Origin of the sequence: Flavobacterium sp. SH_e (assembly GCF_025717045.1) — a bacterium.
Lineage (GTDB): Bacteria > Bacteroidota > Bacteroidia > Flavobacteriales > Flavobacteriaceae > Flavobacterium.
Genome location: NZ_JAOVZN010000006.1, coordinates 634,386 through 692,056, shown reverse-complemented (window position 1 = coordinate 692,056; position 57,671 = coordinate 634,386). Strand labels below are relative to the sequence as shown.

53 protein-coding genes and 1 tRNA gene (2 of these 54 cut by a window edge) are annotated in these 57,671 nt (G+C 33.7%); 37 read left to right on the top strand and 17 right to left on the bottom strand.

The window, feature by feature from the left end; genetic code table 11:
* Both OD917_RS13915 and OD917_RS13910 read left to right on the top strand, forming a co-directional pair.
* Nucleotides 1–245 carry the final stretch of a hydroxymethylglutaryl-CoA reductase, degradative gene (locus OD917_RS13915; protein ID WP_263524062.1) on the top strand. Its footprint begins 1,069 nt before the window's first position, so the window shows 245 of its 1,314 coding nt (coding positions 1,070–1,314); its start codon lies beyond the left edge, outside the window; the stop codon is at nt 243–245.
* A 99-nt stretch (nt 246–344) separates the two neighbouring features.
* Nucleotides 345–1,253, top strand: a complete 909-nt coding sequence (locus OD917_RS13910) for a GYDIA family GHMP kinase (protein WP_263524061.1) — start codon at nt 345–347, stop codon at nt 1,251–1,253.
* 17 nt (nt 1,254–1,270) lie between these two features.
* On the opposite strand, the gene OD917_RS13905 is transcribed toward OD917_RS13910, so the two are convergent.
* From OD917_RS13905 to OD917_RS13875, 7 genes are all read right to left on the bottom strand, one after another.
* Nucleotides 1,271–1,717: a hypothetical protein gene (locus tag OD917_RS13905; protein WP_263524060.1), complete on the bottom strand. Its 447-nt coding sequence runs from the start codon at nt 1,715–1,717 to the stop codon at nt 1,271–1,273.
* A 276-nt stretch (nt 1,718–1,993) separates the two neighbouring features.
* Nucleotides 1,994–4,093 carry a peptidylprolyl isomerase gene (locus OD917_RS13900; RefSeq protein WP_263524059.1) on the bottom strand — a complete coding sequence of 700 codons (2,100 nt, stop codon included), beginning with the start codon at nt 4,091–4,093 and terminating at the stop codon, nt 1,994–1,996.
* Nucleotides 4,094–4,200: 107 nt separating this feature from the next.
* Nucleotides 4,201–5,457 carry a hemolysin family protein gene (locus OD917_RS13895; RefSeq protein WP_263524058.1) on the bottom strand — a complete coding sequence of 419 codons (1,257 nt, stop codon included), beginning with the start codon at nt 5,455–5,457 and terminating at the stop codon, nt 4,201–4,203.
* 2 nt (nt 5,458–5,459) lie between these two features.
* Nucleotides 5,460–5,654: a hypothetical protein gene (locus OD917_RS13890; RefSeq protein ID WP_111288384.1), complete on the bottom strand. Its 195-nt coding sequence runs from the start codon at nt 5,652–5,654 to the stop codon at nt 5,460–5,462.
* 8 nt (nt 5,655–5,662) lie between these two features.
* A complete protein-coding gene (gene lptC / locus OD917_RS13885; RefSeq protein ID WP_263524057.1) occupies nt 5,663–6,217 on the bottom strand; it encodes an LPS export ABC transporter periplasmic protein LptC in 555 nt (184 codons plus the stop codon).
* 51 nt (nt 6,218–6,268) lie between these two features.
* Nucleotides 6,269–7,498 carry a hypothetical protein gene (locus tag OD917_RS13880; protein WP_263524056.1) on the bottom strand — a complete coding sequence of 410 codons (1,230 nt, stop codon included), beginning with the start codon at nt 7,496–7,498 and terminating at the stop codon, nt 6,269–6,271.
* The gene (locus OD917_RS13875) at nt 7,491–8,225 is read right to left on the bottom strand and encodes a type III pantothenate kinase (protein ID WP_263524055.1); all 735 of its coding nucleotides are present in this window, start codon (nt 8,223–8,225) and stop codon (nt 7,491–7,493) included. Before OD917_RS13875 ends, OD917_RS13880 begins: the two co-directional genes overlap by 8 nt.
* A 103-nt stretch (nt 8,226–8,328) precedes the next feature.
* Here OD917_RS13875 and OD917_RS13870 point away from each other — a divergent pair.
* From OD917_RS13870 to OD917_RS13860, 3 genes are all read left to right on the top strand, one after another.
* Nucleotides 8,329–8,401, top strand: a tRNA-Phe gene (locus OD917_RS13870).
* Nucleotides 8,402–8,693: 292 nt separating this feature from the next.
* Entirely contained in the window at nt 8,694–10,187 is a 1,494-nt protein-coding gene (locus tag OD917_RS13865; RefSeq protein ID WP_263524054.1) for an MFS transporter, read from the top strand.
* Between the two features lie 13 nt (nt 10,188–10,200).
* Entirely contained in the window at nt 10,201–10,428 is a 228-nt protein-coding gene (locus tag OD917_RS13860; protein WP_111288546.1) for a DUF6814 family protein, read from the top strand.
* Between the two features lie 60 nt (nt 10,429–10,488).
* Here OD917_RS13860 and OD917_RS13855 read toward each other — a convergent pair whose 3' ends face one another.
* The 4 genes from OD917_RS13855 to OD917_RS13840 are packed head-to-tail and all read right to left on the bottom strand — an operon-like array spanning nt 10,489 to nt 19,084.
* Entirely contained in the window at nt 10,489–13,362 is a 2,874-nt protein-coding gene (locus tag OD917_RS13855; RefSeq protein WP_263524053.1) for an alpha-amylase family glycosyl hydrolase, read from the bottom strand.
* 59 nt (nt 13,363–13,421) lie between these two features.
* Complete coding sequence (locus tag OD917_RS13850) at nt 13,422–14,513, bottom strand: SusE domain-containing protein (RefSeq protein WP_263524052.1); 1,092 nt, start codon at nt 14,511–14,513, stop codon at nt 13,422–13,424.
* Between the two features lie 19 nt (nt 14,514–14,532).
* Nucleotides 14,533–16,128 (bottom strand): RagB/SusD family nutrient uptake outer membrane protein, encoded by a 1,596-nt coding sequence (locus OD917_RS13845; RefSeq protein ID WP_263524051.1) that lies wholly within the window; start codon nt 16,126–16,128, stop codon nt 14,533–14,535.
* A 16-nt stretch (nt 16,129–16,144) separates the two neighbouring features.
* Entirely contained in the window at nt 16,145–19,084 is a 2,940-nt protein-coding gene (locus OD917_RS13840; protein WP_263524050.1) for a SusC/RagA family TonB-linked outer membrane protein, read from the bottom strand.
* A gap of 235 nt (nt 19,085–19,319) precedes the next feature.
* On the opposite strand from OD917_RS13840, the gene OD917_RS13835 reads away from it, so the two are divergent.
* The 15 genes from OD917_RS13835 to OD917_RS13765 all read left to right on the top strand — a co-directional run bounded on the left by OD917_RS13835 (nt 19,320) and on the right by OD917_RS13765 (nt 37,271).
* Entirely contained in the window at nt 19,320–20,351 is a 1,032-nt protein-coding gene (locus OD917_RS13835) for a LacI family DNA-binding transcriptional regulator (protein ID WP_129746103.1), read from the top strand.
* A 177-nt stretch (nt 20,352–20,528) separates the two neighbouring features.
* On the top strand, nt 20,529–21,884 hold the full coding sequence (locus OD917_RS13830; RefSeq protein ID WP_263524049.1) for an MFS transporter: 1,356 nt from the start codon (nt 20,529–20,531) through the stop codon (nt 21,882–21,884).
* A gap of 25 nt (nt 21,885–21,909) precedes the next feature.
* Complete coding sequence (gene pgmB / locus OD917_RS13825; RefSeq protein WP_129746101.1) at nt 21,910–22,563, top strand: beta-phosphoglucomutase; 654 nt, start codon at nt 21,910–21,912, stop codon at nt 22,561–22,563.
* Nucleotides 22,564–22,702: 139 nt separating this feature from the next.
* The gene (locus tag OD917_RS13820; RefSeq protein WP_263524048.1) at nt 22,703–25,006 is read left to right on the top strand and encodes a glycoside hydrolase family 65 protein; all 2,304 of its coding nucleotides are present in this window, start codon (nt 22,703–22,705) and stop codon (nt 25,004–25,006) included.
* Nucleotides 25,007–25,035: 29 nt separating this feature from the next.
* Nucleotides 25,036–27,150: a glycoside hydrolase family 97 protein gene (locus OD917_RS13815; protein WP_263524047.1), complete on the top strand. Its 2,115-nt coding sequence runs from the start codon at nt 25,036–25,038 to the stop codon at nt 27,148–27,150.
* A 112-nt stretch (nt 27,151–27,262) separates the two neighbouring features.
* A complete protein-coding gene (locus OD917_RS13810; protein ID WP_263524046.1) occupies nt 27,263–27,964 on the top strand; it encodes a prolyl oligopeptidase family serine peptidase in 702 nt (233 codons plus the stop codon).
* A gap of 1 nt (nt 27,965) precedes the next feature.
* Nucleotides 27,966–28,364 carry a hypothetical protein gene (locus OD917_RS13805; protein WP_263524045.1) on the top strand — a complete coding sequence of 133 codons (399 nt, stop codon included), beginning with the start codon at nt 27,966–27,968 and terminating at the stop codon, nt 28,362–28,364.
* Nucleotides 28,365–28,543: 179 nt separating this feature from the next.
* Nucleotides 28,544–30,409, top strand: a complete 1,866-nt coding sequence (locus tag OD917_RS13800; protein ID WP_263524044.1) for a glycoside hydrolase family 13 protein — start codon at nt 28,544–28,546, stop codon at nt 30,407–30,409.
* Nucleotides 30,410–30,675: 266 nt separating this feature from the next.
* A complete protein-coding gene (locus tag OD917_RS13795; RefSeq protein ID WP_263524043.1) occupies nt 30,676–32,337 on the top strand; it encodes an alpha-amylase family glycosyl hydrolase in 1,662 nt (553 codons plus the stop codon).
* 182 nt (nt 32,338–32,519) lie between these two features.
* Nucleotides 32,520–33,197 (top strand): glycerophosphodiester phosphodiesterase, encoded by a 678-nt coding sequence (locus OD917_RS13790; RefSeq protein ID WP_263524042.1) that lies wholly within the window; start codon nt 32,520–32,522, stop codon nt 33,195–33,197.
* A gap of 83 nt (nt 33,198–33,280) precedes the next feature.
* Nucleotides 33,281–34,489 (top strand): NAD(P)/FAD-dependent oxidoreductase, encoded by a 1,209-nt coding sequence (locus tag OD917_RS13785; protein WP_263524041.1) that lies wholly within the window; start codon nt 33,281–33,283, stop codon nt 34,487–34,489.
* A gap of 6 nt (nt 34,490–34,495) precedes the next feature.
* On the top strand, nt 34,496–35,143 hold the full coding sequence (locus tag OD917_RS13780; RefSeq protein WP_263524040.1) for an HAD family hydrolase: 648 nt from the start codon (nt 34,496–34,498) through the stop codon (nt 35,141–35,143).
* A gap of 2 nt (nt 35,144–35,145) precedes the next feature.
* On the top strand, nt 35,146–35,718 hold the full coding sequence (locus OD917_RS13775) for a Crp/Fnr family transcriptional regulator (protein WP_263524039.1): 573 nt from the start codon (nt 35,146–35,148) through the stop codon (nt 35,716–35,718).
* Nucleotides 35,719–35,779: 61 nt separating this feature from the next.
* Complete coding sequence (locus tag OD917_RS13770; RefSeq protein ID WP_263524038.1) at nt 35,780–36,457, top strand: MBL fold metallo-hydrolase; 678 nt, start codon at nt 35,780–35,782, stop codon at nt 36,455–36,457.
* Between the two features lie 73 nt (nt 36,458–36,530).
* On the top strand, nt 36,531–37,271 hold the full coding sequence (locus OD917_RS13765; protein WP_263524037.1) for a hypothetical protein: 741 nt from the start codon (nt 36,531–36,533) through the stop codon (nt 37,269–37,271).
* A gap of 37 nt (nt 37,272–37,308) precedes the next feature.
* Here OD917_RS13765 and OD917_RS13760 read toward each other — a convergent pair whose 3' ends face one another.
* Nucleotides 37,309–37,785, bottom strand: coding sequence for a TspO/MBR family protein (locus OD917_RS13760; RefSeq protein WP_263524036.1), 477 nt, complete (start codon nt 37,783–37,785; stop codon nt 37,309–37,311).
* A 150-nt stretch (nt 37,786–37,935) separates the two neighbouring features.
* Between OD917_RS13760 and OD917_RS13755 the strand changes: the two genes are divergently transcribed.
* The 6 genes from OD917_RS13755 (at nt 37,936) to OD917_RS13730 (ending at nt 43,232) form a co-directional block, all read left to right on the top strand.
* Nucleotides 37,936–39,036, top strand: coding sequence for a diphosphomevalonate/mevalonate 3,5-bisphosphate decarboxylase family protein (locus tag OD917_RS13755; RefSeq protein ID WP_263524035.1), 1,101 nt, complete (start codon nt 37,936–37,938; stop codon nt 39,034–39,036).
* A gap of 46 nt (nt 39,037–39,082) precedes the next feature.
* Nucleotides 39,083–39,337 (top strand): hypothetical protein, encoded by a 255-nt coding sequence (locus tag OD917_RS13750; RefSeq protein WP_263524034.1) that lies wholly within the window; start codon nt 39,083–39,085, stop codon nt 39,335–39,337.
* A 46-nt stretch (nt 39,338–39,383) separates the two neighbouring features.
* The gene (locus OD917_RS13745) at nt 39,384–40,322 is read left to right on the top strand and encodes a mevalonate kinase (protein ID WP_263524033.1); all 939 of its coding nucleotides are present in this window, start codon (nt 39,384–39,386) and stop codon (nt 40,320–40,322) included.
* Nucleotides 40,323–40,395: 73 nt separating this feature from the next.
* A complete protein-coding gene (locus tag OD917_RS13740; protein WP_263524032.1) occupies nt 40,396–40,986 on the top strand; it encodes a DUF502 domain-containing protein in 591 nt (196 codons plus the stop codon).
* A gap of 60 nt (nt 40,987–41,046) precedes the next feature.
* On the top strand, nt 41,047–42,003 hold the full coding sequence (locus OD917_RS13735) for a geranylgeranylglycerol-phosphate geranylgeranyltransferase (protein ID WP_263524031.1): 957 nt from the start codon (nt 41,047–41,049) through the stop codon (nt 42,001–42,003).
* Between the two features lie 320 nt (nt 42,004–42,323).
* Entirely contained in the window at nt 42,324–43,232 is a 909-nt protein-coding gene (locus OD917_RS13730) for a pseudouridine synthase (RefSeq protein ID WP_263524030.1), read from the top strand.
* A 65-nt stretch (nt 43,233–43,297) separates the two neighbouring features.
* Here the strand turns inward: OD917_RS13730 and OD917_RS13725 are convergent, their stop codons facing one another.
* Both OD917_RS13725 and OD917_RS13720 read right to left on the bottom strand, forming a co-directional pair.
* On the bottom strand, nt 43,298–43,900 hold the full coding sequence (locus tag OD917_RS13725) for a DUF937 domain-containing protein (protein ID WP_263524029.1): 603 nt from the start codon (nt 43,898–43,900) through the stop codon (nt 43,298–43,300).
* A 275-nt stretch (nt 43,901–44,175) separates the two neighbouring features.
* On the bottom strand, nt 44,176–44,676 hold the full coding sequence (locus tag OD917_RS13720) for a DUF456 domain-containing protein (RefSeq protein ID WP_263524028.1): 501 nt from the start codon (nt 44,674–44,676) through the stop codon (nt 44,176–44,178).
* A 166-nt stretch (nt 44,677–44,842) separates the two neighbouring features.
* On the opposite strand from OD917_RS13720, the gene OD917_RS13715 reads away from it, so the two are divergent.
* Nucleotides 44,843–45,328, top strand: a complete 486-nt coding sequence (locus tag OD917_RS13715) for a hypothetical protein (RefSeq protein ID WP_263524027.1) — start codon at nt 44,843–44,845, stop codon at nt 45,326–45,328.
* A 12-nt stretch (nt 45,329–45,340) separates the two neighbouring features.
* Here OD917_RS13715 and OD917_RS13710 read toward each other — a convergent pair whose 3' ends face one another.
* Nucleotides 45,341–46,444, bottom strand: coding sequence for a glycosyltransferase family 2 protein (locus OD917_RS13710; protein WP_263524026.1), 1,104 nt, complete (start codon nt 46,442–46,444; stop codon nt 45,341–45,343).
* The gene (locus OD917_RS13705) at nt 46,441–47,385 is read right to left on the bottom strand and encodes a flippase-like domain-containing protein (protein WP_263524025.1); all 945 of its coding nucleotides are present in this window, start codon (nt 47,383–47,385) and stop codon (nt 46,441–46,443) included. Before OD917_RS13705 ends, OD917_RS13710 begins: the two co-directional genes overlap by 4 nt.
* A 90-nt stretch (nt 47,386–47,475) precedes the next feature.
* Here OD917_RS13705 and ruvC point away from each other — a divergent pair, with 90 nt between their 5' ends.
* The 8 genes from ruvC (at nt 47,476) to OD917_RS13665 (ending at nt 52,558) form a co-directional block, all read left to right on the top strand.
* The gene (gene ruvC / locus OD917_RS13700) at nt 47,476–48,030 is read left to right on the top strand and encodes a crossover junction endodeoxyribonuclease RuvC (protein WP_111288456.1); all 555 of its coding nucleotides are present in this window, start codon (nt 47,476–47,478) and stop codon (nt 48,028–48,030) included.
* A gap of 88 nt (nt 48,031–48,118) precedes the next feature.
* Nucleotides 48,119–49,267, top strand: coding sequence for a radical SAM family heme chaperone HemW (gene hemW, locus OD917_RS13695; protein WP_263524024.1), 1,149 nt, complete (start codon nt 48,119–48,121; stop codon nt 49,265–49,267).
* A gap of 114 nt (nt 49,268–49,381) precedes the next feature.
* Complete coding sequence (locus OD917_RS13690; RefSeq protein WP_263524023.1) at nt 49,382–49,759, top strand: GxxExxY protein; 378 nt, start codon at nt 49,382–49,384, stop codon at nt 49,757–49,759.
* Between the two features lie 54 nt (nt 49,760–49,813).
* Nucleotides 49,814–50,599 (top strand): cyclase family protein, encoded by a 786-nt coding sequence (locus OD917_RS13685; RefSeq protein WP_263524022.1) that lies wholly within the window; start codon nt 49,814–49,816, stop codon nt 50,597–50,599.
* Between the two features lie 58 nt (nt 50,600–50,657).
* A complete protein-coding gene (locus OD917_RS13680; protein ID WP_263524021.1) occupies nt 50,658–51,059 on the top strand; it encodes a GNAT family N-acetyltransferase in 402 nt (133 codons plus the stop codon).
* Nucleotides 51,056–51,406, top strand: a complete 351-nt coding sequence (locus OD917_RS13675; protein WP_263524020.1) for a DUF4260 domain-containing protein — start codon at nt 51,056–51,058, stop codon at nt 51,404–51,406. The genes OD917_RS13680 and OD917_RS13675 overlap by 4 nt, the downstream gene beginning before the upstream one ends.
* Nucleotides 51,407–51,412: 6 nt before the next feature.
* Nucleotides 51,413–51,784 (top strand): MmcQ/YjbR family DNA-binding protein, encoded by a 372-nt coding sequence (locus OD917_RS13670; protein ID WP_095928184.1) that lies wholly within the window; start codon nt 51,413–51,415, stop codon nt 51,782–51,784.
* A gap of 72 nt (nt 51,785–51,856) precedes the next feature.
* Nucleotides 51,857–52,558 carry a PH domain-containing protein gene (locus OD917_RS13665; protein ID WP_263524019.1) on the top strand — a complete coding sequence of 234 codons (702 nt, stop codon included), beginning with the start codon at nt 51,857–51,859 and terminating at the stop codon, nt 52,556–52,558.
* A 134-nt stretch (nt 52,559–52,692) separates the two neighbouring features.
* Here OD917_RS13665 and OD917_RS13660 read toward each other — a convergent pair whose 3' ends face one another.
* Nucleotides 52,693–53,793 (bottom strand): DUF4407 domain-containing protein, encoded by a 1,101-nt coding sequence (locus OD917_RS13660; protein ID WP_263524018.1) that lies wholly within the window; start codon nt 53,791–53,793, stop codon nt 52,693–52,695.
* A gap of 237 nt (nt 53,794–54,030) precedes the next feature.
* Here OD917_RS13660 and OD917_RS13655 point away from each other — a divergent pair, with 237 nt between their 5' ends.
* On the top strand, nt 54,031–56,841 hold the full coding sequence (locus OD917_RS13655; protein ID WP_263524017.1) for a TonB-dependent receptor: 2,811 nt from the start codon (nt 54,031–54,033) through the stop codon (nt 56,839–56,841).
* A 74-nt stretch (nt 56,842–56,915) separates the two neighbouring features.
* Nucleotides 56,916–57,671 carry the 5' portion of a phytase gene (locus OD917_RS13650; protein WP_263524016.1) on the top strand. The gene runs 303 nt beyond the window's last position, so only the first 756 of its 1,059 coding nucleotides appear in the window; its start codon is at nt 56,916–56,918; its stop codon lies off the right edge, out of view.

Genomic DNA, 57,671 nt, shown 5'->3' with positions numbered 1-57,671 from the left:
AAAAACCTTCTGCTCCAGAATTAATGGAAATTGTTGCTGTGGCTGGTTTAGCACAAAACTTTGCGGCATTACGTTCGTTAACGACCACAGGAATTCAGGAAGGTCATATGAAAATGCACCTTAATAATATCATCAATCAATTTGAAGCTACTGACGAAGAACGTCATTTAATTAAAGCGCACTTCAAAAAAACAGCCGTTTCTCACAGCGCTGTAGTAGAATTTATTGAAAATTTAAGAAAATAACCTAGTTAAAAAATTCCAATCCCTAAATTTCGGGATAAATTCCAAATTCCAATGTGATACTTGGAATTTGCGATTTGGAATTTATATAATAAAACAAATATGTCAACAACCTTTTACAGTAACGGAAAACTTTTTATCGCTGGTGAATATCTCGTTTTAGACGGAGCGGATGCTTTTGCGCTACCTACAAAATTTGGTCAGGATTTAGTCATTGAAGATTTAGACAACAAACAGATCGAATGGAAAAGTTATGATTACGACAAACACTTATGGTTTGAAGAAACAATCTCATTTGATGAAGTCATAAAAGGATCAGACCCAGCAATTGATACTGTAAAATCAACCTTAGTTAACATTCTACACGAAGCTTATATTTTAAACCCGAAATTTATCGATAATGCAAACGGATATAAAGTAAGCACGCATTTAACTTTTCCAAGAAATTGGGGTTTAGGAACATCTTCGACGCTTATTAATAATATTGCGCAATGGGCAGGAATTAATGCTTATACTCTATTAAAGAATAGTTTTGGAGGAAGTGGCTATGATATTGCTTGTGCACAAAATAATACTCCTGTTTTATACCGCATAAAAGATAATTTTGTTGAGCAGGTTGAATTTAACCCAGACTTTAAAGAACATATTTATTTTGTTTATCTCAATAAAAAACAAAACAGCAAGTCGGCTATATATTCATACAACAATCATAAAAATAATCATTTAGCGGAAAAGGTCTCAGCAAATAACAAAATTACTAATGCGATTCTTCATGCAAAAACGTTGAAAGAATTTGCTTCTGCAGTTCAGAAACATGAAATTCATTTAAGCAATATCTTGGAAATGCAGACTATCAAAGAAGCTGTTTTTCCTGATTTTAATGGCGTAATTAAAAGCCTTGGGGCTTGGGGAGGCGATTTCGTAATGGTTGTATCCAACAATAACCCAAAAGAATACTTTTTGAATAAAGGCTATGAAACTATCTTAACGTATGAGGAAATGATCTTGTAAAAGAACCTCAAAAAGATTTAGTATTTTACTTTTTGACCGTTTTCAAGATCTTTTGTCTCTAAGCGACGAACAGATTTACCTTCTTGCTCATTTGATTCTATAAGTCTGTTATGCAAGCGCTCTGCCATTTTTTCGATGCTGTTTGTGATAGAATCATAAACAACTTCCATTCGGCGGTGTTTTTCTTCTTTTACAGCTCGTAAAACATCTTCGACGAAAACTTTATCGTATTTTTCGGCTACAGAATCATGCGTATTGGTTAATCTAATAACATAATCGTTACTTAAGATCGTAACTTTAAAATGTTGTTCTTCGTTACTCAAATAATATTTTCCACCCAATTCATCAACATTGATGTCGGTGCTGCCAACTTTTAAAAGCTCTGTAATAATCCCAAAAATATGACTTTCAATTTTGGTATATACTCTCTGCTTTTTTCGAAAAAAATTAAAAGTAAAAAACATTAAATGTTTGATTATAAAATATTTGTCAATTGGGTCCTAATTCCTCTTTATTTCAATGTTTTTAGAATGCCAAAAATATGTTAAAATAAAAATTCGGACAAATTAACTGTATTAATTTCAATATCACAAATTTTTCCGACTAAATTTCGATTATTCCTATATACTATTAGAAAATTAACAAAAAAAGCTTACAAAACAGAATTCCAGTATTTTAATAAAAAAGAAACCCGAAACATCAAAGACGTTTCGGGTTTTATTAAGATGATTTACTAATTCTTAGTAGTTGAATTGTAATCTGTTATCTTCAATTTTAGCGTTGTTTTTCAATGCTGGTAATACTCTGCTTGCATCAGATGCGCTTTGAGCTTTTACTTTCTCTACATAAGCAGCATGGTTAGCAATTGCAGGAGCTTTTACAGTTTTAACATTTTTAACTACATAAACCCCTGTATTTCCTTCAATTGGAGCAGAAATTTTGTTTACCGTTAAAGCAAATGCATTTCCTACAACTTGTGGCTCTTGTCCAACTCCACCAGGTAAAACTGGATTGTCTAAAGTTACATCTGCAGCTTGTTGTACAGCAACTCCAGCAGCTTTAGCAATAGCTTCAAGGCTTGAACCTTTCATTTTCTCTTTTAAGATTTCAGCTTTTTTCTTGTTTTTCAAGATTGGCTCAACATAAGGTCTTGCCATTGAAACAGAAACTAAACCTGATTTGTTTTCACCTTTGTATTGCGCAATAACGTGTCCGATGTTTGCAATTTCAAAACGTTTTACATCCCCAGTACTTGTTTCTTTATCGAAAGCCCATCTTACAATGTTACGTTGGTTTCCTAATGGTCCAAACGCTTCATCCATAGCTTTTGCATTTACTGGCTGAGCAACTTTTAAACCTAATTCTTTTGCAGCAGCATTAAAATCTTTATCAGCAGCATCCATTTCAAATTTAGTTGCTAATGTAAATACTTTATCAGAAGTAGCTTCAGATGGCTCAATTTTTTGAGCAATTGTAGCTAAACGAATTCCGTCTTGTTTGTCTGTAATTTTGATAATGTGAAATCCGAATGGAGTTTCTACTAAACCAATTTTACCAATTCCGTTGCTGAATACAAAATCATTGAATGGTTTTACCATTTGGTTAGGACCAAAATATCCTAAATCACCACCTTGCTGCGCAGATGAATCATCAGAACTTGTAAAAGCCAACATCATAAAACTATCTGGATTAGCTTGAACTTGAGCTAAAATTTCTTCAGCTTTAGCTTTAGCTTCTTCTTTAGTTCTTTTCTCTTTTGGGCTTGGAGTTTGAGATCCTTCGTAACCAATTAAGATATGACTTGCTTTTGCATTTACACCAGCTTTAAATCCTTGAGATCTAGAGATAGCATAATATCTTCCGTATACGTATGGTCCGTAAATTGCGCCTGCAGGCAAACTGAATAATTTATCAGCGTCGATTGCAGGTAATGCATTTTTAGGAACGTAAGTAGAATCGTAAGGAACATCAGAATTTGCATTTACAAATTCAGCAATGTTTGTAGCATTTTTAAATCCAGGTAATGTATCGTTTTTACCTGTTTTTGCGTTGTAAACAACACTTCCTGACAACAATGCAGTTAATTTAGCTTTAATTTCAGCTTCATCTTCTTTAGAAGCTTTGTCTTCAACTAAAACGTATTGAATTTCGCGAGTTGCATCTGCTTTGAATTTTTTCTCGTTTTTCTTCATGTAAGCTATAATCTCGTCATCAGAGATTTTAACTTCACTATCTTTAATAGAAGAATAAGGAGCTCCTGCAAAATCAAAAGTCACTTTATTAGCTTCCATTTCATACTTTAATTTTCCTTCACTAGCAGTTGTGTAAAGTCCTGACTTAATTAAAGTATTATAGATTTGAAATTTTGCATTCAATTCGGCATCTTTCTCTTTTTGAGCGATGTATTGTGCTGCTTCTGGGTTTGATTTAAAGTAATCTTTAAATTTAACAACATCAAAAATACCTGCTGCATTTAAGAACATTGGGTTTTTACCAATGTTTGGATCTGATTTTAAAACCTCTAATAAGTGTTTTTCACCAACTCTCAATCCTAATTTATCAAATTGAGATGACAATAAAGCGATTGAAACTTCTTGATCCCAAACTCTGTTTGCAGCTTCAGTGGAAGTTATTCCTTGCCCACTTTTTTCAACATTACTAACTTTAACTCTAAAGTCTTCAAATGAAATATCTTTTCCATCGATGCTTCCTACATCTTTTGAACTTTGACCAAATGTTCCTCTAGTGAATAGATCTTGTATTATAAATGCAAATAATGCAAGTGCAATAACTCCTATCAATAAAGCGGAACGCTGTCTAATTTTTGCTAAAACTGCCATTTTATTATCGTTAATTTTATATTCAGTTTGCGAAAATACAATTATCTAGTTAATAACAATACAACTAGCGTTTTATTTTACACATTTTTTTTCATTAATTTAAAAAATCAATCTTTTATTGTCAATTTGACTAGTTCTATTTTCTTATTTGACGCCTCTTTTATAAAAAAATGAAACCTATCTATTACAATTTTATCTCCTTTTTGTGGGATTTCTTTTGTATGATTAACAATAAAACCTCCTAATGTACCATAAGAGTCTTCTTCTGGAATCATCAATCTGTAGGTTTCATTTAGATATTCAACATCTAATCGGGTTGAAAACAAATATTCGTTTTCGCCTATTTCTTCTTCAATCAATTCTTCATCCAAATCATGTTCATCTTCAATTTCTCCAAAAAGCTCTTCTACAATATCTTCAATTGTGATAATTCCAGAAGTTCCTCCATATTCATCCAAGACAACAGCTACATTTTTTCGCTTTTTGATTAATAAGTTCAAAACATCTTTTATCAAGATTGTTTCTGGAACAAATTCAACTGTCATTAAAACTGACTTTATTGTAGATGGTTTTTTAAATAAATCAAATGAATGCACATAACCTACAATATCATCTAATGAATTTTGGCTTATAATAATTTTCGAATATCCTGTTTCGATAAATAATGCTTTAAGATCATCTACCGTATCAAACAAATCAACATCAACAATTTCTGTTCTTGGCGTCATTATATCTCGTGCTTTTACAGCAGAAAATTCTAATGCATTTTGAAAAATCTGAATTTCAGAATCTACTTCATCTTCTTCTTCAACGGTACTCATTTGTTCCGTAATATAATTTCCGAGTTCAATTCGGCTGAATAAATGAATCTGACTTCCTTCTGTTTTAAAGAATTTACTGAGTATAAAATCTGCAATCCAAATAAAGAAAGTAGAAATGTAATAGAATAATCTGTAAAATAAATAAGCGGGAAGTGCCAAAATTTTAATTAAAGAATTGGCATAAATCTGAAAAAATACTTTCGGGAAAAATTCCGAAGTCAGCAAAACAACAAACGCAGCTATAAGAGTCTGAATAAGTACATTCCACCATTCTGAGAAAACAAATCCAAAACGAACCATCCAATTTAAGATCAGATCGCCCATAAAAAAACCGTAAATCACCAAAGCAACATTGTTACCAATAAGCATGGCCGCAATAAATTTGGATGGATTTTCGGTAAGTTTGGTCAAGATACGAGACAAAAAATCGTCTTGTTTCTTTTCTATTTCAAGATAAATTTTGTTGGAGGAAACAAAAGCGATTTCCATTCCAGAAAAAAAGGCTGCTAGTATTAAACATATTATTATAATACTAATTTCCATTCTTATTGTTTTTTGTTACGATTGTCGTGCTTGTTAAGAAATCTTCTCCTAAAGAAGAACATAAAAATTGCCATTCCTGCAATCACAAAATAGAAAGGATAGCTCTCGTCTCCTTCATTTAGCTTTACGATTCCATCATAAGCAAAGAAAACTGCAAAAAGGATGTAAACGTATTGTGTATATTTTAAATAACCCATAATCTTATTTATTCTTCATCTGATTCAATTTCACCGCTTATTCGCTGTGAATTAATCACTTTAAAATCTTTACTAAAATCTATTCCCTGACCGTGAGAAACTCCTTTTGCATCGGTCAGTTTAAATTTCCTTTCGGTATAAAACCACTCATTTTTCTGATCATAGTACAATTGTTCTGTTTCCAAAGTTTGACCCGCTTCAGACTTGATTTTTACTTTTCCAATCAAATCAATAATTCCGGTATTTTTATACGAAACTGCATAGTTTCCTTTTATAAAGGTACGTTTTTGTTTTTTATCGTATAAAGTAACATCTATTCCTTTAGGAAATTCTGTAAACGGAAAATCAAGATTTGAATAATCAAGCATTTTAGGGCTAATTAAAACTCCTGTAATGCGTCCAGAATCTGTATACTTAATATTAACTGTATCGGCATCACTTGCCGGAACAAACTCTGAGAAGTTAATTTTCTGAACTTCTTTAAAATTACTTTCGCATCCAAAAAACATTGTCACAGCAAATACTGTGACAATTATTAGACTATATCTTTTTGGTAAATTCATTTGCCAAATGTAGTAAATTGTAATGAGCTTAGAAAAGATAAAATATTATGTTTATTGGAATTTACTCTTCACAAACCATTTGTCGTTGAAAGAGAAACTCAAACTAAAATTCACGTAGTTTTCTTGTACTAAATCTGAGGCTGTTGTACCACGTTTACCAAACTCAATTCCTAAATTTACATTTGAAAAAGTTCCTGGAACTGGAATTCCTGCTCCCAATGTCATTCCGACATCTTTAATTGACTCATTATTAACTATAAGACCAATTTTTTCGTATTTTAAACCTGCTCTATAGGTGATTCTGCTCATATAACTTGTAAATGAAGCGTAGTTAGGAAGATAGTATCCACCAAGAGCATATTTAGAATAGCTTTCGTACCTTACATTGCTCATAGTGTTATAATAGTTTGCTAACTGACCATCTCCTTGAAAAGTCATATTTGCTCCTACAAGCCATTTTCTCGCTTCTCCCACTCCTAAACCAATGCTTAATTTGTTTGGAAGCTTCAATTTAGTTGAGCTTGAAGGATATTCATAAGGATCTGGATCTCCCTGAACAGAAATGACTCTCGTATTATCTGAATTTAAATTACTTGCAAATGAGTAGCTTAAACTAGAAAATATGCTGATTTTTTTATCAATTTTTTGCTGGTACATTGTTCCCAAACTAAAAGCTACACCAGACAGTTCTGAAGAATTCACCTCTGCAGTACCATTTTGAACTCCTGTAATAGCCTCTATGCTTGTTGTTGTAATTTTTCCAAAATTGTATTGTGCATCAACCCCAATATTCCAGTTCTTCATAATTTTATATCCTAAACCGAAATACACTTTATTCACACCTCCTTTTCCGTCAAGTTGTGTACTAGTTGCTCCTTCTGTAGCTGAATTATCCTCACGAATTTTGTATCCAACTGAAGTTACTGGAATTAAACCAAATGAAGCACCAAATCTTCCCATTGGAATTCCTAATGCCAAGTAATCAAAAGTACTTCGTTGTGCTTTTTCTGATTTAGAACTTGTTTTTAAATTAGATGTTGCAAATGTTCCTCCAACTGTAAAAGTGGTTTGTATTAAGCTGGCATAACTTGCAGGATTATCTAAATTTAAGTGAATCGTATCTTGCTCGACTGCTACTCCAGCCATAGATCTGTTTTCAAGGGTTCCCTTGAATCTTGCGTCTCCTATTCCAAAAAAAGAATAAGGCGAAGCAGTACCTTGTTGAGCAAATGAAACGAACGATATAAGCAAACAAGCGCTTAGTATTACTTTTTTAATCATTGTCGATTTTATATTGATATGTTTGGTTCAAACTCTCCAGTAGGAAATTTGAATTGGCAAATATGGTATTTTTTAATCGTTTAGCCAAAAAATCTGCATCGCCTCCCGTTAAAATTATGATAAAATTTGAAAACTCTTTGCGATATTCATCGATAAAACCGTCAATCTCATAGACGAAACCGTTAACAACGCCAGAATGTATGGCTTGTGCTGTTGAGTTTCCTATATATGTATCAGGCGACTCTAATGTTAACAACGGCAGTCTGGCTGTAAAATTATGAAGGGATTCGTATCGCAAACGAAGGCCTGGAGATATGGCTCCTCCTAAATAATTATCATTTTCGTCGATAAAATCGTAGGTAATGCAAGTTCCAGCATCAATAACTAAACGATTTTGTTTTGGAAATTGCAAGGTTGCTCCTGCAGACAAAATCATTCGATCGATACCTAAAGTTTTTGGTGTTGCGTACTTATTATGAAAAGGAAAAACATCTTCGTGAGAAAAAAAATGAACTTTTAACCGATTTTCGAAAGTTAAAAAAGATTGTTTTTCGATACTTCCAACCGAAGCAACAGCCAAATCGGAGCAATTTGGGTATTTTTCTAAAATATTTTCAATTTTTTTTTCGAGTTCATTTTTCTCAAAAACAAAATTCTCTAAAGAAGTATTACCCTCAAATACAGACGCTTTAATTCTGGTATTTCCAACATCGACCGTTAAAATCATATTTCTATTTTTGCTATTGCGAAGATACGAATAGATTTTTTCTAAAAAATGTTTTGCACAAACCAAAAATGATTATATATTTGCACCCGCAACAAACAAGCACGGTACCTTAGCTCAGATGGTAGAGCAATGGACTGAAAATCCATGTGTCCCTGGTTCGATCCCTGGAGGTACCACAAAACCCGAATAGAAATATTCGGGTTTTTTGTTTTTTATACTTTTCTATTTGTTTAACCGCAAAGAGCGCAAAGATTTACGCAAAGGCTCACAAAGTTATTTTTAAACTTTGTGAACCTTGCGCTTTTTCTTTGCGCTCTTTGCGGTTAAATCCTTTTTTACTTCAAAACCAAATGTCAACAAATAAATAGTTTTTGTTAAAAAAGTATTAAGTGAATAGAAAAATATCTTCTATATTCGTAAAACTGTATTTTTAATTTTCATTTATTAACAAGATCTCAAAGCGGTTTTATGAGCAAAACTTCTACTAAGGGCATTTGGAAAGTAATTTCAGCCTCTTCTATGGGCACCATGATTGAATGGTATGATTTTTACATTTTTGGCAGTTTAGCCGTTGTTATTTCAACCAAATTTTTCCCTAGTGACAATCCAACAGCAGCATTCTTATCTACTTTAGCCACATTTGCGGCTGGATTTGTAGTTCGTCCATTTGGAGCTTTATTCTTTGGGAGACTTGGTGATATTATTGGTCGAAAATACACCTTTATGGCTACCTTATTATTAATGGGTGGCTCTACTTTTTTAATTGGCTGTATTCCCAGTTACGAATCCATTGGTTTTCTAGCTCCTTTGTTAGTTCTGATTTTACGTTTACTGCAAGGTCTTGCTCTTGGAGGAGAATATGGCGGAGCTGCAACTTATGTCGCTGAGCATGCACCAGCTGGAGAAAAAGGTTATTGGACTTCTTGGATTCAGACTACCGCTACTGTTGGTTTATTTATTTCCTTAATGGTTATTCTAGCCACTAAAAGTGTACTTTCTGCAGAGGCTTTTGATTTATGGGGATGGCGAGTTCCTTTTTGGGTTTCAATCGCTATGGTTGGAGTTTCGTATTTAATTCGAAAAAATATGGATGAATCTCCCGTTTTTGCGAAAGCTAAAAAGGAAGGAACGACAAGCACTAACCCATTAAAAGAAAGTTTTGGAAATAGATATAATCTGAAATTTGTTCTTTTGGCTTTGTTCGGAGCAACAATGGGGCAAGGTGTTGTTTGGTATACGGGGCAATTCTACGCAATGAGTTTTATGAAAACGGTAATGAATGTTGAATCTTCACAAGTAGATGAATTATTAGGAATCGCTCTTTTAATTGGTACACCATTTTTTATTGCTTTCGGATGGCTCAGTGATAAGATTGGACGCAAATACATTATGATGTTTGGAATGTTGGTGGCTATTTTATCTTATAGACCTATTTATAAAATGATGTACAACACTACGGATGTCAATCAAAAAACTGAAGTTTTAGAAAATCCAAGAGAAACCACAGAACATAAAGATGATGGGAGTTCGGTTACTACTACTCAAAAAAAATATACGGACGGTACAATTGTAATTGAGAAAAAAACGTACATGGAGAAAAAGGATGTGCAAACAAACCTCTCTATTACAATTAACTCAAGCGATAAATGGACTTTAATTTTCTTGGTTTTTATCCAAGTTTTATTTGTAACAATGGTTTACGGTCCGATTGCTGCATTTTTAGTCGAAATGTTTCCAACTAAAATTAGATATACTTCTATGTCTCTTCCTTATCATGTTGGAAATGGAATTTTTGGAGGTTTACTTCCTGCTATTTCTACCTATTTTGTATCACACGCCAAAACAGCAGGCAAAGCCGATTTTTATTTGGAGGGTTTATGGTATCCGATAATTATTGCTGGAATCTGCTTTGTTATTGGGATGATTTATATTGATAACAAAAACAAAATTACTCACCTTTAAAATTTACAAAAAAATGAATGCGATTAAACAAGTTTTAGGGGCGTTTTGGATTGCTTTGGCAGCGGCGGCTGCGTATTTCTGTGTGTTTGAATTTGGTTTACCAAAATTACTTTCAGACCAGCAAGATGATTTAGTATTTGGCGTAATTATTCTTTTTATACTAACCCCGCTTATAGTTATGGGATTAGGAACGTTTGGTTATTATTCTCTGATTGGAGAATACAACAACAAAAAGAAATAAATATAAAACAAAAAAAAGGCTGTCTATTTCTAGACAGCCCTTTTTCATTACTAACCAAACCTAATTTTTAATAAACTTCGCAACGCGAGCATTATTATTTTCATCAAACGCTTTTACAAGATATAATCCAGAAGTTAATCCACTTACTGAAAATTGAAAATCTGCATTTCCGTTTGCATTATATGTTTTTACTAATTGTCCTGAAACAGAATAAACATCTACTTTTGAAGCTGCAAAATTTAAGGTAAAATATTCTGCAACTGGATTTGGATATAAACTCACCGCATTTCCTTTTTCAAAATTTTCTATTGCTAAATTTGCTTGTTTATTACCATAAATTCTATATTCTCCTGGAGCAAGACTAATTGTTGCATTCACATCAGTAACATTAATCGTGGTATTATCCATTAAATTATACCAAGTTCCTGTGTATTGAAATGCTGGAACCAAACTTTGTGTAGTTACATCAAAATTGGCTAAAATTACAACGTCTTTTAATTGAGCTGCTGTCAAATTACTATTAGTAATTTTAATATTTACAGACAAAGTTGCTGTATTTGCCATAGTTGCCGTTCCTAAAAATACTGGTTCAGATTTTTTAAGCGCAATCATTTTAGCCCAATCATTGTAAATTTTATTTCGATTAGAATCGCCGAGCCAATTTTCTGTCCATTGTGGCTGTGGTTTTGTATCTAATTTACAATCCCCTGAAATTGTTGATGAATTATCATTTACAGTTCCGTCATTGCATGTATAAATTGAATCATCCCATCCTAATTCTCCAAAATGCCAAATCATTTTTGGACCTGGAATTAATAATGAAACTGCTCCAATTGCAGACATTCTTGATAAAGCTGTATTTAATGTTTTTACATTATAACTTCCGCTTGAAGCTCCGTACTGTACATTTTTATACATTAATCGTTCTTCATCATGACTTTCAGCATAACCCATTAAACGATTTGCTGTAAAACCACGACTTGAGCTATTCATTCTATAAATATTACTGCTTGATGAATATCCCATTGATAATTGATTGTATTGATCTGTCATTTTTCCCCACATCATAACTCCTTTACTTGGAGTTTCAGCTACTCTGTAATTTGCCCACTGCTGCTCCTCAGCATCAGTTCCCAAATGTTCAAAAATGGTATAATGTGTTGGATCTAAACTCCATGAATAATCAGCATATTTTTTTAGAACATCTACTCTATCCTGCTGATAGCTATTGGTACAACTTTCGTCTGAAGCTGTACAAGCTTGAGTAAATCCTTTAGTTAAATCCCAACGGAAACCATCGATTTTGTATTCTTCAATCCATTGCTTAACAACGCGTTCCACATAATACTGTGTTCTCGCCGATTGGTGATTAAAATCTTCTCCTACACTATAAGAATGTTTTGCTACCGTATTAAAATATGGATTTTCTGCTGTTGGCGACCCAAAACCGTCACCATCAGGATCATTCATCCACATTCTTACCATTGGATTTCTTCCAAAAGCATGATTTAACGCGACATCAAGAATTACAGCGATTCCGTTTTGATGGCATAAATCAATAAACTCTTTTAATTTATCTGAAGTTCCATAGAATTTATCCAAAGCCATGTGAAATGAAGTGTTGTACCCCCAGCTTTCATTGCCTTCAAACTCCATTACCGGCATTAATTCTATTGCATTAATTTTTAGATTTTTAAAGTAATCTATTCTATCAATTAAATTTTGATAGCTTCTTCCAGCATCAAAATCACGAACCAAAACTTCATAAACAACTAATTTTTCTTTTTCTGGTTTAACAAAATTAGTCACCTGCCAATTGTAAGGAGTTTGTCCAGTTTTTAAAACCGTAACTTCAAAACTTTGTCCCGTAGGATATGCAGGCATATTTGGATATTTTGAAGCAGGAATTGAAGGGTCATCATACGGAGACAATACTAAAGTAGAATATGGGTCTGCTGTTTTTACCATTGATGGCGAATTAGCAAGTGGCGTTGTATCTACAACCCAATATTGATATGTATTATTTGCTCCTGATACTAAACCAGTAATTTCTAACCAAAATTTTCCTGAAGAAGGATCTTTTTTCATGGCATACGCCGATGTTGGCTGCCAGTTATTGAAACTTCCCGCAACGTAAACAAAATCTTTTAAAGGAGCATCTAACACCAAAGTCGCTTTTGTAGCATCTGAAGTATTATAATTAATTCCATCAACCAAACCTGCTGGCATCGCCGCAGAAACAGTATTCGGATTTACCACTACTGAAAATTTCTTAGAAATTGTTGTTGCCCCTTGTGTCGCAATCAATTCGTAGCTTTGATTACTTGTAATTCCTGTATGTGTATAAGAATAACTTGAAGTACTTGCGTTTGTATTAATTGTTGCACCATTTGATTTCAGCGTATAACTTGCTGTTCCATTTGTATTTGTTGCAGTGATACTAAAATTAGCTCCTGAAGAAAGAATTGAAGTACTATTTTCTACTGGTGAAGTTAACGAAACTTGAAAAGAACCAACTTCAACAAGAATGTCTTGTGATTTTTTATCACCTGTTCCATTTTTAGCTTTAATTAAAAAACCAATTCTGCCAATTCCTGTTGCATTATAATAGGTTGTAGGTGTAATTGTTTTTGTATAAGTGTCATTTGCTGCATTATAAGTGAACTTACTTGCATCACTAGAAGATTCCCAAGTACCATTATTTGGAGTTCCTTTTTGAGTAGTATCATTTGTGTCAAAAGCCCACGCCCACATGTATAAAGCATTTCCCGTTACTCCCCATGTACTTTCATTAATACTGCTTCCATTAATCGTAATTGTAATAGAAGTAGTTTCTTCAAAAGTTGATGGACTAACTGAATACGTAACTGTTTGCTGTTGTCCAAATGAAAGCACAGTCAGCAACAAAAAAAATATTAGTAAAGTTTTTTTCATAAAATGATTTCATTATTAAAAAAGGCTATCCGTAGATAGCCTCTTTCTTTTTATTTAACTTATTGTTTTACCATTGTATAAGTGTAATTTCTTGGATTACTTAAATCCAAAGTAATTAAATATGTACCAGCCGAAGTACCAATGTTAGTTCCTCCTTCTTCTAGTGTACCATCAGCACCTGTATCTCCATAGTTAAGATCCCAGTTTCCGTTTGCTCTAAATTTCAAACCATTATCTGGAGCTGACTGAGCAGTTAAAACTACTGTAACTGTCCATTTTTTAGTAGCAGGATCATATGTCATTGGAGTATCAGCATCCCATCCTCCTGGAGTTGCATTACCAATAATTCCCCAAGTTGTTTTTAACGCTGTGTATGTCAATTTCTCAGGATCAGTATCAGCTTTAATTCTGTAATAACCTGCAGCAATTGATAAGTTCCCACCAGCTGTGCTAATTGTTCCAGCTGTTTCTCCTACACCATAGTTTGTTCCGTCCCAATTTGCTTGAGTAGATAATTTAAATCCTTGACCATCTATTGTTCCGTCTTGAGCAGTTGCAAAATAAACATATCCTTCAAAAGCAGTTTTTCCATATCCTTCAGCTAATAATGTTGGAGCAGAAGAATGTGTCCAATCTGAACCGTAACCACTTGCATTTTGATATCCACCAGGAACCCATAATTTTGGAGTTTCAGTAGTGTAAGGAGTTACAACGATACCAACAACGTTTGAATACATAATGTCTGTGCTAACAGTAGATTTAACTCTCACTTCGAAATCACCTGCTACAAATGGAGTTGCACTTAAAGCCAATGCAGCACTGTTTAATTTGCTAACAGAAACTGAAACTTGATTTTGAGATTTTACAGTTCCTAATTCTTGTGGAGTTTTAAAATCGTTTCCTTTTGTATCTATTTCAACTGCATAAGTCACTTCAACATCTCCACCGTAATTTGCAGAATTCCATGTAAAACGTTCAGCTTGCGTGTCAGCTGCATCTGGAGATAAAACATATGCTGCACCACTTTGAGGAGCTGTTAAAACTGGAGAATCTACTCCTTCTATCACAGGTCTATCTTGTACATCTTCAACGCTGCATGATATTGCAACCAATGCTAATAAAGCAATTAATGATTTAGTTATATTTTTCATTTGGTATATTTTTAGTTAATTAGTATCCAGGATTTTGTTTTAAATTTTGATTTGCTCCTAAAGCTCCCGCAGGAATTGGGAATAAATCTCTATAAGATTGCGTAGAAGTACCTCCAGCCACATTTCCTTTCCATGGCCATAAGTATGAACCTCCGCTGAATTTTCCGAAACGGATCAAATCTGTTCTTCTGTGTCCTTCCCAATGAAGCTCTCTTGCTCTTTCATCTAAGATAAAATTCAAATTAAGATCAGTTTGAGTGATAATATTTGCTTTCGCTCTTGTTCTTAAAGCATTTACGTAAGTTGTAGCAGTTGCCAAGCTTCCGCCTGCACCTCTAATAACGCACTCAGCATACATTAAGTAAGCATCTGCAAGTCTGAAGATTGGAAAATCTGTATCTGCAAAGTTTCCTGCATTATCTGATCCTTGAACACCATTAACGTCAACATTTTTAAATTTTACAATAGCATAACCATCAGTAAAACTTCCAATGTTGGCAATTTCTTTAGATTGTCCGTCTGTATAAAACTGACCACGAGTATCTGTAGTAACAGCATCAAATTTATTAACAAAAGCTGAAGTTGTTCTAATACCTCCCCAACCTCCATTGATACCATACTCAGATGCTATCATACTTCCACCAACTGGAGCATGAACTAAAAATGTTGTACCTCCGTAAGTTTGAGTATGGATTCCATCAAAACCAATCGTAAAAATAAACTCATTCTGCGCACCATTTTTATCGTTATCAGCCAAAAATAATTGGTTGTAGTTATTATGGATTGAATAACCTGAATTGATAACTTTTTCAATTAAAGGAAGTGCTTCAGCATAATGCTCTGTACCAATATAAACTTTTGCATTCATATATAGTTTTGCATGTAACATCCAAGCAGCTGCTTGATCAATACGATACGCCTCATTTGTTTTTGGCTGTTTCAATAATGGCTCAATTGCAGTAAGTTCATCATCAATAAATTTATATATTTCAGCTCTTGAAGCATATTCAGGATAATAGAATGTTGTTGGAGAATCTTCTGTTACTAAAGATCCTGCTCCAAAAGTATCAACTAAATGCCAATAAGTCATTGCTCTTAAGAAACGAGCTTCTGCACGATATGCTTGGATATCAGCTAATGTAGCTGCATCTGTCACTCCTCTTCCTGCTAATTTTTCATCTGTAGTTTGTCTTAAAAACTCATTACAGTTCACAATCTGAAAAGAAAAACGTGCAAATGTCGCAGCAATAAATGTATCTGATGATGACCATGTTTGTGAATGGAAATCTTTAATTGTCCCATCATTCCAAGCAATAACAGCTTCATCAGTTGTTAATTCCTGCATCATCCAAAAACCTCTGATATATTGACTTGTTCCCTCATCAATTCCAGAAATATCTGGACTTCCCGCAGGTCCTTGTTGACCTGTTGTTGCAAAACCAGCATATAATTTTGCTAAATTTTCTTTATATGAAGCTGGGTCTGAAAAAAGTTCATCACTCGGCACAGAGTCTCCTCTGTCTGGTGACTGGTTTAAATCGTCTGTACATGATGAAAACAACATCGTCATCATAAACAAAGAAATACCCATTAATTTTATTTGTATCTTTTTCATTTTTCTTGTTGTTGAATTAGAAGTTTGCGTTTAGACCTAATGTGAATGTAATTGGTCTTGGATAAATATTATTATCGATACCTCCAGAAATTTCAGGATTCAATCCATCATATTTTGTAATTGTCAAAACATTTTGTGCTGCAGCCGTCAATTTAAGCATTGAGATTCCTTTTATTTTTTGATTAAAAGTATATCCAACAGCAATGTTGTCAAGTCTTACAAATGAAGCGTCTTGTACATAGTAGTCAGAGTGCAACTGAAAATCGCTTCCTTGTTTAAATCCAGTCTCTAAAAGATTTTCAACACCATTTGCTAAATCAGTTTGTCTGATTAAAACTGTATTGTATGTTCCGTTACCAGAATCTACGTTATTATACATATAGTTACCCCAAGAACCTCTCCAGTTCATAGACATATCCCAGTTTTTATATGTTAAACTAGTATAGAATCCGTAGAATACGTCTGCGGCTGGTTTATGAAAACGGTATCTGTCATCAGCATTTACAATCCCATCTTTATTTCGATCTACAAAAACACCGTCAAGTGGTTTTCCATCAGCGCCATAAGCTTGCTCGTAAACGTAGAAAGAGTTAGGTGCATAACCAACTTGGTGGTTTTGGATCGTATTTCCTGTTCCTCCAGAAATACTACCTACATCAAAACCAGGTGTATTATCTTGAGTTGTTGTTAATTTTGTAATTTTTGAATCTTGGAACGTAACGTTACCGCCAATTCTCCACTCTAAATTATTATTTTGAACTGGAACAACTTCAGCAGAAAGCTCGATACCTTTATTTTCGATACTTCCAATATTATAATTATCATAGTTAGAAAAACCAAAGAAAGCTGGATTTTGAGCATATAATAATAAGTCATCAGTAGTTCTTTTATAAACATCAGCAGTACCTGTAATTCTATTATTGAATAATCCGAAATCCAATCCAACGTTAATTGTTGTAGTTTCTTCCCATTTCAAATTACTGTTGTATGGCTGTGGTCTGTAAGTTGTATAAAAAGTATTTCCAATTTGATACTGGGCAGCACTATTCGATCCTAAGTATAAAGGAATGGAAGGATAGCTAACACCAATATTTTGTTGACCAGTAATACCCCATCCTCCTCTTAACTTTAAAGAAGAAATTGCACTTACATCTCTCAAGAAACTTTCTTCGTTCAATTTCCAAGCTACAGAAGCTGCTGGGAAATTTGACCAACGATTTTCTTCTGTAAATCTTGAAGTTCCGTCATGTCTAAGAGAAAGAGTAACTAAATATTTATCTGCAACAGTAAAATTAGCTCTACCAAAGAATGATTGTAAATTGATATGAGTTGGAGTAAATAATTCTACCGTGTTGGTATCATTCTCATAATTATAGCTTGATTTATTTTTCTCTTCTCTAAAATCTTGATACGTATAACCTCCTGTAATATCTAACTGAGTATCGATCGCTTCAATTTTTTTATTGTAGTTCAGATACAAATCCATTACCTTATTATTTCTCTTTTCAATGTTCTCATAGCTATTGTTATAACCTGAACCTTTAAGACCAAATAAATAATCCGGATGAGTTCCACCATAACCTCTACCATTCATTTGATCGTAACCAAAGTTTGCAACAGCTTTTAATTCTGGTAAAAAGTGTAATTTATAGTCAAACTGAATATTTCCTATACTTCTGTAGAAAGTACCTAAATTATCCTGCTGATTGATCATAGCAACTGGGTTTTTTCCAGCCAATTGATTAAATTCAGTCGGAGATGTCATCCATTGAAAATAACTTCCATCAGCGTTTTTTACTGGTTGAGTTGGGTCAAACCCTACTGCAGCACCAACTGCTCCAGTATTACTATAATTACTGTTAATGATAGAAGTATTATTATTTACTTGAACTTTTAAATGCTTATCTAAAAAGTCTCCAGTTAATGAAACTCCTAATGTTGTTCTTTCGAAGTTATCTCTTAACAAAACACCATTCAAATTAGTATAACCCACAGAAGCTCTGTACGCAATATTATCAGATCCTCCACTAGCAGAGATGTTTTGATCTGTACCCATTGCTGTTCTATAGATCTCATCCTGCCAGTTTGTATTAGCCTGACCTACCAATGCTTGTTGTGCAGCAGTTCCATTTGCAGCTACAAAGTCTCTGAATTGACCGCTTGATAAAGCATCAACTTTGTCTGTAACTTCTGAAACTTGAAAATTTCCATTGTAACTAATTTTGATATCACCAGCTTTTCCTTTTTTAGTTGTAATAATAATTACACCATTAGAAGCTCGTGAACCATAGATTGCGGTAGCTGAAGCATCTTTTAAAACCGAAACAGATTCGATATCATTTTGGTTAATTGTAGAAAGTGGGTTTCTTCCTCCTTCAACTCCACCACTCGCAACAGGAACACCATCAATCACGTACAATGGGTCGTTACTTGCACTAAGAGAAGAACCGCTTCTGATTCTTACTACAGGATCAGCTCCTGGAGATCCACCACCATTAATAATCTGCAAACCAGCAACTCTACCTTGAATCATTTGATCTGCAGAGGTAACAGGTCCTTTATTAAAATCTTTTGCTGTTAATACTGTTACGGCTCCTGTTGCATCTTTTTTCTTAACAGTACCGTAACCTACTTGTACAACAACTTCTTTAAGCTGGTTTGTATCTTCTTCTAAAGAAATGTTAAGTGTTTTTTGTCCGTTATAAGTAATAGTTTCTGTTTTGTAGCCAATAAAAGAAACTACAATTTTATTACCGCTTTTTACATTTGATAGCTGGTAATTTCCATCAAATCCAGTTGATGTCCCACTTGGAGCACCTTGTACATTTACATTTACTCCCGGTATTGGCTGACCTGTTGCTTTATCGACAACAGTCCCACTTAGTGTGTTTTGAGCTAACATACTAAATGGCAACAATAGGAATAAAAATAACAACTTTTTGTAAATTGTTTTCATACTTTTTGTTTAAATTAGTTTGAGTTTGTGATTGTTAGTTAAGTTTTTAATTTTACTTCGAATTTCAAAATTATGAATTTATTAACACGAACAACCTGTAGCTATTTTTATTGGTTTACGAAAACGTGGTAGTGTTGAAAACTTTCTATATTTTGTAATCTTTTAGCGTTAAAATTGTCAATTATAAAAATTTCAGATACCTTTATTATTAATTAGATTTTTTTCAATTAATCCCATGAAACGTAAAATAACCTTAAAACAGATTGCAAAGGAACTTGACGTGTCTATTTCAACTGTCTCAAAATCACTGCGAAACAGTCTTGAAATTGGCGAAGAAACACGATTAAAAGTGCAGGCTTTTGCAAAGTTTTACAACTATAAACCCAACAATATTGCCCTTAGTTTAAAGAACCGAAAAACTAAAAGTATCGGCATTATTATTCCAGAAATTGTACATTATTTTTTCTCTACGGTTATCAACGGAGTTGAACAGGTAGCAAACGAATATGGATACAGTGTAGTTATCTGTGTATCAGACGATTCTTTTGATAAAGAAGTTCTAAATATGGAGATGTTGGCCAACGGAAGTATCGATGGTTTTATCATGTCTCTTTCGAAAGAAACACAATTTAAAGGCGACTTTCATCATATCACTGAAGTTATCAATCAAGGGATGCCTGTAGTAATGTTTGACCGCGTTACAAACGACATTTTATGTGATAAAGTTATTATTGATGATAAAGCTGCTGCATACGAAGCTGTTCAAAGTTTAATTGACAACGGACGTAGAAAGATCGCTTTGGTAACTACCGTAGATTATGTAAGCGTTGGAAAACTTAGAACTGATGGCTATGAGAAAGCACTTTTGGACAACGGAATTGCTTTTAGCGAAGATTTAATAATCAAAATTGAAGATGTAGATACTTGTGAGATAACTATTTCTGAGCTTCTCCATGCAAGAGCTTTTGATGCTGTTTTTGCTGTAAATGAACTTTTTGCGGTAACTATTATCAAAACAGCAAATAAAATGGGACTAAAAGTTCCTGAAGATTTAGCCGTAATTGCATTTACTGATGGAATTATTTCCAAATATTCAACTCCAACCATTACAACAGTAAGTCAGAGTGGCGAAAAAATGGGTAGTAAAGCTGCCAAAATGCTTATCGAAAGGCTTGAAGCCGAAGAAGATGATGACGAAGAGCATACTGAAAATTACACAACAGAAGTCATAGAAACCCATTTAATAAAAAGAGAATCTACTGACTAAAAATCTTAAAATCAATACTTTCTAAAGCCATAAAAAATATTTATGGCTTTTTTATTAGCATAAATAAAAAAATAATTAATACTTTTACGGCCGTCAAGGCTTTTACTTTTACTTCGAAAAAACAGTAAGTTTTGATAAGCAAAGCGCTTATCGTATAATTTTTTACAAATTACGATAATGGAAAAGCGTAAATTAAGTTTCTGGGAAATCTGGAATATGAGTTTCGGTTTCTTAGGAATACAAATGGGGTTTGCACTTCAAAATGCAAATGCCAGTAGAATTCTTCAAATTTTCGGTGCCGACGTACATGAACTTTCTTGGTTCTGGATTATTGCTCCTTTAATGGGATTAATCGTTCAGCCTATTATTGGTCATTACAGCGATAGAACCTGGGGACGGTTCGGCAGACGAAAACCTTTCTTTTTAGTAGGCGCTATTTTAGCTTCGGTTGGATTAATATTAATGCCGCAAGCCAATATCTTCATTTCTATTTTACCAGCTTTATGGGTTGGAGCTGGAATGTTAATGATTATGGATGCTTCTTTCAACATTGCCATGGAGCCTTTTAGAGCTCTTGTTGGCGATAATTTAAGAACAGATCAGCGTACTGCAGGATTTAGTATCCAAACTTCTTTAATAGGTTTTGGAGCTGTAATTGGTTCGGCCTTGCCTTACATTTTAACAAAATGGCTTCATGTGCCAAACAGTACAATTCCTGGGAGTGTTCCATTAAACTTGACCTTGTCATTTATCATTGGCGCAGCAGTTTTAATTGGTTCCATCTTGGTTACGTTACTTACAACCAAAGAATATTCGCCAGAAGAATTGGCAAAATTTGAAGATCCTCAAAATGAGGTGGTTTCTGATTCTGAGGAAAAATCAAAAATTACAGACATCTTTACCGATTTTGCAAAAATGCCAACAACAATGCGCCAGTTAAGCTGGGTGCAATTTTTTTCTTGGTTCGGTCTATTCGGAATGTGGGTTTTTACTACTCCAGCAATTGCACATCATATTTACAAACTGCCATTAAATGACACTTCAAGCCAGCAATATCAAGATGCTGGTGACTGGGTTGGAATTCTTTTTGGTGTTTATAACTTAGTTTCGGCTATTGTTGCTTTGTTTTTCTTGCCATACATAGCAAAAAAAATTGGGCGAAAAGCAACACATTCACTTTCATTGGTTATTGGCGGAATTGGCTTAATATCGATTTATTACATGCCAAATGAAGACTGGGTTATATTTCCAATGGTTTTAATTGGAGTTGCTTGGGCAAGTATTTTAGCAATGCCTTATGCAATCTTAGCAGGATCTATTACACCTAAAAAAATGGGTGTTTACATGGGAATTTTCAACTTCTTTGTTGTTATCCCACAAATCGTTAATGCATTAATTGGAGGTCCTATTGTAAAATATCTTTACAACGGAGATGCCATTTATGCTTTAGTCACAAGTGGAGTTAGTTTTTTAATCGCCGCTGCTTTAGTTTCTAAAGTAAAAGATGTAGACGACTTTACTCAAAAATCATAATTAAAAGAATAATTTTTCCCTCACAATGAACAAAAAGGCATTTATATTCGACCTTGACGGCGTAATTGTAGACACCGCTAAATACCACTTTTTGGCCTGGCAGAAAATCGCTCAGTCATTAAATATAAATTTTACACACGAAGACAACGAACTATTAAAAGGTGTAAGCCGTGTACGTTCGTTAGATATTATATTAGAATTAGGCAATGTCCAAGCTTCTCAAGAAGACAAAGACAAATGGCTAATTCAAAAAAATGAAGATTATTTATCTTATCTAGTTGACATGGATGAAAGTGAGATTCTTCCAGGAGTTTTAAAAGTGCTACAACTATTGAGAGATTTAAATCAAGGAATTGCATTGGGTTCTGCCAGCAAAAATGCAAGACCAATTCTAGAAAAAACTGGAGTTCTATCTTACTTCGATGTTATTGTTGACGGAAACGATGTCAGCAATGCAAAACCAGATCCGGAAGTTTTCTTGAAAGCGGCTCAATTATTAGACATTGATCCAAAAAATTCAATTGTATTTGAAGATTCTGTTGCCGGAATCCAGGCAGCAAATATTGCAGAAATGGTAAGTGTTGGAATTGGTGAGGAAACAATTTTACATGAAGCTGATCATATTTTTAAAGATTTTACCCAAATCGAAACAAGCTTTATTGAAGAGTTAATTGGATAATTAGAAAATGTGTCAATGAGATAATGTTGCTCATAGACAAATATTCTAATGCAACAATTGCTCAAATGAATGTAAAAAGTTAATAAGAAACCAAGGCAATTATCTAATTACCAAATTGCCGAATTATCTAATTTAAAAGATGAACCAAGATTATATAAAACCAGACAATTGGTCTATTATTGAAGAAGGATTTGATGCAGAGAGAGTAAAATCTTCTGAAAGTCTTTTTAGTATCGGGAACGGCGCTATGGGACAGCGTGCGAATTTTGAAGAATCTTATTCCGCAGAAACTTTTCAAGGAAGTTATATCGCCGGAATTTATTATCCAGACAAAACAAAAGTGGGCTGGTGGAAAAACGGTTATCCGAAATATTTTGCCAAAGTACTTAATGCTCCAAACTGGATAGGAATTGATATTGAAATCAACGAAGAAAATCTTGATTTAAATACTTGCGTAGAAGTTAGAAACTTCCGTAGAGAATTGAATATGAAAGAAGGATGGTACAATCGTTCTTTTGAAGCGGTTCTAAAAAACGGAACTGAAATCGCCGTAAACGTTCGTCGTTTTCTTTCGTTAGATTTAGACGAAGCCGGAATCATTAAATACGATATTACACCTTTAAATAAAGATGCAAAAATCGTGTACAAACCTTACGTTGACGCTGGTGTAACCAATGAAGATGCGAACTGGGAAGAAAAATTCTGGGAACCGCTTGAAGTTAAAAAAGGCACAAACGAAGCTTTTTTAACGGCTCAAACTTTCAAAACGCATTTTAAGGTTACTACTTTCATGCACAATACGATTTTTGCTAATGGAGAAAATGCAAATATTTCACCGTCAACAATCGATTCAACAACGGATAAAGTTCAATACACATACGGAACTATTATCGCAAAAGGACAAACCTCAACAATTCAAAAAATTGGAGGTTATACAGTTTCTTTAAACCACGAAAATACTTTGGCTGGAGCCGAAAAAGTAATTAAATCCGCAGTTGCTTTTGGATATGACGCACTTCTTCAAAACCAAATTGATGCTTGGGCAAAAATCTGGGAAATGTCTGATATTACAATCGAAGGCGATGTAAAAGCACAACAAGGAATTCGTTTCAATATTTTCCAATTGAACCAAACGTATTCAGGAAAAGATTCTCGTTTAAATATTGGTCCAAAAGGTTTCACAGGAGAAAAATACGGCGGATCAACTTATTGGGACACTGAGGCTTATTGTATTCCGTTTTATATGGCAACAAAAGACCAGCAAGTTGCAAGAAACTTATTGACGTATCGTTACAATCAATTGGATAAAGCGATTGAAAACGCTAAAGATAATTTAGGTTTCAAAAACGGTGCTGCTTTATATCCAATGGTTACCATGAATGGTGAAGAATGCCATAACGAATGGGAAATCACACACGAAGAAATCCACAGAAATGGTGCGATTGCTTTTGCGATTTACAACTACAACCGCTACACAGGCGATTACTCTTATATTCCAGAAAAAGGTTTAGAAGTTTTAATCGGAATTGCGCGTTTCTGGCATCAAAGAGCTTCTTTTTCAAAAGATAAAAACCAATACGTAATTCTTGGAGTTACAGGTCCAAACGAATACGAAAACAACATCAACAATAATTTCTACACCAATTATATTGCAAAATGGTGTATTGATTTTGCTGCTGAACAAATCGAAAAAGTAGCTTCAGAATATCCTGCAGATCACAAAAGAGTGATGGAGAAAGTTAGCCTTTCAGCGAATGAAATTCAGGAATGGAAAAAAGTAGCAGACGACATGTACTTCCCTATTTCTGAAGAACTTGGAATCTATTTGCAACAAGACGGTTTCTTAGACAAAGATTTAGTTCCAGTAAAAGACTTAGATAAATCACAGCGTCCAATTAACCAAAAGTGGTCTTGGGATCGTGTGTTACGTTCGCCTTACATCAAACAAGCTGACGTTTTACAAGGTTTTTATTTCTTCGAAGATCATTTTTCTAAAGAAGAATTAAAACGCAATTTTGAGTTCTATGAATCGTTTACAGTTCATGAAAGTTCGCTTTCACCTTGCGTGCACTCTATTCAAGCCGCAGCTTTAGATAAAATGGACATGGCATATACATTTTATTTAAGAACTTCTCGTTTGGATTTAGACGATTATAATAAAGAAGTGGAAGAAGGTTGTCATATCACGTCAATGGCCGGTACATGGATGAGTATCGTGGAAGGCTTTGGAGGAATGCGTGTTAAGAATGATCAGCTTCATTTCTCACCTAAAATTCCAAAAGAATGGAAAGGTTATTCGTTTAAAATCAATTTCAGAAATCAAATTCTGAAAGTAGCTGTAAATCACAACGAAACAACATTTACTGTAGACGGCGATCAAGATTTAACAATTATTGTTAATGGAAAACCTGAAATTGCAAGTAAATTTGTACAAATAAATTAAATTACAATACATATAAAAATCTAAAAAACATGAAAAACTTATTTTTCGCAAGTTTAATCTTGTTTGCTTTTAGCTCAATTGCAGAAGCACAACAATTAAAATCACCCGAAGGAAAGTTCGTAATGGAATTTTCTCTTCAAAACGACGGAACTCCAGTTTACAATTTAAAATACAAAAACAAAGAAGTTGTAAAAACCAGTAAATTAGGTCTTGAGCTTAAAGATGATAAAAAATCTTTATTGAATGACTTTACAATCGCTGATACTAAAACTTCTACTTTTGACGAAACTTGGAAACCAGTTTGGGGAGAAGTAGATCACATTAGAAATCATTATAATGAACTGGCTGTTACTTTAAACCAAAAAAGTACCGACAGACAAATCGTAATCCGTTTCCGTTTATTCGATGATGGTTTAGGATTCAGATATGAATTTCCAGCACAAAAGAATCTTACTTATTTTGTTATCAAAGAAGAAAGATCTCAATTTGCCATGACTGGAGATCATACTGCTTTCTGGATTCCGGGAGATTATGATACTCAGGAATACGATTATACAAAATCAAAATTATCTGAAATTAGAGGTTTATCTCAAAAAGCATATACAGCAAACGTTTCTCAAAAATCTTTTTCTCCAACAGGAGTTCAAACTTCTTTGATGTTAAAAACAGCTGATGGAATCTATATCAACTTACACGAAGCTGCTTTGATTGACTATTCTTGTATGCACTTGAATTTAGACGATAAAAACTTCGTTTTCGAATCTTGGTTAACTCCAGATGCAAAAGGAGATAAAGGTCATATGCAAGCGCCAAATCATTCGCCTTGGAGAACGATTATCGTGAGCGATGATGCTAGAGAAATCTTGGCTTCAAAAATGACTTATAACTTAAACGATCCATCAAAAATTGACAACACTTCTTGGATTAAACCAGTAAAATATGTTGGTGTTTGGTGGGAAATGATTACAGGAAAAAGTTCTTGGTCATATACAAACGATTACCCAACAGTTCAATTGGGTGTTACAGATTTCGCGAAAGCAAAACCAAACGGAACGCACGGAGCAAACAATGCTAACGTAAAAAAATACATTGACTTCGCTGCTGCAAATGGTTTCGACGCTGTTCTGGTTGAAGGATGGAACGAAGGTTGGGAAGACTGGTTTGGACATTCTAAAGATTATGTTTTTGATTTCTTAACTCCTTACCCAGATTTCGACGTAAAAGCTTTACACGAATATGCTAAATCTAAAGGTGTAAAAATCATCATGCACCACGAAACTTCAGGCTCTGTTCGTAACTACGAACGCCACATGGATGCTGCTTACAAATTCATGAACGATAACGGATATGATGCTGTAAAAAGCGGTTACGTAGGTGATATTTTGCCAAGAGGTGAAAACCACTACAGCCAATGGATTGTAAATCACTATCAATATGCTATCGAAAAAGCAGCTGATTACAAAATTATGGTGAACGCTCACGAGGCAGTTCGCCCTACAGGAATTGCAAGAACGTACCCGAACTTAATTGGAAACGAGGCAGCAAGAGGAACAGAATACCAAGCTTTTGGAGGTTCTAAACCAAATCACGTTACGGTATTACCATTTACACGTTTAATTGGAGGTCCAATGGATTACACTCCTGGTATCTTCGAAATGGATATCAGCAAAATGAATCCTGAAAACAAATCTCATGTAAATAGCACAATCTGTAACCAATTAGCATTATACGTTACTATGTACAGCCCATTACAAATGGCAGCTGATACTCCGGAAAACTACAACCGTTTTCCAGATGCATTCCAATTCATTAAAGATGTGGCTGTAGACTGGTCAGAAAGTAAATATATTGAAGCTGAACCAGGTGATTTTATCACAGTTGCGCGTAAAGCAAAAGGAACAAACAACTGGTTCGTTGGAAACGTAAACGGAGAAACTCCTCGTACGTCAAACATCGATTTCAGTTTCCTTGAAAAAGGTAAAAAATACACAGCAACAATTTATGCTGATGCAAAAGATGCGCATTACAAAACTAATCCGCAAGCTTATACTATCAAGAAAATTGCTGTAACGAATAAATCAAAATTATCTCAGTTTTCTGCTCCAGGAGGAGGTTATGCGATAAGCATTATTGAAAACAAATAATTTTTCTAAGACAAGTAATTTTCCCCCATAATTACTTGTCTTTTTAATATAATTCCGAATTAAGAAGTTAAATTTGAGAGAATTATTTTCTTCATCTCTAGATAAATTTAATATGCGCTTCAAACTTAATTTCTTGATTTTTCTTTTTGCCATTTTTGGATTTAATACCTATTCGCAAACCAAAACAAAAGCATCTTATGATTATCTTTTGTATTTGCCGAAAGACTATGCAAAAGCAACCAAAAAATATCCACTTGTCATTTATTTACACGGTGGTTCGCAAAAAGGAAACGATCTGAATAAACTGAAAATATACGGTCTTCCCTATTTAGTAGAAAAAGGTCAGGATTTTGATTTTATAATTGCTTCGCCTCAATGTCCCGACAATAAATACTGGTCAACAGAAAATTGGTTTGAGACATTATATACCGATTTAGAAGCAAAATATAGGATCGACAAAAGCAGAATTTATATTACTGGAATCAGTATGGGAGGTTACGGCGCTTATATAGCTGCCTTAGACTTTCCCGATAAATTTGCCGCAGTTGTTGCGCTTTGCGGCGGAATTAACGACAGCGATTTAACTAGAATATGCAATCTCAGTAAAATTCCAATTTGGGCTTTTCATGGCACAGCTGATGATAAAATCCCGTTTAGTGAAACGGAAAGAATTGCAAAAGCCCTTGAATCGTGTGAAACCAAAAACAATTTCAAGTTTACCCGTTTAGAAAATGAAGGGCATGAAATTCAGTATCTATATGAACAAAACTCTGAAATTTATAAATGGATGCTGAAAAAAAAGAAATCTAAGTAATATGAAACAGTCAATAATCATTTTTACAAGCTTATTACTTTTTAGTTGTAATAAAAAAGAAAACACAATTGATTTGTTAGATTATTCTTTTTCTGGAACTTTTAGTCAGGTTTATTCTTTAAAAATAAATCAAACCGACACCGTTTATATACATCAAGAATGGATGGGCCATCGTTTGAAAAATGGTATTTCCGACCCAAAAGATAAAACAAACTACTATGCAATTTTAAATGAAAAGGAAAAATTAAAACTATTCAATTATATAGAAAAAGTCAATCTATTCAAATACAAATCTGAATATTCTTTAGAACATATTATTGATGGAAGCACTTATATAATTGGCATAACAAAGGATAACAAAAAACAAAATGATATCTGTCTATGGTGGTGGTGCACCTAAAGAAATTGATTCAATTGCAATATTGATAAATAATCTGAAGCAGAAACTTGTCTTAAAAGAGACTAAAAAAAATCTTCACTTTGAAAGTCAAAAGATAATTTCTTTTATAAAGCCACCTCTTCCTCCGCCAGTAAAAAACATCAATAATTAATGTTCTAATTGAACTAAAAACGAAAACTATGAACTACTTAAAAATAAACCATCATATCTTTAGATTAGCCTTAATGGTTTTGTTGTTTACCGCTTCCGCGAAAGCGCAAATCCAAAAAGTAGAACCACCTTTCTGGTATGCAGGAATGAAAAATTCAGAACTGCAAATCATGTTCTACGGAAAAAATATTGCACAATATGAAGCCTCGGTTTCTAATAATGTTGCGATTAAAAATGTAGAAAAAACAGAAAACTCAAACTATCTTTTTGTAACTATCGATACGAAAGATGTTAAAGCTTCTGAATTGGTTTTCTCTTTCAAAAACAACAATAAAGTTGCCTTTAAACAAAAATATGTACTGAAAGAAAGAAGAGCAAATTCGGCAGAAAGAAAAAGTTACGATGCATCGGATTTGATTTATTTAATCATGCCAGATCGTTTTGCGAATGGAAATCCTAAAAATGATAGCGACGCTTCTTTAACAGAAAAAGGAAACCGCCAAGATCCAAGCGGACGTCACGGCGGCGATATCGAAGGAATCATCAAAAACTTAGATTATATTTCGTCTCTGGGTGCAACTACAATTTGGAGTACGCCTTTATGCGAAGACAACGACAAACAACATTCGTATCATACGTACGGACAATCTGATGTTTACAAAATCGATCCCCGCTACGGAACAAACGACGATTACGCGCGTTTAGCAGCAGAAATGCACAAAAAGAACATGAAACTGGTTATGGATTATGTGACCAATCACTGGGGAATCACACATTGGATGGTGAAAGATTTACCAACAAAATCATGGCTTAATCAATTTGAAAACTACACACAAACGCACCACAGACGTGAAGTAATTACAGATATTCACGCTTCAAAAATCGATCAGGAAGTTTGTGTTGATGGATGGTTTGTGCCTTCAATGCCAGATTTGAATCTGAGAAATCCATTAGTTGCAAAATACCTAACTCAAAATGCCATTTGGTGGATTGAATTTGCTAATCTTGATGGATTTAGAGTAGACACTTACAACTATTCAGATAAAACTGCCATGGCAAATTGGGCAAAATCTATTACAGATGAATATCCGAACTTTAATATTGTAGGTGAAATCTGGATGCACAATCAAGCGAATTTAGCTTTTTGGCAAAAAGACAGTAAAATTGGTGCTATTGAAAATTACAATTCAAACCTTCCAAGTGTAATGGATTTTACGCTTCAAAGCCAGATTACTTCTGCTTTCAACGAAGATACACCAAACTGGGATAGCGGATTGATTAAATTCTACAACAATTTTGCAATGGATTTTTTATATCCAAATACCAATAATATTTTGGTTTTTTCCGAAAATCATGACACCGATCGTATGAACGAAAAGTTCAAATATGATTTACCGAAATACAAACTAGCCATGACTTTATTGGCAACAGTTCGCGGAATTCCGCAAATCTATTACGGTTCAGAAATCGGAATGGGCGGAGATAAAGGCAAAGGCGGCGATGCTGATATTCGTCAGGATTTCCCAGGCGGATGGGCTGGCGATAAAAACAATGCTTTCACGGCAGCAGGAAGAACCGCAGAACAAGCAGCTTTCTTTGATTTCTCTTCAAAATTATTCAACTGGAGAAAAACAAACGAAGCCGTTCATTTCGGAAAAATGACGCATTACATTCCGGAAAACAATACTTATGTGTATTTCAGATATACAGATGCTAAAACCGTAATGGTGGTTTTCAATAACAATGCAAAGGAGCAAATTGTAAAAACAGCTCGTTTCAAAGAAAGCATCAAAAACTTTAAATCTGGTAAAGATGTTATCACAGGAAAAACATTCGATTTAGCTTCTGAAATTACATTGGAACCAAAATCAGCTTTGGTTTTAGAATTGGAATAGGCCTAACCGCAAAGTTCGCAAAGACAAGCGCAAGGTTCGCAATATTTTTTGCCACAGATTAATGTATTATCACAGATTTAAAATCATTTTAATCTTTTAATCTGTGGCAAAATTTCAACAATATGTATGGTAGAGACGCACATCAGTACATCTACGCAAAGTTTTTCCGCCATGAATTCACGAATTATTTGACAATCCAGAGAATAAAAACTCGTGAATTCGTGGCGGAACTTTTTTATTATAAATCTTCGTTAAATTTGAAATAAATGAAAAAATACACTTTCCTTTTTTTATCTTTAGTATACTTAACAATGAGTTGTTCTGGCTCAAAATCAGTTACAATGAATAATACTTCAAAAACACCTTTCGTTTGGGAAGGAGCAAATGTTTATTTTTTACTTACAGATCGTTTTTACAACGGAGATACTTCCAACGATGTCAATTTTAACCGAACCAAAACTCCGGGAAAACTCCGCGGATTTGAAGGCGGTGACATCATCGGAATCACAAAAAAAATTGAATCAGGATATTTTGAAAAACTAGGAATAAATGCCATTTGGCTTACGCCGATTGTCGAACAAATTCACGATGGTGTTGATGAAGGAACTGGATTGAGTTACGGCTTTCACGGTTATTGGGCAAAAGACTGGACGGCCTTAGATCCTAATTTCGGAACCAAAGAAGATTTAGCCAATCTGGTAAAAAAAGCGCATGAAAAAGGGATCAGAATAATTCTTGACGGAGTTATCAATCATACAGGACCAGTAACTCCAGAAGATCCTGTTTGGCCGTCTGACTGGGTTAGAACTGGCGTTGTCTGCGATTACAAATCGTTCGAAAATACTACAATGTGTACTTTGGTAGATAATCTTCCAGACGTTAGAACTGAAAGTAATCAGGAAGTACAATTACCTCCTTTCTTAATCGAAAAATGGAAAAAAGAAGGTCGTTATGAAAAAGAAATAGCGTCATTGGATGAATTTTTCAAAAGAACAAATTATCCAAGAACGCCAAAATATTACATCATTAAATGGCTAACCGATTATATATTAGAATTCGGAATTGACGGTTATCGTGCCGATACAGTAAAACACACCGAAGAAGGTGTCTGGGCTGATTTCAAAAAGGAATGTGATTATGCATTTGAAACTTGGAAAAAACACCATCCTTTACAAGTTCTAGATCAGAATCCGTTTTATACAATTGCTGAAGTTTACGGTTACGGAATCAGCGGTGGTCAGGATTATGATTTTGGAGATAGAAAAGTAAATTATTTCCAAAACGGTTTCAACAGCATGATCAATTTTGAGTTTAAATGGAATGCTGCTCAGAACGATTACGAAGGTTTATTTTCGAAATATTCAAACGCTTTAAATAATGATCTAAAAGGATATTCTGTCCTAAACTATATGTCTTCACACGACGACGGACAGCCGTTTGATGCCAATAGAACAAAAAGCATTGAAACAGCCAATAAACTATTACTTTCTCCAGGAATGTCTCAGGTTTATTATGGAGATGAATCCGCAAGATCTTTAGTTGTTGAAGGCACTCAGGGCGATGCAACCTTACGTTCAAACATGAATTGGGACGATATTCAAAATAATCCTGAAACGCAGAAAACACTTTTGCATTGGCAGAAATTAGGTCAGTTTAGACGAAATCATCCTGCTGTTGGCGCGGGCGTTCATAAACTAATTAATCCGTATCCTTATACTTTTTCTAGAACGTTTACTCAAGGTTCTTTTACAGATAAAGTTGTTATGGGGTTAGATTTACCAAAAGGCAGAAAAGAACTTCCTGTTGGTGATATTTTCCCAAACGGAACAAAACTTAAAGACACTTATTCAAATCAAGAAGTTGAAGTTATTGATGGAAAAGTCATTATCGACAATGATTTTGATATTGTTTTACTGGAATTAATTTAACCGCAAGGTACGCTAAGATTTACGCTAAGTGCGCTAAGTTTTTTTAGCCACGAATTCACTAATTTTTTATTCTCAAAAATTGTAAAAAAATAATTCGTGAATTCGTGGCTATTTAATTTTTAATAAATTCCTTGTGTGCTTTGCGTAAAACTTTGCGACCTTTGCGGTTAAACACACAACAGATGTTAAAGATTGCACATCGAGGCGCCAAAGCCTACGAACCTGAAAACACCTTACAAGCTTTTCAAAAAGCCTTAGACCTAAATTCAGACGGAATTGAACTCGATGTTCATTTGAGTTCCGATGGACATATTATAGTAATTCATGACGAAACCATCGATAGAACCACTAACGGAAAAGGAGAAGTAAACACTTTTTCTTTAGCAGAATTAAAATCATTTTTGACTGATAGAAAACACCAAATCCCTACTTTAAATGAAGTTTTCGATTTGGTAAACAAAAAATGTCTCATCAATATCGAGTTAAAAGGTTTAGAAACTGCTCCTAAAGTTGTTGCGCTAATTGAGGAATACATTGCAGAAAAAGGCTGGAAATGCGAGCATTTTATTATTTCAAGTTTCGATTGGAGTATGTTGGAGGAAACATCAAATCTAAACCCAAATATCCCGATTGGTGTTTTAACAGAAGAAAATCTTGAAACCGCCTTGGCTTTCGCCGAAAAAATAAAAGCAAAAGCCATTCATCCTGATTTTCAGTTATTGAATAAAGAAAATGTTCAAGAAATGCAGAAAAAAGGATTTCTGGTTTTACCATGGACGGTAAACTCAGAAGAAGACATTCAAAAAGTAAATAGTTATCAAGTAGACGGAATTATCTCTGATAATCCAGACAAAATATAAAAGTAAATAGCCACGAATTCACGAATTATTTTTTTACAATCTTTGAGAATAAAAATTCGTGAATTCGTGGCTAACAAAAAAATATGATTAAAAATTTCGACATAATCATCGTTGGCGGAGGCGCTGCAGGTTTTTTTACCGCGATTAATATTGCAGAGAAAAACCCAAAGCTGAAAATCGCCATTTTGGAAAGAGGAAAAGAAGTTCTTTCTAAAGTTCGCGTTTCCGGAGGCGGACGATGCAACGTTACGCACGCTTGTTTTGAACCTAACGAATTAGTAAAATTTTATCCTCGTGGAGAAAAAGAACTTCGTGGACCATTTCATCAATTTTGTTCGGGAGATACAATCGAATGGTTCGAAAAACATGGCGTAGAATTAAAAATTGAAGAAGACGGTAGAATGTTTCCGGTTTCAAACTCTTCACAAACTATTATCGATTGCTTCTTAAAAGCAACAGAGAAATTAGGCATAAAAGTCTTGACTGGACAAAGCGTTCAATCGATTTTCAAGAAAGAAAATCATTGGAAAATCGATACACAAACTGACAATTATGTTGCCGAAAAATTAGTAATGGCAACAGGAAGCAATCCTAAAATTTGGGAAATGCTTCAGCAACACGGACACGCGATTGTAAGCCCTGTCCCTTCTCTATTTACTTTCAATATTAAAGATTCTCGAATTAAAGAATTACCAGGAGTTGCTGCACAGGTTACCGTAAACGTAAAAGATACAAAACTGGAATCAACAGGACCTTTATTAATTACACATTGGGGAATGAGCGGCCCAGCAATCTTAAAACTTTCGGCTTGGGGTGCGCGTATTCTGCATGATAAAAATTATCAGTTTACCATTTTTGTGAATTGGCTAAATGATGTTGATTTTGAAGATGCAGAGAAAATCCTAAAAGACTTAAAACAAGAACACGCTAAAAAAGCGGTTTCTAAAAAATCCCCTTTTGACTTTCCGAATCGTTTGTGGGAAAGTTTGGTTTTGGCTTCGGGAATTGATTCTGAAACGAAATGGGCCGATTTATCTAAAAATCAATTGCAGCATCTGACTTCACAACTTACAAAAGCCGAATTTAAAGTCAACGGAAAAAGCACTTTTAAAGAAGAATTTGTAACCGCAGGCGGAATAGATTTAAAAGAAATCAATTTTAAAACCATGGAAAGCAAAATTCACGAAAACCTTTATTTTGCTGGTGAAATTGTAAATATAGACGCTATTACGGGCGGATTTAATTTTCAGAATGCCTGGACGAGCGGGTTTATTCTGGCACAAAATATTTAATAGAAAATGAAATTTAAAGGAATTATTTTTGATTTAGACGGAACTTTGGTAAACTCATTACACGACATTTCAGATGCGATGAATAAAGTCCTTACCGCTCTAAATTATCCTACACATAGTTACGACACATATCAATATTTTATCGGAAGTGGTTTACGAAATTTGGTAAGCAAAGCATTACCAGCCACAAACAATTCTGATGATGAGATCGAAAGTTGTTTTGAATGTATGGTTGATGAATATACCAAAATCTGCACGTTGAAAACAAAACCATATGACGGAATTGTTGAATTACTTGAAAAACTGACTTCACAAAACATCAAAATGGCTGTTTTCTCCAACAAAGCCGATGAGTTAACTAAGAAAATAGCAACAGAATTATTCCCAAAACAATTCGATACAGCAGTTGGTCTAAGCACAGAAGAACTTAAAAAACCAAATCCGTTTGAAGCGATTGAAATCAGTAAAAAATGGAATTTAAAACCAGAAGAAATCCTTTTTGTTGGCGATTCTGACATTGATATGAAAACTGCTGTAAATGCAAATATGTTTCCAGTTGGCGTTACTTGGGGTTATAGAACCGAAGAAGAACTGAAATCTAGCGGAGCAAAAGTGGTTATTAATAATGCTTCGGAATTAATTGAGATCTTATAATCGTGAATGCTGAATTACAAAAACAAATAGTATCGATTGCTTCATTTTCTGAAAATGAAATCGAATTAATTGATTCTTGTTTTGAATATGAAAAATTTACTGCCAAAGAATATCTTTCGTCAATGGGAAAAATCAGCAACAAGATTTTCTTTATTCTCGAAGGTCTTGCTCGTGTTTATTATTTAAAAGACGGAAAAGAAATCACCACTTATTTAAGCTGTGATGAAGGTTTTATTGCATCGTATTCCAGTTTTATAAATCAATCTGTTTCTTTTGAAAATATCCAATGTATCGAAGACTGTGAAGTTCTTTCTATCACTTTCGAAAAAATGCAATTTTTGTATAACAAAATTCCGAATTGGGAACGTGTTGGAAGAATTCTCGCCGAGCAAAATTATCTTTGCATGGCAGATCGTGTTTTAAAACTTCAAATGATTCCGGCAAAAGAAAAATACCAAACTTTTTTAACTTCGGCTCCAGCCAAAATAATACAGCGAACGCCTTTAATTTATATCGCTTCCTTTCTCGGCATTACTCCAGAATCGCTGAGCAGAATCCGTCAGGATATTTCTTAACATTTATCAAGTGAGTTGAGAAACTGAATTCAAATCTTTGTCAAAATAAAATTTGAAAAAGATGAAGAATATTGCCAAAGACGTTTACCAAATCCCTTTATTCCCAAGAAACGCCATAAATTGTTATTTGATTGAAGATGTTTTAATTGATGCAGGAATTCGAAGTTCAGCAAATACAATTTTTAAAGCAATTAAAGACAAAACCGTAAACAAACATGCCTTAACTCACGCTCACGCCGATCATCAAGGAAGCAGTAAAATAATCTGTGAAACACTGAATATTCCGCTTTTATGCAGTGAACCTGAAAAAGAATTTGCCGAAAATGGAAATGTAATTACAGAATATCCAAATCCGAATCATTTAATTTCAAAATTTCAGAAAAACTTCTGGGCAGGAAAAGGAACTCCTGTTTCTCAAACCTTAAAAGAAGGTGATCAAATTGGCGGATTTACAATTATTGAAACTCCTGGACATTCTAGAGGTCATATCTCATTTTTCAGAGAGAAAGACGGCGTTTTGATTGTTGGCGATGTGATGACCAATATGAATCTTCTAACTACAAAAGTCGGATTGCATGAACCACCGCATTTGTTTACCGCTGACAAAGAAACCAATAGAAAATCTATTCTAAAATTAGCTTCCCTAAAACCAAAAATACTTTGTTTTGGTCACGGACCTGTTTTAGTGAATAATGGAGAATTCGAAAAATTCATTCAAAAAATCAACATTACTTATTAACAAGAATTTACAGATTCTGTAAGTTTTCGTTAAGAGTATTCTAATAATTTTACTCTCAACTAATTAATCCTATATGAGAGTAAAATTACTTACCACAATTTCTATTTTCACTTATCAACTTACCTTTTCTCAAAACGAAAAGATACTCAACGGAAAAGTTCTTGCGCAGAATATTCCGCTTAATAAAGTAGAGGTAATTAATAAAACTGCCAAGACCAGCACGAGGACAAACGAACTTGGCGAATTTTCGATTCTGGTACGACCGCAAGATAGTGTTTTGTTTTTCTCTAAAGATTACTTTTTTAAAAGACTTAAAATTTCTCAGGAAAATATAGATCAAAACAATATTGTTGTGAATATGATTCTAAAACCGGAAGAACTGGATGAGGTCTTAATCACAACTATAAAATTCCCTCATGTTGGCGCTACTGCAGAAGTTTCAGATTCGATTGCATTGCAGAGAGCATCTCGAGATTTACGAAAATACACTGGAGTTTATGACGGTTCCATTTCAAATGGAATGAATTTTGGCGCTATGGGAGCAGGCCTTTTAAGTTTGTTTAAAAAAGATGATACTAACAATAAAAAACCTAAAAAGAAAACTCCTGAATTGGATTTCAAAACATTTGTTGAATCAACTTGTCCTTTAGATTTCTTTACGAAAGATTTAAAATTAAATCCTGATGAAAAAGCTCTTTTCCTAGACTTTTGTACAGCCGATCCGCAATCGGAAATTATTCTAAAAAAGAAAAATTTACTTTATACAATGGATTTTTTGTTTGCTAAAAATGAAGAATTTAGGAAGCTGAAGTAGCTCAACTTGAAACCAAGAAAAAACCTGAAACAAAATTTTACTTATTCAACCACCAAATACTGGCATTTAGAACTGTTGCAAACCCAACCCAAGCTAAGTAAGGAATTAATAAATAACCCGCAGTTTTATTGATTTTGATAAATTTTAAATACGTTTCGTAAATCATCAGCCATAAAAGCACAATTTCGATTAAAGCTAACATCGGATTTTTTAATCCGAAGAATAAATAAGACCAAATTGAATTTAAAATCAATTGAATAATGAAGAAAAGCAAAGCTTTTTTAACTTCTTCTGTCTCTACTTTAATTTTGTCCCAAACTAACGCTGCTGCAACAGCCATTAAAATGTAAAGTACTGTCCAAACGGGCATAAAAATCCAATTCGGCGGATTAAAAACTGGCTTTTCTAATGTCACGTACCAAGTCTCAATACTTGGTCTTGTTACCAAACTTGCAGAATATCCAACTGTTAAACAAATTACTAAAGCTATGGCGATTTTTACGAACTTATTCATGACATCAAATTTTGAATTCAAAAATAGGCAAAAGAAAATTTAAACCATATAAGTGATATAAGTTCATTTTAGCAAATTCCGCTTATAATTTCTTAAATAACTTATATGGTGAAAAATGAAAAAGTTATCTTTGCCAAAATTTTATAATTCATGTTAACAGCAGCCGATTTTATACCAAATCCATATACTTCAACAATCGAAAACGGGAACTTTGAGTGGAGCGCTCCAAGCAATATTGCATTAGTAAAATACTGGGGAAAAAAAGAGAACCAGATTCCGGCAAATCCTTCTGTTAGTTTTACGCTTAACAACTGTAAAACCATTACGAAATTGGCTTTTTCTAAAAAAGACGCTTCGACTCTCCACAGTGGAGCAAATGGTTTTTCTTTTGATTTGCTTTTTGAAGGAAAACCAAAAGAAGATTTCAAGCCAAAGATTCAGAAGTTTTTGGAAAGAGTTGAGGTTTATCTGCCGTTTTTAAAGGATTATCATTTTACGATTGATACGCAGAATACTTTTCCGCACAGTTCGGGAATTGCTTCCTCGGCTTCTGGAATGGCAGCATTGGCAATGAATTTTATGAGTTTGGAAAAACTTTTAAATCCTGAAATGACCGATGATTATTTCTATCAAAAAGCTTCATTTTTGGCACGTTTAGGTTCTGGAAGTGCTTGCCGAAGCGTAAAAGGAAATGTGGTAGTTTGGGGAAATCAGTCAAATATCGAAGGAAGCACAGATTTGTTTGGTGTGGAATTTCCATATACAATTCATGAAAATTTCAAGAATTATCAAGACACCATTTTATTGGTTGACAAAGGCGAAAAACAAGTTTCGAGCACGGTTGGACACGATTTGATGCACAATCATCCGTATGCAGAAAGACGTTTTGCCCAAGCACATGAAAATCTGGATAAATTGATCACTATTTTTGAAAGCGGAGATTTAGAAGAATTCATCAAAGTTGTAGAAAGTGAAGCACTGACTTTACATGCTATGATGATGACCTCAATGCCTTATTTTATTTTGATGAAACCAAACACGCTTCAAATCATAAATGCAATATGGAAATTCAGAAATGAAACCCAAATTCCAGTATGTTTTACGCTTGATGCTGGCGCGAATGTGCATGTATTATATCCTGAAAACGTTAGCGAAAAAGTACTTCAATTTATTCAGGACGAATTAGTTGTATTTTGTCAGAATAGTCAATACATTTGCGACAAAATTGGAGAAGGCGCGATTGCATTATAATTTTGCGTATCTTTATATTTATATTACATATATTTTAAGTCAGAACATGAATACTGCAACTATAAAACTTTACGATCTATTTAGAAAAGAACTTAATCTTGATGAAAGTAAGGCTAAGGAATTTGTCGAAGCAATTGACAGAACTATTAGTGAAGAAATTAGACAAGATAAAAGCGAAATTGCCACTAAAGATTTTGTGAAAAAAGAAATTGTAGATGCAAAAAATGATATGATAAAATGGTTTGTTGGTCTATTTTTTGCCTTAGCCATGATGATTATTGGATTATATATTAAAGGTTAAGAATCAATAGAAACAACTTCGAATTAAGAAAGACATAAAATAAATCATGAAAGGACCATTATTTTATTCAAAAATATTACTTTTTGGAGAGTACGGAATTATCCGCGATTCAAAAGGGCTTGCTATTCCTTATAACTTTTACAATGGCGCTTTAAAAAAGTCGGAAGAACCTTCAGACGAAGCTATTGCATCAAATAAAAGTTTAAGAAGTTTCGCTTCATATCTTGAAGTCCTACAAACACAGCAGCCAGAACTGGTTACTTTTGATTTAGAAAATCTAAAAAATGATGTCGAATCTGGAATGTATTTTGATTCTAGTATTCCACAAGGATATGGTGTTGGAAGCAGCGGAGCGCTTGTTGCAGCTGTTTATGATAAATATGCCGCAAATAAAATCACGGTTTTAGAAAATTTAACCCGAGAAAAATTACTACACTTAAAAAATATATTTTCTCAAATGGAAAGCTTTTTCCACGGAAAAAGTTCTGGTTTAGATCCGTTAAACAGTTACTTAAGCATTCCTATTTTAATCAATTCTAAAGACAACATCCAAACGACAGGTATCCCAACTCAAAGTGTTGACGGAAAAGGAGCTGTATTTTTATTAGACTCTGGAATTGTAGGAGAAACAGCTCCAATGATCAGCATTTTTATGGAAAGCTTAAAAGACAAAGGTTTCCGTGCGATGCTTAAAAACCAATTTGTAAAATACACCGATATCTGCATCGACAACTTCTTACATGGAGATATGAAGTCTTTGATTGGCAATACTAAAAAACTTTCTAAAGTAGTTTTAAATAACTTCAAACCAATGATTCCAGAGCAATTTCATGGAATCTGGCAACACGGAATCGATACAAATGATTATTATCTAAAACTTTGCGGTTCTGGAGGCGGCGGTTACATTCTAGGTTTTACTGAAGATTTAGAACGTGCAAAAGCAGCCCTGAAAGATTATAAGCTAGAGGTAGTTTACCAATTTTAAGTTTAAACTTCTTAAAACACATAATTATTTGAATACACTTTCCTAATATTTAATCCTAAAAAAGTTACTGAATATGAAGAGTATTTTAAAAATTATCAAAGCAACTTTTTTAGGAGGACTTGTATTTTTAGTGCCACTAGTCGTTTTACTAATTGTTTTAGAAAAAGGATATGGCATTATTCAAAAAACGACACTTCCGCTTGTAAGTAACTTACCAAATATTAGTGTTTTAGGACTTGCAATTCAAGAACTTATTGGGATACTTATTATAATTCTAATTTGTCTAGTTGCAGGATTATTAGCAAAAACTGCCAATGCAAAAAAGCTGGTCGAAAGATTAGAAGATGGCATCTTGAGCTTTGTTCCAGGATATTCATTTATGAAAAACATGAATGAAAACATATTGGGTTTAGAATCGAAAGATGATTTAAAAGTAATTTTAGTTCCTACTGACGCTGGTTTGCAATTTGCTTTTTTAATTGAGCAAGTCAGTGATGATAAATTTACAGTCTTTATACCAGATGCTCCGAATCCGTGGAGCGGATCTGTAGTTTTTGTTGATAAAAAAGACATCACAGAAATTGATATTACGCAAAAACAAGCTTTAGCCTGCATTAGAAAACTGGGTTATGGTTCTAAAGAATTGTTAAAAAACAAACTCTAAATTTTTGAATTAAAAAATATCTTTTAACTTCCCTCATCTAATCCAAACAAACCAAACTTTATGTTAAGCAGACAGCAAAAACTTTTAATAATGAAAATTGTTAGTCTGTTCTCTGTGGTTAGAGGTTATAACATTCCCATTATTGTTCTAGCGCAATATTTATCAGCGATATTTATATTAGCTCCAGAAATTCGAGCGTTGGACATTCTATTAGATTTTTATTTATTTCTGATTGTTTTTGCTTCTGCTATTACGATTGCTTCTGGGTATATCATAAATAATTTTTACGACAGTCAGAAAGATTTAATTAATAGGCCCAACAAATCGATGCTAGATCGTTTGGTTAGTCAAAAAACGAAATTGAACGTTTATTTTAGCTTAAACTTTCTTGCTGTTTTAATGGCTTCTATTGTTTCTTGGAGAGCTTTTCTGTTCTTTTCTGCTTATATTTTCCTGATTTGGTTTTACTCTCATAAAATAAAAAAGTATCCGATTATTGGGAATCTAATGTCGGCGTTGCTTGCTGTAACTCCTTTTTTTGCCATTTTATTGTATTTTTACAATAAGATTTCGTTTGAGGAAATTGAGAATCATATGAGCCATTTTGTAGTGATTTCGGCGCATGCTATTTTCTTATTTTTACTTTTACTTATTCGTGAAATGATTAAAGATTTAGAAAATCTAAAAGGCGATTTAATAACCCAATATAGAACAATCCCAGTTTTGTATGGCGAAAAAATCTCTAAGCAAATCATTACGGCTTTGACCCTTTTGACTATTTTACCTGTTTATGTTTTGGTTAATATTCATGATGTTGGCTACATGGACATTTACTTTTATGTCTGTTTTGGCGTTTTACTTTTTTTCCTGATTTATTTATGGCAATCAAATTCTAAAGAGCAGTTTTTAAGGCTTCATAACGTTTTAAAATTCCTGATTGTTTCTGGTGTTTTCTGCATCGTATTGATTAATCCTAGTGTTTTATGGCACGGAAAAGAATTGATTTCTAATTACTAAAGTCTTTCTATTTTTCTCGCAGATCTGGCAGATTTATCAGATTATTTTCTTTCGTGTAGCTATCGGGATTGCTAATCTATGTGTAGTAACAATCTTTAAAAGAAGCCAATTGTTTGATTTTAGCCCCGATTGAAGTGGAAATCTTTTTATTTTTTTCTTTAAAAAATAAAAAATTGAAACGAAAAGCGGGAAACCATGCCTCAAAAAAAGCCAATTGTATTGCTCCTGAACATCTTAAAATAAAGTGCTATTAATCTAAGAACATTGAACTTAAGATTTATTAGCAGGAAAAAACTATCTTTGCACAAATTAATGATTCTATGAACAACAAGGAAGGCAACAATAAAAGAGGCGGATCGAGACCAAATAGCTCACGATCAAACTCTAACAAGCCAAAACCTCCTATGGCTAAGCGCGCGCAAGGGCCTAAAAAAGTAAAACCTGAAGTTAAAGCTGCTCAGGAAGCTGCTGCTGAAAAATTCAGAAAACAAAATCAGCCAGCAAAGAGACAAAAAGCTTCAGATGAAATTCGTCTGAACAAATACATCTCTAATTCTGGCGTTTGCTCTCGCCGTGATGCCGACATTTATATTCAGTCTGGAAACGTTAAAGTTAACGGTAATGTAGTTACTGAAATGGGTTATTTGGTAAAATTAAATGATGTTGTAAACTTTGATGGCGTTACACTAACTCCTGAAAAGAAAGAATATATTTTATTGAATAAACCTAAAAATTTTACAACTGCTCTTGATGAAGGCCAGGAATACCGTAACGTTCTAGAGCTAGTTCGTGGTGCTACAAATGCAAAAATTGCTGCTGTTGGAAGAATGGACAAGAATACAACTGGTTTGCTATTGTTTACGAACGACACTGATATGATTCGTAAATTTACACTACCGAATCAAAAATCGTCTAAGATCTATCAAGTCTCTTTGGACAAAAACTTGAAATTTGAAGATTTAGAAAAAATCAGCAAAGGCTTAGTTCTTGACGGACACCGCGTATTTGTTGAAGAAGTAAGCTATATTGATAATGAGCCAAAAAGCGAAGTTGGCCTTAAACTGCGTACTGCTAACGTAAAAGTGGTGCGTGCTATTTTTGAATCTTTCGAGTATAATGTATTACGAATTGATCGTGTTTCGTTTGCTGGATTGACCAAAAAGAATCTTCCTCGCGGAAACTGGCGCTTTTTGACCGATCAAGAAATTATCAATTTGAAAAACGTTTAAGCGTTTTTCAAATTTAAATCACAAACAAATCCTGTTTTCTTCTTGAAAATGGGATTTTTTATTTTTTAGAAACTAAAGAAATTATGTCCGAAAAGGGTAAAAATAGATCTTCCGATAGATTGGTTTTTTTCTTCTACTGTTTCGTAATTTGAAAAACCTAGGATGATTTTGATTCCGGGTGGAATGCTGTTTAGAATATCTCTCTTTTGATCGTCTAAAAGGAGCTTTAAACTTTCTAATAATTGAAGATTGAATCTTAAGTAAGACATTACTAGTAATGCCGAAAAGTTAAGTATTTCGCGAGCTGTTTCGCTTTTTATACCCACTTCGTTTGAAACCATTTCTGAAATTCTTCCTTTTTTATTTTCGAATAATTCCTTCAGTAAAACATTTCCTTCCAAACGGTAACAGTCGTCGACTGATAAAATTCTGCCTGCATTAAAATCTACTTCCTGGTAAAAAGTAGAATCTTCTTTGATTAGTGCAACTATTTCGGAGTAAAAATCAGATTCTTCAGCTTTGTTGTAGAGTCCCATTAAAATTGTGCCAATCGAGACGTCTATTCCCTTGATTAAAAGTGCATCGTTCTCAAAATAAAACTTGTTTAACTTGGAGACTACATTAGAAGAAATAAAGCGTCTAAGTTCAATTTGTAGGTTTGGGGTCATACTCATAACTTAAAAAAATGATTATTTATACTCGTTTAAAATAATCGATAAAGTGAGGCTTTTTATCGTTTATCGTGATAAAAATATAAAATATTTTAACATTTCCAAAAATTAAGTTAAAAATTTGCCCGCTTAGTAATCAGTTCTTAAAAGTAAAAATGCGTTAACCCCAATAAACACAACTCTTTCGCATTCAAACACAAAAGAAAAAAATATCAGAAAAACTTCACATTTATTTTTTTTAGCAACGCTAAAGAGCCAAAATTGTTATATAATTAAAACAAAATGTTTCGATATTCCCACACAATCTTCAAGAAAATACCCAAATAGGTGATCGAAAAAAGGAAGTTTATAAAGCTCGAAGCAAGAAATCCAAGCAAAGATCCTGTGGCTGCTTTTAGCGCTCGTTTATGGTTTTGAGAATCATAAATTAACTCTCCAATAAATGCTCCTACAAAAGGCCCGATTATGATTCCGAAAGGTATGGGAGCTATAATTCCGATAATCAAACCAATATTGGTTCCCCATACTCCATAAGAGCTTCCACCAAATTTTTTCGTCCCTTTAGACGGAATCACGTAATCTAATATAGTAATGATGACCATTAAAACAAAAGTAATCCCTAAAACCCAATAATTATTTTCGACTGCTTTAGTGAGATATAACAAAAGTAATCCAACCCAACAACTGGATAAACCAGGAAGAACGGGAATAAAACTTCCGAAAACACCAACAATAACGCATATAAAAGCAAGAATGAGCAATAATAAATCCATATATTCTTTATAAATTTGTTCTTACAAATTACTATATTTATTCTTTACAAATACAGATTTTACAATGTATTCTTGCAAAGGTTAAGATTCAAAGTTAGAGAAAGATTCTCAAAAAAATAATCGTATTTTTATATCATCATTTGTTCATTCATTCAACACCAAAATCTTGAGGCAGTTTTTTCTTCTTTTTATATGCGTTACTTTTCATTCTTGTCAATATTTTGAGAAGCAGGTTCCGTCTGAAAAAGAATTACTTCAGAAAGAATTAAAATCAATTAATTGGAAAGAAGTTGACGAATATCCATCGGTTCCAAGCTGCGAAAAAATTGCCAATGAAAAACTGCGTCAGCAATGTTTTTTTGAAGTCATGTCTAGCCTTATTCAGGAAAAACTAAATATAGACAGCTTATCCATAATGTATCCTGAATTGGATACAATCGAGGTAAAAATAACAGTTTTCCCTAACTCTAAGATGAAGTTTGAGCCTCAGTTTCCTAAAGATTCTGTGGTTTATGACACCATAAAAATCGATAGTATTCTGCGTGCGCGTCTGGTCGATTTCCCAAAAGTAAATCCAGCCATAAAACGCGGTATTCCAGTAAAAACACAATTTATTTTGCCTGTTATTATAAAAGCAAAAGACAATAAATAATTTTATAGAAAGCTATTTTCTAAACTGACGATCTTTCCATTCGTAAGAACCACCCAAACTATACAAAGCCACAGCCGAGCTAAAAAACGGATACAGCAAACTACTCAATAAAAGGCTTTTAATTCTTGTTTTCGTCAAAAAATGATTCGTTATTGAAAGTAAAACATAATCAATCACAAACTTAGAAAAAGCAAAAAGCACAAAAATTGGATACGACCAAATTCCAAAAAGAAGAAAGAAAAATCCAATTACAAAACTCAAATTTCCAAAGAAGACTATCAAGCCCAGAAACTTTCCAAAAGTGCTATTATAAGAACTTGTTTTTGCCGCCCAACGTACTCTTTGATAAAATAAAGATTTCCAGTCTTGAGTTGGTTTTGTTGTTACAATTGCTTCTTCTGCTTTTAAATAATGAACTTTTTCAGAAAACTTTTGAATCGCTTTTTGCAGTAAAAAAACATCGTCTCCGCTGGCAATTTTATCATTTCCTTCAAAACCATTTAAACTCTCGAACAATGACTTGGTATAAGCGAAATTAGCTCCGTTGCACATAAAACCTTTACTCAAACCAAAACTTCCAATTGTAGCGCCCTGCAGACTCGTTAAATCCAATTGCTGAAAATGGTCTAAAAATGAGTTTCCGCATTTATACGTTACTGTGCCCGCAAGCATTGAAACATTATTGGCCTGAATATAACTATCAAACGTTAAAAGCCAGTTTTCAGGAACAATACAATCAGCATCTGTAGTAATAACCCAATCGGTATTTATGTACTGCATTGCTGTTGTAATAGCATCTTTTTTTGGAGATTTGGAAACCCGAATATTGTCTATAACTGATAATTGATAATTAACAATTGGTAATTGAAATCTTTCATTTGAAGAATCATCAACTAAAATCACTTCAAATAAATTCGTTGGATAATTCAGCTTTGAAAAACTTTCTAAAAGTATTGGCAAATTTTCTTTTTCATTCCGAAACGGAACTATAATCGTAAAACTTGTTTTTGACTCTAAATCTTGTTTTTGATATTTTTTTATTTTAAAAAAACCATAAATCAGCAATGCAATGCTAATTACATAAATTGCTAATATGGTGAATAATCCGAAAATCATTCTGGAGTTTTCGTTTTAAAATTCAGTACAAAATAGCTTCCTAAAACCACTGGAAGAACGACGTTCAAAAACCACATTAAAGTGCTTATAAAAACAACAATCCATTCGTTTACACCCAAAATTCCGAAGAAATAAATTGCGACACTTCCCTTTACTGCAAAGTCTAAAAATTGAAAAGTCGGTAATGAAGACGCTAAAAAGTATACGGAAGTGATTGCTGCCATCAAAGTTAAATAAGGCAAATCGACATCAAAACCTAAAAACAAAAAGTAATACTGATGCGAAAAAACCAAATATCGGCAGATTCCCAAAAAGATGTTTTTCTGATGAACCGGTTTCGGAATTTCATTGATTTTATGAATCAATTTTTCAATTGAAAATCCTTTGACTTTTATCTTTTTAATTGAAAACAAAATAATCAGAATCAGCACAAATCCGCCGAAAAGAATCAAAACTGTTCTGGTCGTAATTACATTGAATTGCGCATTGAAATATAGTAATCCAAAAATTCCGAAAATCACAGTTAGAATCATTTGGATTCCGTTGCAGATTAAGTTTAAGAAAACCACTTTTTTGGCTTCAGATTTCGGATAATACAGCGCTTTTCCTGCATACTCTCCTACTCCATTTGGTGTAAAAATCCCAGCGGTTAAAGCTGCTAAAACTTGTTTTGTAGCTTCGTAAACAGAGATTTTATGAATAACTTGTACAAGATTCTGCCACTTTAAAATCTCGAAATAACGATTCAAAACGCTCAAAAGAAGAATAAACGAAATCCCTAAAACCGACTGATTTTTTTGGAACAAAGCAATAAATTTCTGCCAGTCTAATTTGTCGTTGTTTGCCAGCTGATTATAAATAAAATAAAATGCGCCTCCAACAATCAAAAGTTTGACTACGAGAACTAGGAATTGCTTAGCTTTGTGTGGAATTGAAATCATGCCGCAAAAGTAATCAAATGTGGCAATTAGGAAGTGAGAAAATGAGTCAATTTTCTAAACTTGAAACCTTAAACTTGAAACCAAAATCTCTTGACACAAGAACGCATCATATTAGGTATTGACCCCGGAACCACAATTATGGGTTTTGGATTGATTAAAGTAATCAATAAAAAAATGGAATTTCTGCAATTAAACGAGTTGCAGCTTTCCAAATACGACAATCATTACCAAAAATTAAGAATCATTTTCGAACGAACTATCGAACTAATAGAAACGCATTGTCCTGACGAAATTGCGATTGAGGCACCTTTCTTTGGTAAAAACGTACAATCGATGCTGAAATTAGGGCGCGCACAAGGCGTTGCTATGGCAGCAGGACTTTCAAGAGGCATTCCAATTACTGAATACGAACCTAAAAAGATTAAAATGGCAATTACTGGAAACGGAAATGCCAGCAAAGAACAAGTTGCTAAAATGCTTCAACAGCTTTTAGGCTTAAAAGAATTACCAAAAAATCTCGATTCAACAGATGGTTTAGCAGCTGCAGTTTGTCATCATTTTAATTCAGGAAAAGTCGTAGCGGGAAAAAGCTACTCTGGCTGGGATGCTTTTGTGAAACAAAACGAAGACCGAGTTAAAAAATGAGTCAATGTGCCAATTTGATAATTAGATAATTCTGTAGACAACGAATAAATTATCTAATTGACTAATTATCTAAATTATCTAATTAAAAATGTCAGGAATTTACATTCACATACCTTTTTGCAAGCAAGCTTGTCATTATTGTGACTTTCATTTTTCGACTTCAATGAAAAAGAAAGACGAAATGGTTTTGGCTTTAGCCAAAGAAATTGGCATGCGCAAAAATGAGTTTCAAAACGATCCTGAATTCTCGGGAGTAGAAACTATATATTTTGGCGGCGGAACTCCTTCTGTTTTGACCAATGACGAAATCAACTTTTTAATTTCAGAAGTTTATAAGAATTATAAAGTTGTCGAAAATCCTGAAATTACCCTTGAAGCCAATCCAGATGATTTATCTGCAGAACGAATTTTTGAATTATCTAAAAGTCCAATAAATAGATTAAGCATTGGAATTCAATCTTTTTATGAAGACGATTTGAAAATGATGAATCGCGCTCATAATTCGGCGGAAGCCAAAAAATGTCTGGAAGAAGCTACTAAATATTTCGATAATATTTCGCTCGATTTAATTTATGGAATTCCTGGAATGAGTGACGAAATGTGGAGACAAAATATTCAAACAGCTTTAGATTTTGGTATTCCGCATATTTCGAGTTATGCTTTGACTGTTGAACCAAAAACAGCTTTAAGCAAATTAATTCAAACCGGAAAAATTGCTGAACCTCAAGACGAAGTAGCTTCAAACCATTTTATGATTTTGGTCGAAATGCTACAAAAAAATGGTTTTATTCATTACGAATTATCCAATTTCGGAAAAGAAAACTATTTTTCTAAAAACAATTCGGCTTATTGGCTTGGCAAAAAATATATTGGAATCGGGCCTTCTGCACATAGTTATGACGGCGAAAAAAGAGGCTGGAATATTGCTAATAATTCATTGTATTTAAAAGCAATTCAAAACGATGAACTTCCTATTGAAACGGAAACTCTGACTATTTCAGATCGTTATAATGAATATATAATGACGGGATTGCGAACCATTTGGGGCGTTTCTTTAGAAAGAATTGAAAAAGAATTTGGATCGGAATATTTGAATTATTTATTAGAACAATCTCAAAAGTTCTTAAACGACAATTTGCTTTCGATAGAAAACAACATTTTAAAACCAACTCCAAAAGGAAAATTTTTAACGGATGGAATTGCAAGTGATTTGTTTTATTTAGATTCTGAAGTTTAACCGCAAGGTTCGCTAAGGTTTACGCAAAGAACGCTATTTTTTAATTGTAAGAATAATTTTACTTTAAATCGAATTAAATGTAAATTTGAGTTTTAATTTTATATTTAATTACTCATGTCAGAAAATGATTTATCACGAATTGTGTTTCATTCAGCTTTGAAGGTTCATCAAGCTTTAGGTCCAGGTCTTTTAGAAAGTGCTTATGAAGAATGTTTGTTTTATGAGCTAAAGAAATTAGGCCTACTAATTGAAAAACAAAAAGCATTACCATTACTCTACGAAGAAGTAAAGTTAGATGTTGGTTATCGTTTGGATATTTTAGTAGAAAATAAACTAATTTTGGAGATAAAGTCTGTAGATTGTCTAAACGAAGTTCATTTTGCTCAATTACTGACTTATTTAAAATTAACAAATTGTAAACTAGGATTATTAATAAATTTTAATGTCGCATTATTAAAGTATGGTATTAAAAGAGTAGCAAACAATCTTTAATAAAATCCTTGCGACCTTTGCGTAAACCTTAGCGAACCTTGCGGTTAAATTAACATGATAGCAAAAATCAACAACTTCGAAATCGACTTATCAAAACCTATTGATATCTCCATTCCATTAAACAATACTGACGAAAACCCAATTGCATGGTACATCGAAAAACCTTCAATTGAACCTGTAGTTTTTGGCGATTGGATCGGTAAAGTTTCGGAAGGAAAATCATCTACGAATTTTAATAATATTTTCTTCAATCCGCATGGACATGGTACGCATACGGAATGTTTGGGGCATATTACGAATGATTTTTATAGCATTAATCAATCGCTGAAACAGTTTTTCTTTTTTGCTAAATTGATTACGATCGAACCTCAAAAAATTGGTGATGATTTTGTGATTACGAAAGAACAAGTTCAAAAAGCGTTGAGCGCTTCGACTCCGCTCAGCGTGACAAAATTGGAAGCGATAATAATTCGGACTCTTCCAAATCAAAAAGAAAAAAAGTCTCGAAAATATTCGAATACAAATCCGCCTTATTTATCTGAAGATGCTGCGATTTTCATCCGCGAAAGCGAAATTCAACATTTACTAATTGATTTACCAAGTGTTGACAAAGAACATGACGAAGGAAAATTATTGGCTCATAAAGCTTTTTGGAACGTAAAAGACACGCATAATCTAAATTCTGACGCAAGATTAAACGCCACAATTACAGAAATGATTTATGTTTCAGACGAAATTGAAGACGGAAACTATATACTAAATCTTCAAACTGCTTCGTTTGAAAATGATGCAAGTCCAAGTAAACCTTTATTATATAAAATTTTAGATTTTAGACTGTAGATTTAAGATTACTCTACTACAAAAATCTAAAATCTGAACTCTAAATCTAAAATTAAAAATGATTACCGTTTCAATAGATAAAACCAAACTCGACGTTCCGTTTATACAGAACTTTTTAAAAGACATTTATTGGGCTGCGGGGCGAACTCTTGAAGAAGTTCAACGCACTATTGATGCTTCAGTTTGTTTTGGAATTTATTTAGACGACAAACAAATTGGCTTTGCACGTGTGATAACCGATTATGTCGTTTTTGCTTATTTAATGGATGTTTTTATTGATGAAGAACATCGCGGAAAAGGATATTCTTCAATTTTAATCCAAACGATGATGAATGAGCCTCAATTGCAAGAAGTCAAAATCTGGCGATTGGCAACAACAGACGCTCACTTTTTATACGAGAAATTCGGATTTACAAAACTGAATCATCCTGAAAAGATGATGGAAAAAATAGTCAAATGAAAACAGTTTTAAAACTTGAGGAAGTCGCTTTATTTATTCTTGGAATATTTCTTTTTAACCGTTTAAATTATGAATGGTGGTGGTTTTTGGCTCTAATTTTAGCTCCCGATTTATCGATGATTGGTTATGTTTTTGGGAACAAAGCTGGAGCTTTTCTTTATAACGTATTTCATCACAAAGGAATTGCGCTTTTAATTTATGCTGTCGGATTTTATTTAAGTATTGAAATTGTGCAATTAGCCGGAATTATTTTATTTTCACATTCGGCAATGGATCGTATTTTTGGTTACGGCCTTAAATATAAAAAAGGTTTTAAATACACGCATTTAGGTGAAATTGGTAAATAAACAATTATGAATTTAGAAACGTTTTACGAATATTGTCTTTCAAAAAAAGGTGTCAGCGAACATTTTCCTTTTGATGAAGATACTTTGGTTTTTAAAGTGGGCGGAAAAATGTTTGCCTTGTCTTCGCTTTCTCAATGGGAAAAAAATGAGCAATCAGCAAATTTAAAATGCGATCCAGACCGCGCACAGGAACTGCGAGCAGAATATGACGAAATACAACCTGGATTTCATATGAGTAAAGTGCACTGGAATACCGTGGCTTTGAACGGAAATTTACCTGATAAATTCGTGAAAGAACTTATAGATCATTCGTACGAATTGGTTTTCAAAAGTTTGACAAAGAAAATTCAGAATGAAATTATCGAATTAGAAAATTAGGCATTACATTTGCACGGTGAGATAAAAACTTAACAACCCCAATCAATTTGCAAATTAGCAATTAAGAGAATCATGAAAGAACAATTTAAAAAATTTCTGAACGAAGAACAAGATCCTAAAGCGATTGAAAAAATCACTTCTAAACTTACAGATTTATTGATGAAAGGTGAGGAAGTTGGTTATATCGCAGTACAAAAAAAGCCTGCAATTACTGTTTTTCCTGACAGTATTGTATTAACAAACAAGCGTATCATTATCTGTAAACCTAAAAATTTAGGTCTTTCTATGGACTTTACTGATTACACTTGGGATGATATTGCAAGCACTTTTGTAAAAGAAAACATTTTAGGTTCTGAATTTTCATTTGGCACTAAAACAGATTTAGCTGTTTCTATTGATTATATTCCGAAAATTCAGGCTAGAAAAATTTATACTTACGCTAAAGAACAATTGGATTTATTGAAAAATCCAGTTTCTGCAGGAACGCCAGTTCAGGAAATTGTTGAAGAAGCAGAACCAGAATTTGAAGACGAAATCGAAGAAGTAGAAACGGAAGAAGTAACAAGTTTTGCTGAAATCTTGCCTGCAGCTCCAGCTGTTACAGAAACTTATGAACCGCTTCCGACGCAGCCAGCAGGGGAGCGCAAATTAAGCGATTTATCTAAAGAAGAACTTTTTGATAAATTGCAGAATTACAAAAAACTTCTTGATAATGGTTTGATTATGCAAGGAGAATATGATGCTTACAAAAAAGAGATTTTAAGTTATATGTAAATCTAACCGCAAAGAACGCAAGGATTTTACGCAAAGTTCGCAAAGAAAAAAACCATCAATTTATGTTGATGGTTTTCTTTTATAAATACTTGGCGAACTTTGCGTATGCCTTTGCGCTCTTTGCGGTTAAGCCCTCACAGAGTCGCCTTCTGCTTTTCTACAAATTTATGTGACTGTAACTCCAGCAATTCTTTTGCGTTTTTTCGCTGTAGATCAAATAAACCTTTATCTTCTGCGATATCAGCGTAGACTTTATCATGCATTTCTGCGCTTGTTTTAACCAATAAATCTCGTTGGTATTTATTTTGTGCCAAAGTTGCTTTCATGGCAGTTTCAGCTTCTTCTTGTTTGAAATCGAATTCCCCTTTTGGCGCTAATAATTTAGCGATAATTGGAGATGTTTCAATTGCTAAAAACAACAGCATAATGAAAAATGACGGAAGCCAAGGCAGTTTGTTTAACGCATTGATACGCGCCATTAATCCGTCAAAACCTTCAATGATGGGTTGTGTCTGCGAAATTTTTTTGTCTAAATCGGCTTGTAATTGTTTTCCAGCTTTTTCTTTCTCAGCAATTTTCGCCTCATTTGTTGTTTTTAAAGTTTCAAATTCTTTAAGCGCTGCGTCATGCTTTTCGCGTTTTTCTTTATAAACTGGACCTTTTCCTAATTTCTTTGTTCCAGCAGTTCCTTCAGCTTCTGTAATATAAGTTGAATATAAAGCGTTTACTTCTTTCTCTTTCTTTATAATATCCGCTTTAAGCTCAGCAATTTCAGCTTTATTTTTATCTAAATCCGTTTTGAAATACGTTCCAATTTGCTTTTTATTGGCCAATTCCATTTCGTTTTTCTCTTTCAACAAAACGGTATTGATTTCCTTTTCGAAAATCTTAATTTCTAAAGGCTTAGAGATTACAATCGCAATAATAATGGCCAAAGCAATTCGTGGAGTCGCTTGCAGGAATTCGTCCATAAAACGATCCCTCTTTTTAATCGTAGAAACAATAAATCGGTCAAGATTGAAGATTAGTAAACTCCAAACAAATCCAAAAATTAAAGCGGGATAAATAGAATCGAAAACGGTAAAAAGCGCATAAGCACTGGCTAAAAAAGCCATAACTGCTGTAAAGAATACAGTGGCACCAATACCAACATATTTGGTTTGTTCGCCTTCTGAGCAGTCTTTTAGGAGATCACGGTCGGCTCCTGAACATAGGATAAAAAATTGTTTTAACATGATTGATGATTTTTGATTGTGATTGATACGGCAAATTTAACGCCAATTTTTCAAATACAACCAAAATATCATTTTTCTTTTCACTGGGAATCAATTATTTGATACCTCTTATGTTATTTAAAGATTAATAAATCTTAACACATTGGGATTAATCATAACACTATGTTAATTTTTTTTCAAGGGTTTAGTAATAATAGGGTTCTAGCTTCGCAACCAAAATAAAACCAAACACACACAATGAAAAAATTCTATCTATTAACTGCATTCTTATTATTAGCCTTTACAGGTTTTGCTCAGAAAGCGATTATATCTGGAAAGATTTTAGACGCCGATGACAAACTGCCTCTTCCTGGAGCAATGGTTCAAATTGTAGGCGAGAAAAAATACACCGTTTCAGACTACAACGGTCGTTTCGAATTATTAAATATTAATGAAGGAACTTATCAAGTTGAAGTAAAATATATTGGATATACTTCTTTAACACAAGAAATAAAAGTTGAGCAAGGAAAAAACAACGTAATTGATTTTTCTCTTAAAGCTTCTGAAAATGAACTGAAAGAGGTTATTGTTGGAGATATCTTAAAAGGTCAGGCAAAAGCGCTGAATCAACAGAAAAATAACAAAAACATCGGAAACGTAATTTCTTCTGATCAAATGGGACGTTTTCCAGATGCTAACGTTGGAGATGCTTTAAAACGTGTTCCAGGTATCACAATGCAGAATGACCAAGGTGAAGCTCGTAATATTATTATTAGAGGTTTGGCTCCATCTTTGAACTCTGTAACTTTAAACGGCGACAGAATTCCATCTGCTGAAGGAGATAACAGAAACGTACAAATGGACTTAATTCCATCTGATATGATTTCTACAATCGAAGTAAACAAAACGCTTACATCAGACATGGATGCCGATGCAATTGGAGGTTCTGTGAACTTAATTACAAGAGCAACTCCAAACGGAGAAAGAATATCGGCAACTTTGGCTGGAGGATATTTACCAATTCGTGACCACGCTTCTTATACAGCTGGTTTAGTTTATGGTAATCGTTTTGCTAATGATAAATTAGGAGTTGTTTTCAGCGGATCTTACAACAATGTAGATTATGGTTCTGATAACATCGAGAACGAATGGGTAAAAGATGATTTTGGAAATGAGTATTTACAAGCATCTGAAATTAGAAAATATGATGTACAACGTATCCGTCGTAGTGCGTCTGTTGCTTTAGATTATAAATTCAATGACAACAATACGATTTTTGCAAATGCAATCTACAACTGGAGAGATGATAGAGAAAACCGTTTCAGAACTACTTATGATGATATTGAGCCACTTTATAATGGTGAAGAAATTGTTGGTTTTGAAGGTCGTGTAAAACGTCAGACAAAAGGTGGTTTAGACAATAGCAGAAACAAAAACAGAAGATTAGAAGATCAAAGAGTTCAAAACTATTCTATTCGCGGAGAGCATTTAATCAATTCTACATTAGACTTAGATTGGTCTGCTAACTATGCAAAAGCTAGAGAATACCGTCCAGGTGAGCGTTATATCGAATACCGTCAGAAAGGTTTAGAAATGTTCGAAGATTTATCAGATATTAGATTTCCTTTAATGACAACTGTTGGAGAATCTGTTGACGAATTTAAATTTGATTCTGTTACTGAAAACACAGACGAAACAAGCGAAAGCGAATTTGGTGCAAAAGTAAACATTCGTTTTCCTTTCTCTGTAATTGCTGGTGAAAAAGGAAGATTGAGAACAGGTCTTAGACTTCGTTTGAAAGAAAAAGAAAGAAACAATATGTTTTATTCTTATACTCCAATCAACGACGACATGGAATTATTATCGCAAGTTCCAACATCTTATTATGATGGAAACGGATTTAATCCGGGAAGTAAATATGTGCCGGGAACTTTTGCTTCTGCAGCTTTCTTAGGAAGTTTAGATTTAAATAATTCAACTTTATTTGAAAAAGAAGCTGATCCAGCAGAATATTTAGCTGTAAACTATAACGCAAAAGAAAGAATTACGGCTGCTTATGTAAGATGGGATCAAGATTTTAACGATAAACTTTCTATGGTTTTAGGTTTCCGTGTTGAAAATACACATATTGATTATACAGGAAACCGCGTATTAGATGAAGAAGAATTAGAGAGCAAAATCAACAACACCAACTCTTACACTAATTTATTGCCAAGTATTTCATTCCAATACAACGCAACAAAAGATTTAGTTTTAAGAGCTGCTGCTACAACTGCGTTGGCTAGGCCAAATTATTATGCATTGGCTCCTTATGTAAACAATATTGCTGCTGATAAAGAAATTACAGCTGGAAATCCAGATCTTAAAGCTACATATTCATACAATTATGATTTCATGGCAGAGAATTATTTCAAATCTGTTGGTTTAATTTCTGGAGGTGTTTTCTACAAAAGATTAAATGATTTCATTTACAATTACAGCGATAATCAATATACTGATGCGAAATTTGCTGCAGATTTCCCTAATCAAGTAAACCCAATTCCAGCAGGAGAAAACTGGTCTTTCTTGCAATCAAGAAATGGAGAAAATGTGGATGTTTATGGATTTGAAGTTGCATTCCAACGTCAATTAGATTTCTTACCAGGTAAGTTCTTAAAAGGTTTTGCTATCTATTTGAACTATACTTACACGCAATCTAAAGCAAAAGGTATTGCTGATGAGGACGGAAACGAAAGAAACGATATCAGTCTTCCAGGTACAACTCCACACATGTTTAACGGATCTTTATCTTGGGAAAACAAACGTTTCTCTGCAAGAATCTCAACTAACTTTACATCTGATTATTTAGATGAATTAGGTTCTGAGTCTTACAAAGACAGTTACTATGACAAGCAGTTTTTCTTAGATGCAAATGCTTCTTATAAAATTACTCCAAAACTTCGCTTTTTTGCTGAAGCTAATAACTTAACAAACCAACCGTTACGTTACTACCAAGGAGTTGCTGCTCATACAAAACAAGCTGAATATTACCAGCCACGTTACAATTTCGGATTGAAATTAGACTTGTAATCTGCACTTTTTTAAAATTCTTAAATTAGACAGAGTTTAGCGCTCTGTCTAATTGCATTAAAATATATAACATAATGAAAAATAAATCTTTAGTTGCTCTTTTACTTTTAACTGCATTATTCGTTGCTTGTAAAAATGATACATTAGCTCCAGTTCAGCCAAATGCTGTAAAACCAACAGCTGTTACAGAAGTTTTGCCTCACGATACAGATGACCCTTCAATTTGGATAAATCCAACAGATGCTTCAAAAAGTATTATTGTGGGAACAGACAAAGACACTGATGGCGGTTTATACGCTTTTGATTTGAATGGAAAGATTCTTAAAAAATCAATTCCGTTAAAACGTCCTAACAACGTTGATATCGCTTACGGATTGATTATTGACGGAAAAAAAGTAGACGTTGCGGTTACAACAGAACGTGAAGAAAATAAAATCAGAATTTTCAGTTTACCTGATTTAGAACCAATTGATAACGGCGGAATTCCTGTTTTTGATGGAGAAGCGCAACGCGACCCAATGGGAGTTTCATTATACACACGTCCAAGCGATGGGAAGATTTTTGCTATTGTGGGAAGAAAAACAGGTCCTTCTGGAAGTTATTTATGGCAGTATGAACTTTCTGGAAACGGAAAATTTGCTGTAGCAAAAGTGGTTCGCAAATTCGGAACGTATAGTGGTAAAAAAGAAATTGAAGCTATTGCCGTGGATAACGAATTAGGTTATGTTTACTATTGTGACGAGCAGTCTGGAATTAGAAAATACAAAGCAGATCCCGCTTTAAACGATAATAAAGAATTGGCTTTCTTTGGTCAAAAAGATTTCAAAGCA

Bases quoted from the DNA above. Each gene is read 5' to 3' on its own strand.
- OD917_RS13675 (WP_263524020.1), top strand. From the start codon at position 51,056: ATGAAAACAGTTTTAAAACTTGAGGAAGTCGCTTTATTTATTCTTGGA.
- OD917_RS13750 (WP_263524034.1), top strand. From the start codon at position 39,083: ATGAATACTGCAACTATAAAACTTTACGATCTATTTAGAAAAGAACTT.
- OD917_RS13765 (WP_263524037.1), top strand. From the start codon at position 36,531: ATGAGAGTAAAATTACTTACCACAATTTCTATTTTCACTTATCAACTT.
- OD917_RS13865 (WP_263524054.1), top strand. From the start codon at position 8,694: ATGAGCAAAACTTCTACTAAGGGCATTTGGAAAGTAATTTCAGCCTCT.
- OD917_RS13745 (WP_263524033.1), top strand. From the start codon at position 39,384: ATGAAAGGACCATTATTTTATTCAAAAATATTACTTTTTGGAGAGTAC.
- OD917_RS13660 (WP_263524018.1), bottom strand. From the start codon at position 53,793: ATGTTAAAACAATTTTTTATCCTATGTTCAGGAGCCGACCGTGATCTC.
- OD917_RS13735 (WP_263524031.1), top strand. From the start codon at position 41,047: ATGTTAAGCAGACAGCAAAAACTTTTAATAATGAAAATTGTTAGTCTG.
- OD917_RS13805 (WP_263524045.1), top strand. From the start codon at position 27,966: ATGAAACAGTCAATAATCATTTTTACAAGCTTATTACTTTTTAGTTGT.
- OD917_RS13890 (WP_111288384.1), bottom strand. From the start codon at position 5,654: ATGGGTTATTTAAAATATACACAATACGTTTACATCCTTTTTGCAGTT.
- OD917_RS13820 (WP_263524048.1), top strand. From the start codon at position 22,703: ATGAACCAAGATTATATAAAACCAGACAATTGGTCTATTATTGAAGAA.
- OD917_RS13800 (WP_263524044.1), top strand. From the start codon at position 28,544: ATGAACTACTTAAAAATAAACCATCATATCTTTAGATTAGCCTTAATG.
- lptC (WP_263524057.1), bottom strand. From the start codon at position 6,217: ATGAATTTACCAAAAAGATATAGTCTAATAATTGTCACAGTATTTGCT.
- OD917_RS13840 (WP_263524050.1), bottom strand. From the start codon at position 19,084: ATGAAAACAATTTACAAAAAGTTGTTATTTTTATTCCTATTGTTGCCA.
- OD917_RS13705 (WP_263524025.1), bottom strand. From the start codon at position 47,385: ATGATTTCAATTCCACACAAAGCTAAGCAATTCCTAGTTCTCGTAGTC.
- OD917_RS13795 (WP_263524043.1), top strand. From the start codon at position 30,676: ATGAAAAAATACACTTTCCTTTTTTTATCTTTAGTATACTTAACAATG.
- OD917_RS13860 (WP_111288546.1), top strand. From the start codon at position 10,201: ATGAATGCGATTAAACAAGTTTTAGGGGCGTTTTGGATTGCTTTGGCA.
- OD917_RS13680 (WP_263524021.1), top strand. From the start codon at position 50,658: ATGATTACCGTTTCAATAGATAAAACCAAACTCGACGTTCCGTTTATA.
- OD917_RS13835 (WP_129746103.1), top strand. From the start codon at position 19,320: ATGAAACGTAAAATAACCTTAAAACAGATTGCAAAGGAACTTGACGTG.
- OD917_RS13845 (WP_263524051.1), bottom strand. From the start codon at position 16,128: ATGAAAAAGATACAAATAAAATTAATGGGTATTTCTTTGTTTATGATG.
- OD917_RS13655 (WP_263524017.1), top strand. From the start codon at position 54,031: ATGAAAAAATTCTATCTATTAACTGCATTCTTATTATTAGCCTTTACA.
- OD917_RS13670 (WP_095928184.1), top strand. From the start codon at position 51,413: ATGAATTTAGAAACGTTTTACGAATATTGTCTTTCAAAAAAAGGTGTC.
- OD917_RS13760 (WP_263524036.1), bottom strand. From the start codon at position 37,785: ATGAATAAGTTCGTAAAAATCGCCATAGCTTTAGTAATTTGTTTAACA.
- OD917_RS13790 (WP_263524042.1), top strand. From the start codon at position 32,520: ATGTTAAAGATTGCACATCGAGGCGCCAAAGCCTACGAACCTGAAAAC.
- OD917_RS13730 (WP_263524030.1), top strand. From the start codon at position 42,324: ATGAACAACAAGGAAGGCAACAATAAAAGAGGCGGATCGAGACCAAAT.
- OD917_RS13880 (WP_263524056.1), bottom strand. From the start codon at position 7,498: ATGATTAAAAAAGTAATACTAAGCGCTTGTTTGCTTATATCGTTCGTT.
- hemW (WP_263524024.1), top strand. From the start codon at position 48,119: ATGTCAGGAATTTACATTCACATACCTTTTTGCAAGCAAGCTTGTCAT.
- OD917_RS13755 (WP_263524035.1), top strand. From the start codon at position 37,936: ATGTTAACAGCAGCCGATTTTATACCAAATCCATATACTTCAACAATC.
- OD917_RS13895 (WP_263524058.1), bottom strand. From the start codon at position 5,457: ATGGAAATTAGTATTATAATAATATGTTTAATACTAGCAGCCTTTTTT.
- OD917_RS13810 (WP_263524046.1), top strand. From the start codon at position 27,263: ATGCGCTTCAAACTTAATTTCTTGATTTTTCTTTTTGCCATTTTTGGA.
- OD917_RS13875 (WP_263524055.1), bottom strand. From the start codon at position 8,225: ATGATTTTAACGGTCGATGTTGGAAATACCAGAATTAAAGCGTCTGTA.
- OD917_RS13665 (WP_263524019.1), top strand. From the start codon at position 51,857: ATGAAAGAACAATTTAAAAAATTTCTGAACGAAGAACAAGATCCTAAA.
- OD917_RS13855 (WP_263524053.1), bottom strand. From the start codon at position 13,362: ATGAAAAAAACTTTACTAATATTTTTTTTGTTGCTGACTGTGCTTTCA.
- OD917_RS13685 (WP_263524022.1), top strand. From the start codon at position 49,814: ATGATAGCAAAAATCAACAACTTCGAAATCGACTTATCAAAACCTATT.
- OD917_RS13900 (WP_263524059.1), bottom strand. From the start codon at position 4,093: ATGGCAGTTTTAGCAAAAATTAGACAGCGTTCCGCTTTATTGATAGGA.
- OD917_RS13815 (WP_263524047.1), top strand. From the start codon at position 25,036: ATGAAAAACTTATTTTTCGCAAGTTTAATCTTGTTTGCTTTTAGCTCA.
- OD917_RS13720 (WP_263524028.1), bottom strand. From the start codon at position 44,676: ATGGATTTATTATTGCTCATTCTTGCTTTTATATGCGTTATTGTTGGT.
- OD917_RS13770 (WP_263524038.1), top strand. From the start codon at position 35,780: ATGAAGAATATTGCCAAAGACGTTTACCAAATCCCTTTATTCCCAAGA.
- OD917_RS13740 (WP_263524032.1), top strand. From the start codon at position 40,396: ATGAAGAGTATTTTAAAAATTATCAAAGCAACTTTTTTAGGAGGACTT.
- OD917_RS13910 (WP_263524061.1), top strand. From the start codon at position 345: ATGTCAACAACCTTTTACAGTAACGGAAAACTTTTTATCGCTGGTGAA.
- OD917_RS13725 (WP_263524029.1), bottom strand. From the start codon at position 43,900: ATGACCCCAAACCTACAAATTGAACTTAGACGCTTTATTTCTTCTAAT.
- OD917_RS13850 (WP_263524052.1), bottom strand. From the start codon at position 14,513: ATGAAAAATATAACTAAATCATTAATTGCTTTATTAGCATTGGTTGCA.
- OD917_RS13905 (WP_263524060.1), bottom strand. From the start codon at position 1,717: ATGTTTTTTACTTTTAATTTTTTTCGAAAAAAGCAGAGAGTATATACC.
- OD917_RS13780 (WP_263524040.1), top strand. From the start codon at position 34,496: ATGAAATTTAAAGGAATTATTTTTGATTTAGACGGAACTTTGGTAAAC.
- OD917_RS13785 (WP_263524041.1), top strand. From the start codon at position 33,281: ATGATTAAAAATTTCGACATAATCATCGTTGGCGGAGGCGCTGCAGGT.
- OD917_RS13710 (WP_263524026.1), bottom strand. From the start codon at position 46,444: ATGATTTTCGGATTATTCACCATATTAGCAATTTATGTAATTAGCATT.
- OD917_RS13690 (WP_263524023.1), top strand. From the start codon at position 49,382: ATGTCAGAAAATGATTTATCACGAATTGTGTTTCATTCAGCTTTGAAG.
- pgmB (WP_129746101.1), top strand. From the start codon at position 21,910: ATGAACAAAAAGGCATTTATATTCGACCTTGACGGCGTAATTGTAGAC.
- OD917_RS13830 (WP_263524049.1), top strand. From the start codon at position 20,529: ATGGAAAAGCGTAAATTAAGTTTCTGGGAAATCTGGAATATGAGTTTC.